The organism is Bradyrhizobium sp. Ken01 (assembly GCF_055807355.1).
Map to the genome: position 1 here is coordinate 1 of NZ_JBVVPC010000048.1, position 55714 is coordinate 55714.

At 65.2% G+C, this 55714-nt stretch carries 56 protein-coding genes (1 of these 56 cut by a window edge); 28 read left to right on the forward strand and 28 right to left on the reverse strand.

Annotation, left to right across the window (positions count from 1 at the left end; all coding sequences use genetic code 11):
• Positions 1-2225 (forward strand): heavy metal translocating P-type ATPase (locus tag AC0L3S_RS31975; RefSeq protein ID WP_473283624.1); only part of this gene is annotated, 2225 nt, incomplete at its 5' end.
• 207 nt (positions 2226-2432) lie between these two features.
• Here the strand turns inward: AC0L3S_RS31975 and AC0L3S_RS31980 are convergent.
• Both AC0L3S_RS31980 and AC0L3S_RS31985 read right to left on the reverse strand, forming a co-directional pair.
• The gene (locus AC0L3S_RS31980; protein WP_473283627.1) at positions 2433-3380 is read right to left on the reverse strand and encodes a hydroxymethylglutaryl-CoA lyase; all 948 of its coding nucleotides are present in this window, start codon (positions 3378-3380) and stop codon (positions 2433-2435) included.
• Positions 3377-4558, reverse strand: a complete 1182-nt coding sequence (locus tag AC0L3S_RS31985) for a CoA transferase (RefSeq protein ID WP_473283630.1) — start codon at positions 4556-4558, stop codon at positions 3377-3379. Before AC0L3S_RS31985 ends, AC0L3S_RS31980 begins: the two co-directional genes overlap by 4 nt.
• Positions 4559-4665: 107 nt before the next feature.
• Between AC0L3S_RS31985 and AC0L3S_RS31990 the strand changes: the two genes are divergently transcribed.
• The 3 genes from AC0L3S_RS31990 (at position 4666) to AC0L3S_RS32000 (ending at position 8207) form a co-directional block, all read left to right on the forward strand.
• Positions 4666-5598, forward strand: a complete 933-nt coding sequence (locus AC0L3S_RS31990; protein WP_473283633.1) for a LysR family transcriptional regulator — start codon at positions 4666-4668, stop codon at positions 5596-5598.
• Between the two features lie 182 nt (positions 5599-5780).
• Positions 5781-7199: an MFS transporter gene (locus AC0L3S_RS31995; RefSeq protein ID WP_473283636.1), complete on the forward strand. Its 1419-nt coding sequence runs from the start codon at positions 5781-5783 to the stop codon at positions 7197-7199.
• A gap of 267 nt (positions 7200-7466) precedes the next feature.
• Positions 7467-8207: a sulfate transporter family protein gene (locus tag AC0L3S_RS32000; protein ID WP_473283639.1), complete on the forward strand. Its 741-nt coding sequence runs from the start codon at positions 7467-7469 to the stop codon at positions 8205-8207.
• Between the two features lie 171 nt (positions 8208-8378).
• Here AC0L3S_RS32000 and AC0L3S_RS32005 read toward each other — a convergent pair whose 3' ends face one another.
• The 3 genes from AC0L3S_RS32005 to nth are packed head-to-tail and all read right to left on the reverse strand — an operon-like array spanning position 8379 to position 11917.
• Positions 8379-10007 (reverse strand): MFS transporter, encoded by a 1629-nt coding sequence (locus AC0L3S_RS32005; protein ID WP_473283642.1) that lies wholly within the window; start codon positions 10005-10007, stop codon positions 8379-8381.
• Positions 9994-11130 carry an HlyD family secretion protein gene (locus tag AC0L3S_RS32010; protein WP_473283644.1) on the reverse strand — a complete coding sequence of 379 codons (1137 nt, stop codon included), beginning with the start codon at positions 11128-11130 and terminating at the stop codon, positions 9994-9996. Before AC0L3S_RS32010 ends, AC0L3S_RS32005 begins: the two co-directional genes overlap by 14 nt.
• 34 nt (positions 11131-11164) lie before the next feature.
• Positions 11165-11917 (reverse strand): endonuclease III, encoded by a 753-nt coding sequence (gene nth, locus AC0L3S_RS32015; protein ID WP_473283647.1) that lies wholly within the window; start codon positions 11915-11917, stop codon positions 11165-11167.
• Between the two features lie 22 nt (positions 11918-11939).
• On the opposite strand from nth, the gene AC0L3S_RS32020 reads away from it, so the two are divergent.
• Together AC0L3S_RS32020 and AC0L3S_RS32025 are read left to right on the forward strand one after the other, a co-directional pair.
• On the forward strand, positions 11940-12473 hold the full coding sequence (locus AC0L3S_RS32020; protein ID WP_473283648.1) for a DUF2244 domain-containing protein: 534 nt from the start codon (positions 11940-11942) through the stop codon (positions 12471-12473).
• 56 nt (positions 12474-12529) lie between these two features.
• Positions 12530-13426: a methylated-DNA--[protein]-cysteine S-methyltransferase gene (locus AC0L3S_RS32025; protein WP_027514780.1), complete on the forward strand. Its 897-nt coding sequence runs from the start codon at positions 12530-12532 to the stop codon at positions 13424-13426.
• A gap of 187 nt (positions 13427-13613) precedes the next feature.
• Here AC0L3S_RS32025 and AC0L3S_RS32030 read toward each other — a convergent pair whose 3' ends face one another.
• The 8 genes from AC0L3S_RS32030 to dnaK all read right to left on the reverse strand — a co-directional run bounded on the left by AC0L3S_RS32030 (position 13614) and on the right by dnaK (position 21136).
• The gene (locus AC0L3S_RS32030; RefSeq protein ID WP_007598504.1) at positions 13614-14237 is read right to left on the reverse strand and encodes a 2,3-bisphosphoglycerate-dependent phosphoglycerate mutase; all 624 of its coding nucleotides are present in this window, start codon (positions 14235-14237) and stop codon (positions 13614-13616) included.
• Positions 14238-14317: 80 nt separating this feature from the next.
• Entirely contained in the window at positions 14318-15133 is an 816-nt protein-coding gene (dapB, locus tag AC0L3S_RS32035) for a 4-hydroxy-tetrahydrodipicolinate reductase (protein ID WP_473264318.1), read from the reverse strand.
• A 262-nt stretch (positions 15134-15395) separates the two neighbouring features.
• Entirely contained in the window at positions 15396-15707 is a 312-nt protein-coding gene (locus AC0L3S_RS32040; protein ID WP_473264317.1) for a DUF1330 domain-containing protein, read from the reverse strand.
• Between the two features lie 80 nt (positions 15708-15787).
• Positions 15788-16495, reverse strand: coding sequence for an orotidine-5'-phosphate decarboxylase (gene pyrF, locus AC0L3S_RS32045; protein ID WP_473264316.1), 708 nt, complete (start codon positions 16493-16495; stop codon positions 15788-15790).
• Between the two features lie 6 nt (positions 16496-16501).
• Entirely contained in the window at positions 16502-17080 is a 579-nt protein-coding gene (locus AC0L3S_RS32050) for an NADPH-dependent FMN reductase (RefSeq protein WP_473264315.1), read from the reverse strand.
• Positions 17081-17137: 57 nt separating this feature from the next.
• Positions 17138-17737 carry a class I SAM-dependent methyltransferase gene (locus AC0L3S_RS32055; RefSeq protein WP_007598495.1) on the reverse strand — a complete coding sequence of 200 codons (600 nt, stop codon included), beginning with the start codon at positions 17735-17737 and terminating at the stop codon, positions 17138-17140.
• Positions 17738-17825: 88 nt separating this feature from the next.
• The gene (gene dnaJ, locus AC0L3S_RS32060; RefSeq protein ID WP_473283651.1) at positions 17826-18959 is read right to left on the reverse strand and encodes a molecular chaperone DnaJ; all 1134 of its coding nucleotides are present in this window, start codon (positions 18957-18959) and stop codon (positions 17826-17828) included.
• Between the two features lie 275 nt (positions 18960-19234).
• On the reverse strand, positions 19235-21136 hold the full coding sequence (dnaK, locus tag AC0L3S_RS32065) for a molecular chaperone DnaK (protein ID WP_007598490.1): 1902 nt from the start codon (positions 21134-21136) through the stop codon (positions 19235-19237).
• A gap of 395 nt (positions 21137-21531) precedes the next feature.
• Here dnaK and AC0L3S_RS32070 point away from each other — a divergent pair, with 395 nt between their 5' ends.
• Entirely contained in the window at positions 21532-22473 is a 942-nt protein-coding gene (locus AC0L3S_RS32070) for a hypothetical protein (protein WP_473283654.1), read from the forward strand.
• A 142-nt stretch (positions 22474-22615) separates the two neighbouring features.
• The gene (pncA, locus tag AC0L3S_RS32075; RefSeq protein ID WP_088941363.1) at positions 22616-23338 is read left to right on the forward strand and encodes a bifunctional nicotinamidase/pyrazinamidase; all 723 of its coding nucleotides are present in this window, start codon (positions 22616-22618) and stop codon (positions 23336-23338) included.
• A 140-nt stretch (positions 23339-23478) separates the two neighbouring features.
• Here the strand turns inward: pncA and grpE are convergent, their stop codons facing one another.
• Both grpE and hrcA read right to left on the reverse strand, forming a co-directional pair.
• Positions 23479-24093: a nucleotide exchange factor GrpE gene (grpE, locus tag AC0L3S_RS32080; RefSeq protein ID WP_007598484.1), complete on the reverse strand. Its 615-nt coding sequence runs from the start codon at positions 24091-24093 to the stop codon at positions 23479-23481.
• Between the two features lie 96 nt (positions 24094-24189).
• Positions 24190-25278: a heat-inducible transcriptional repressor HrcA gene (hrcA, locus tag AC0L3S_RS32085; protein WP_007604027.1), complete on the reverse strand. Its 1089-nt coding sequence runs from the start codon at positions 25276-25278 to the stop codon at positions 24190-24192.
• A gap of 180 nt (positions 25279-25458) precedes the next feature.
• Between hrcA and rph the strand changes: the two genes are divergently transcribed.
• The 3 genes from rph to hemW are packed head-to-tail and all read left to right on the forward strand — an operon-like array spanning position 25459 to position 28020.
• Complete coding sequence (gene rph, locus AC0L3S_RS32090) at positions 25459-26172, forward strand: ribonuclease PH (protein WP_473283657.1); 714 nt, start codon at positions 25459-25461, stop codon at positions 26170-26172.
• An 11-nt stretch (positions 26173-26183) separates the two neighbouring features.
• Positions 26184-26819 carry an RdgB/HAM1 family non-canonical purine NTP pyrophosphatase gene (gene rdgB / locus AC0L3S_RS32095; protein ID WP_473264311.1) on the forward strand — a complete coding sequence of 212 codons (636 nt, stop codon included), beginning with the start codon at positions 26184-26186 and terminating at the stop codon, positions 26817-26819.
• A 16-nt stretch (positions 26820-26835) separates the two neighbouring features.
• Complete coding sequence (hemW, locus tag AC0L3S_RS32100; RefSeq protein WP_473264362.1) at positions 26836-28020, forward strand: radical SAM family heme chaperone HemW; 1185 nt, start codon at positions 26836-26838, stop codon at positions 28018-28020.
• Positions 28021-28071: 51 nt separating this feature from the next.
• On the opposite strand, the gene AC0L3S_RS32105 is transcribed toward hemW, so the two are convergent.
• Complete coding sequence (locus AC0L3S_RS32105) at positions 28072-29325, reverse strand: penicillin-binding protein activator (RefSeq protein ID WP_473264310.1); 1254 nt, start codon at positions 29323-29325, stop codon at positions 28072-28074.
• Between the two features lie 339 nt (positions 29326-29664).
• Here AC0L3S_RS32105 and rsmI point away from each other — a divergent pair, with 339 nt between their 5' ends.
• From rsmI to AC0L3S_RS32140, 7 genes are all read left to right on the forward strand, one after another.
• Positions 29665-30615 carry a 16S rRNA (cytidine(1402)-2'-O)-methyltransferase gene (gene rsmI / locus AC0L3S_RS32110; protein ID WP_473264309.1) on the forward strand — a complete coding sequence of 317 codons (951 nt, stop codon included), beginning with the start codon at positions 29665-29667 and terminating at the stop codon, positions 30613-30615.
• Positions 30602-31003 (forward strand): YraN family protein, encoded by a 402-nt coding sequence (locus tag AC0L3S_RS32115; RefSeq protein ID WP_473264308.1) that lies wholly within the window; start codon positions 30602-30604, stop codon positions 31001-31003. Before rsmI ends, AC0L3S_RS32115 begins: the two co-directional genes overlap by 14 nt.
• A gap of 10 nt (positions 31004-31013) precedes the next feature.
• The gene (gshB, locus tag AC0L3S_RS32120; protein WP_027566221.1) at positions 31014-31958 is read left to right on the forward strand and encodes a glutathione synthase; all 945 of its coding nucleotides are present in this window, start codon (positions 31014-31016) and stop codon (positions 31956-31958) included.
• Between the two features lie 446 nt (positions 31959-32404).
• On the forward strand, positions 32405-33208 hold the full coding sequence (cpaB, locus tag AC0L3S_RS32125) for a Flp pilus assembly protein CpaB (protein WP_473283659.1): 804 nt from the start codon (positions 32405-32407) through the stop codon (positions 33206-33208).
• A gap of 10 nt (positions 33209-33218) precedes the next feature.
• On the forward strand, positions 33219-34736 hold the full coding sequence (locus AC0L3S_RS32130) for a type II and III secretion system protein family protein (protein ID WP_473283704.1): 1518 nt from the start codon (positions 33219-33221) through the stop codon (positions 34734-34736).
• Positions 34737-34804: 68 nt separating this feature from the next.
• Complete coding sequence (locus AC0L3S_RS32135; protein WP_473283662.1) at positions 34805-35539, forward strand: CpaD family pilus assembly protein; 735 nt, start codon at positions 34805-34807, stop codon at positions 35537-35539.
• Complete coding sequence (locus tag AC0L3S_RS32140) at positions 35536-36825, forward strand: CpaE/TadZ family protein (protein WP_106943964.1); 1290 nt, start codon at positions 35536-35538, stop codon at positions 36823-36825. Before AC0L3S_RS32135 ends, AC0L3S_RS32140 begins: the two co-directional genes overlap by 4 nt.
• Before the next feature lie 108 nt (positions 36826-36933).
• Here the strand turns inward: AC0L3S_RS32140 and AC0L3S_RS32145 are convergent, their stop codons facing one another.
• Both AC0L3S_RS32145 and AC0L3S_RS32150 read right to left on the reverse strand, forming a co-directional pair.
• Positions 36934-37719 carry a tetratricopeptide repeat protein gene (locus tag AC0L3S_RS32145; protein ID WP_473264305.1) on the reverse strand — a complete coding sequence of 262 codons (786 nt, stop codon included), beginning with the start codon at positions 37717-37719 and terminating at the stop codon, positions 36934-36936.
• 80 nt (positions 37720-37799) lie between these two features.
• Positions 37800-38045, reverse strand: a complete 246-nt coding sequence (locus tag AC0L3S_RS32150; RefSeq protein WP_007598461.1) for a PilZ domain-containing protein — start codon at positions 38043-38045, stop codon at positions 37800-37802.
• A 229-nt stretch (positions 38046-38274) separates the two neighbouring features.
• On the opposite strand from AC0L3S_RS32150, the gene AC0L3S_RS32155 reads away from it, so the two are divergent.
• From AC0L3S_RS32155 to AC0L3S_RS32175, 5 genes are all read left to right on the forward strand, one after another.
• A complete protein-coding gene (locus AC0L3S_RS32155) occupies positions 38275-39813 on the forward strand; it encodes a YifB family Mg chelatase-like AAA ATPase (protein ID WP_473283665.1) in 1539 nt (512 codons plus the stop codon).
• 98 nt (positions 39814-39911) lie between these two features.
• Complete coding sequence (locus AC0L3S_RS32160) at positions 39912-40379, forward strand: hypothetical protein (RefSeq protein WP_473283667.1); 468 nt, start codon at positions 39912-39914, stop codon at positions 40377-40379.
• Positions 40380-40519: 140 nt separating this feature from the next.
• A complete protein-coding gene (locus AC0L3S_RS32165; RefSeq protein ID WP_473283706.1) occupies positions 40520-42745 on the forward strand; it encodes an ATP-binding protein in 2226 nt (741 codons plus the stop codon).
• Positions 42746-42868: 123 nt separating this feature from the next.
• Positions 42869-43492, forward strand: a complete 624-nt coding sequence (locus tag AC0L3S_RS32170) for a histidine phosphatase family protein (RefSeq protein WP_473283669.1) — start codon at positions 42869-42871, stop codon at positions 43490-43492.
• 56 nt (positions 43493-43548) lie between these two features.
• On the forward strand, positions 43549-44607 hold the full coding sequence (locus AC0L3S_RS32175) for an AI-2E family transporter (RefSeq protein ID WP_473283672.1): 1059 nt from the start codon (positions 43549-43551) through the stop codon (positions 44605-44607).
• A 61-nt stretch (positions 44608-44668) separates the two neighbouring features.
• Here AC0L3S_RS32175 and AC0L3S_RS32180 read toward each other — a convergent pair whose 3' ends face one another.
• From AC0L3S_RS32180 to hisB, 8 genes are all read right to left on the reverse strand, one after another.
• On the reverse strand, positions 44669-44908 hold the full coding sequence (locus AC0L3S_RS32180) for a hypothetical protein (RefSeq protein WP_473283675.1): 240 nt from the start codon (positions 44906-44908) through the stop codon (positions 44669-44671).
• Between the two features lie 105 nt (positions 44909-45013).
• Entirely contained in the window at positions 45014-45970 is a 957-nt protein-coding gene (gene coaA / locus AC0L3S_RS32185) for a type I pantothenate kinase (RefSeq protein ID WP_007598451.1), read from the reverse strand.
• Between the two features lie 20 nt (positions 45971-45990).
• Positions 45991-46317, reverse strand: coding sequence for a phosphoribosyl-ATP diphosphatase (locus tag AC0L3S_RS32190; protein WP_007598445.1), 327 nt, complete (start codon positions 46315-46317; stop codon positions 45991-45993).
• A gap of 82 nt (positions 46318-46399) precedes the next feature.
• On the reverse strand, positions 46400-47176 hold the full coding sequence (hisF, locus tag AC0L3S_RS32195) for an imidazole glycerol phosphate synthase subunit HisF (RefSeq protein WP_473283678.1): 777 nt from the start codon (positions 47174-47176) through the stop codon (positions 46400-46402).
• Between the two features lie 10 nt (positions 47177-47186).
• Positions 47187-47927, reverse strand: a complete 741-nt coding sequence (gene hisA / locus AC0L3S_RS32200; protein ID WP_473283681.1) for a 1-(5-phosphoribosyl)-5-[(5-phosphoribosylamino)methylideneamino]imidazole-4-carboxamide isomerase — start codon at positions 47925-47927, stop codon at positions 47187-47189.
• On the reverse strand, positions 47915-48565 hold the full coding sequence (gene hisH / locus AC0L3S_RS32205) for an imidazole glycerol phosphate synthase subunit HisH (RefSeq protein WP_473283683.1): 651 nt from the start codon (positions 48563-48565) through the stop codon (positions 47915-47917). The genes hisA and hisH overlap by 13 nt, the downstream gene beginning before the upstream one ends.
• Entirely contained in the window at positions 48562-49092 is a 531-nt protein-coding gene (locus tag AC0L3S_RS32210; protein WP_473283686.1) for a DUF2628 domain-containing protein, read from the reverse strand. Before AC0L3S_RS32210 ends, hisH begins: the two co-directional genes overlap by 4 nt.
• A gap of 64 nt (positions 49093-49156) precedes the next feature.
• Positions 49157-49750, reverse strand: coding sequence for an imidazoleglycerol-phosphate dehydratase HisB (gene hisB, locus AC0L3S_RS32215; protein WP_456766931.1), 594 nt, complete (start codon positions 49748-49750; stop codon positions 49157-49159).
• Between the two features lie 191 nt (positions 49751-49941).
• Between hisB and hslV the strand changes: the two genes are divergently transcribed.
• From hslV to AC0L3S_RS32240, 5 genes are all read left to right on the forward strand, one after another.
• Positions 49942-50502 carry an ATP-dependent protease subunit HslV gene (hslV, locus tag AC0L3S_RS32220; RefSeq protein WP_473264296.1) on the forward strand — a complete coding sequence of 187 codons (561 nt, stop codon included), beginning with the start codon at positions 49942-49944 and terminating at the stop codon, positions 50500-50502.
• Between the two features lie 216 nt (positions 50503-50718).
• On the forward strand, positions 50719-51204 hold the full coding sequence (locus tag AC0L3S_RS32225; protein WP_473283689.1) for a GNAT family N-acetyltransferase: 486 nt from the start codon (positions 50719-50721) through the stop codon (positions 51202-51204).
• Positions 51201-51818, forward strand: a complete 618-nt coding sequence (locus AC0L3S_RS32230) for a DUF2585 domain-containing protein (protein ID WP_275168973.1) — start codon at positions 51201-51203, stop codon at positions 51816-51818. Before AC0L3S_RS32225 ends, AC0L3S_RS32230 begins: the two co-directional genes overlap by 4 nt.
• A 52-nt stretch (positions 51819-51870) precedes the next feature.
• The gene (gene hslU / locus AC0L3S_RS32235; RefSeq protein ID WP_473283691.1) at positions 51871-53175 is read left to right on the forward strand and encodes an ATP-dependent protease ATPase subunit HslU; all 1305 of its coding nucleotides are present in this window, start codon (positions 51871-51873) and stop codon (positions 53173-53175) included.
• Between the two features lie 29 nt (positions 53176-53204).
• Entirely contained in the window at positions 53205-54329 is a 1125-nt protein-coding gene (locus AC0L3S_RS32240; RefSeq protein ID WP_473283693.1) for a hypothetical protein, read from the forward strand.
• 51 nt (positions 54330-54380) lie between these two features.
• On the opposite strand, the gene AC0L3S_RS32245 is transcribed toward AC0L3S_RS32240, so the two are convergent.
• Both AC0L3S_RS32245 and mltA read right to left on the reverse strand, forming a co-directional pair.
• Positions 54381-54971, reverse strand: a complete 591-nt coding sequence (locus tag AC0L3S_RS32245) for a Smr/MutS family protein (protein ID WP_473264291.1) — start codon at positions 54969-54971, stop codon at positions 54381-54383.
• Positions 54968-55714, reverse strand: partial view of a murein transglycosylase A gene (mltA, locus tag AC0L3S_RS32250; protein ID WP_473264290.1) — the end only. The gene runs 780 nt beyond the window's last position; only the last 747 of its 1527 coding nucleotides appear in the window; its start codon lies beyond the right edge, outside the window — the gene reads right to left on this strand; the stop codon is at positions 54968-54970. The genes AC0L3S_RS32245 and mltA overlap by 4 nt, the downstream gene beginning before the upstream one ends.

The following is a 55714-nucleotide window of genomic DNA, read 5'->3' on the forward strand; positions in this document are numbered from 1 at the left end:
ACCATCACGGCGATACCTTCCATTTCTGCTCGGCCGGCTGCCGCGCCAAATTCGCCGCCGATCCAGCAAAATATCTCGCCAAGGACAGGACACCCGAGCTCGAGATGCCGGCCGGCACGATCTACACCTGCCCGATGCATCCGCAGATCCGCCAGGCCGGGCCCGGCACCTGCCCGCTCTGCGGCATGGCTCTGGAGCCGGAAGTGGCGAGCCTGGAGACCGGCCCCAATCCCGAGCTGGCCGACATGACGCGGCGGTTCTGGATCGGCGGCGCGCTGGCTTTGCCGGCCGTCGTGCTGGAGATGGGCGGCCATCTCGCGGGCCCGCACAACTGGATCGATGCGACGCTGTCGAACTGGATCCAGCTCGTCTTCGCCACGCCCGTGGTGCTGTGGGCCGGCTGGCCGTTCTTCGTCCGCGGCTGGCAGTCGCTGCTGACGCGCAACCTCAACATGTTCACGCTGATCGCGATGGGCACGGGCGTTGCCTATGTCTACAGCCTGATCGGCACCATCGCGCCGCAGATTTTCCCTGCCACCTTCCGCGTCCACGAAGGCGCAGTCGCGGTCTATTTCGAGGCAGCGGCCGTCATCACCGTGCTGGTGCTGCTCGGGCAGGTGCTGGAGCTGCGCGCCCGCGATGCGACATCGGGTGCGATCAAGGCGCTGCTGCAGCTCGCCCCCAAGACCGCGCGCCGCGTCGATACCGACGGCGGCGAGCACGAGGTCGAGATCGACGCGCTTCATGCCGGTGACCGCTTGCGCGTGCGCCCTGGCGAAAAAGTGCCGGTCGACGGCATTATCCTCGAGGGCCGTTCCTCGCTCGACGAGTCGCTCGTCACAGGCGAATCCATGCCGGTGACCAAGGAGACGGGCGCGAAGGTGATCGCGGGCACGCTCAACCAGTCCGGCAGCTTCATCATGCGCGCCGACAAGGTCGGGCGAGAGACGCTGCTGTCGCAGATCGTGCAGATGGTCGCGGACGCGCAACGCTCGCGCGCGCCGATCCAGCGTCTCGCCGACCAGGTCGCGGGCTGGTTCGTGCCGACGGTGATTGCGGTCGCGGTCGCTGCTTTCGCTGCCTGGGCCTGGTTCGGGCCGGAGCCGCGGCTGGCCTTCGGCCTCGTCGCCGCCGTCAGCGTACTGATCATCGCCTGCCCCTGTGCGCTGGGACTCGCGACTCCGATGTCGATCATGGTCGGCGTCGGCCGCGGCGCGCAGGCAGGCGTGCTGATCAAGAATGCCGAGGCGCTGGAGCGGATGGAGAAGATCGACACGCTGGTGGTCGACAAGACCGGGACCCTGACCGAGGGCAAGCCGAAGGTGGTCGCGATCGTGCCGGCGGCCGGCTTTGCGGAAGATGACATCCTCCGCATGGCCGCCAGCGTCGAGCGCGCCAGCGAGCATCCTCTGGCCGACGCGATCATGCGCGCGGCGAAGGAGAAGCAGCTCGCGCTGGGCCAGATCGAGCAATTCGATTCGCCGACCGGCAAGGGCGCCACCGGCAAGGTCGACGGCAAAACCATCGTGCTCGGGAATGCCAAATATTTGACGTCGATCGGCATCGACACTCAAGCGCTCGATAGCGAGGCCGAACGGCTGCGCGGCGATGGCGCGACCGTGATCAACATGGCGGTCGACGGCCGGCTTGCCGGCCTGTTCGCGATCGCCGATCCGGTCAAGGCTTCCACGCCGGAGGCGCTGAAGGCACTGGCGGCCGAAGGCATCAAGGTCATCATGCTGACCGGCGACAACCGCACCACGGCAGAGGCCGTCGCGCGCAGGCTCGGCATCGCCGACGTCGAGGCCGAGGTGCTGCCGGATCAGAAGAGCGCGGTGGTGACAAAGCTGCAGAAGGCCGGCCGCAGCGTCGCGATGGCCGGCGACGGCGTCAACGACGCGCCGGCGCTGGCCGCTGCCGAAGTCGGCATTGCCATGGGCACCGGCACGGACGTGGCGATGGAGAGCGCCGGCGTCACGCTGCTGAAGGGCGATCTCACCGGCATCGTGCGGGCGCGAAAACTGTCGCAGGCGACGATGAGCAACATCCGGCAAAATCTGTTCTTCGCCTTCATCTACAACGCCGCAGGCATTCCGATCGCGGCCGGCATCCTCTATCCGACCTTCGGCGTGCTGCTCTCGCCGATCATCGCCGCTGCCGCGATGGCGCTGTCCTCGGTCAGCGTCGTTGGAAACGCGCTGCGGCTACGGGCAACGCGGCTGTGAGCCTATTGGCGACGACAAAGGTGCGCTTCCTCGCCCCGTTCTTACGGGGCCGGGACGAGCTTCGCTCGCCCTCGGAGAGTTGGGGGGAAGGGCTGTTTCCGCGAATTCACTACAAGAGGACTCGCGGAGAGTCCCCCTCGCCCGGAATCCAAGCTACGCTTGAATTCCGACCTCTGCCCGCAAGCGGGGCGAGGTGAAGAAATAGCCTCACGCCGCCTTCGCCGCGCTCCCACCCGGCAGCCCCGCACGCGCGACGCCGCCGTAGAGCGCTTCGTTGGGCATCTCCTCGCGCAGGATCCTGCGCACCGCGATCAACTTCTCCAGATCGATGCCGGTCGCAAAGCCCTTGCTCTCGCACAGGAACACGAGATCCTCGAACACGACATTGCCGGTCGCACCGGGAGCGAAGGGGCAGCCGCCGAGGCCGCCGAGCGAGCCGTCGAGGATACGCGCGCCTTCGTCGAGCGCCGCGGCCGCGTTCGCAATGCCCATGCCGCGGGTGTCGTGGAGATGGATGCAGATCGGCTTTGACCCTGCAAGCTTCACCGCGGCGCGCGTCAGCTCCGCCACCTGCTTCGGCCCGGCATAGCCGACGGTGTCGGCGATGCCAACGAAATCGACGCCAGCCTCCAGGCATTTGTCGACCAGCCGCAGCACTTCCGCAGGGTCAACCGGCCCGGTAATCGAGCAGCCCAACGCCATCGAGATCGCCGCGTTCACAAGCGGCTTGTGGCTGGTGGCATCGCGCAGCTCGCACAGGCGTTTCAAATTCGCGATCGCGGACTCGCGCGAGCGGTGCGCATTGGCCTGGCTGTGCTCTTCCGTTGCCGACACCACGGAGGCGATTTCGCCGACGCCGGATTCCAGCGCCTCGTTCACGCCGCGTTCGTTGAGCGCAAGTGCGATGCCATGGGCGCCGGGCAATGAAGCGACGGTCGCAACAATGTCGCGAACATCGACGAATTGCGGAAAGGTCTTTGCCGGCAGAAACGAGCCGACCTCGAAATGCCGCACGCCAGCGGCATATTCCTCGCGCACCCAGCGCTGCTTGGCGTCGGTCGACGGAATTTTCTTCACGAGCTGGAGCCCGTCGCGCAGGCCGACTTCGCGCAGGCTGACGCGGTCTGCGGGGTAAATCTCCTGAATCCGGCTCATGCACGCCTCCCTGTTGTTTTTGACGTGGCGTCTTCGTTTTCGGTGTCGATCTCGGCGCGAACGGCCGCCGTGTCGGCGCCGAGCGGCGCGACCTTCAGGCCCTCGCCGATATGGTTGCCGTTCCATTCGATCGGCAGCGCCGGCACCCGGAACGGCTTGCCGTCGGCGGTGACATTGTTGACGAGCCCGCCCGGCCGTAGCACATGCGGATCGGTGAAGAGATCCTCGGGACGGTTGATCGGCGAGAAGCAGATGTTGAGCGCGTCGAGCCTCTGCGACAGTTTTGCCACGTCCCATTGCCTGATGATGTCGGCGACGCGCGGAATGATCCGCCCACGCGCCAGGATGCGATCGGTCGTGGTGCGCAAGGTGGGATCATCGAGGAATTCAGTCAGGCCGAACTCGCGGCAGAAGCTTTGCCAATGGCCTTCTGTGACGACGCCGATGAAGATGCGCTCGCCGCCGGCGGTCTCGAATATGTCGTAGATCGGCCAGGCATGCTCGCGCTCCGGCATCGAGCGCGGCTCGTTGCCGGTCATCTCGTATTCGACCATGTGCTGGGCGACCAGGAAGAGGCAGTTCTCGAACAGGCCGATGCGAATGTCGGCGCCGTCGCGTTGTCCCCCGCGCTTCTGGTAGAGCGCCGCGAGGATCGCGATCACGCCGAACATGCCGCCCATGATGTCATTGGCGGACGAGCCGACACGCTGGGGCTTTTCGCTGGTGCCGGTCATGGCGGCTAGCCCCGCCATCATCTGCACGACCTCGTCAAGTGCGGGGCGGTGCTCGTAGGGACCGGAGAGGAAACCCTTGTGGCCGGCGATGATCAGATCCGGATGGCGGCGACGCAATTCGTCCGCGCCAAGCCCCTGCTTCTCGAGCTGGCCGTCGCGAAAATTCTCGAGGAACACGTCGGCCGTCGCCAGCAGCCGATGCATGGTGTCGCGATCCTCAGGCTTCTCGAAATCCAGCACCACGCTGCGCTTGCCGCGGTTGAACAACGGAAAGAAGGCCGTGCCCATGCCCCCCAGGCTCCGGGTCTTGTCTCCCGCGGGCGGTTCGACCTTGATCACGTCGGCTCCGAGCTGCGCCAGGATCATGCCGCAGGTCGGGCCCATGACCATGTGGGTCATCTCGACCACGCGCACGCCTGCAAGCGGCGATCCGGCTTCGGCCATGCGTCTCTCCCTATCAATCGACCTTCGAAGACTAGGCCTTCACAAGCCTTCTGAAAAATATAATCTGTCGAAGATTGTCTTCGTACTTATAGAACGCTTGATCGCCCATGGATTCGCGCCAGCTCCGCTATTTCATCGCCATCTACGAGCAGCGGAACCTGTCGCGGGCGGCTGATCAGATCAATGTCGCGCAGTCGGCGCTGAGCCATCATATCTCCAACCTGGAGGCGGAATTCGCAACGCCCCTGTTCGAGCGCAAGCCGCGCGGCATGGAACCGACGGCAGCCGGCGAACGGCTCTACGAACACGCTCGCATCATCCTGCGCGCGATGGTGGAGGCCGAGACCGAGGTGCGCGAAGGCGCCCGGGTCATTGCCGGCGACATCTCCATCGGCATGGCCAATTCCGGCGTCAAGGCGATCGGCGTCGAGCTGATGCGCACGGTGCTTGCCAAATATCCCAAGCTCAAGCTGTCGCTCACCGAGAGCCTGTCGGGCGCGACGCTGATGCACCTGATGATCTCCAGCGTCGATCTGGCACTGGTCTACAATCCGCCGTCAGAGAAAGAACTGATTACGGAACCAGTGCTCGAAGAGGAGATGTTCCTCGTCGGCATTCCGAAGCTGGTCGGCAAGGGCAAGACCCCGATCCGCTTCGAGGAGCTGAACCGGCTGCCGCTGATCCTGCTGCGCTATGGCCTCGGCCTGTCCTCGCGTGCGCTGCTCGACGATCCGGTCCTGCTCAAGCGGCTGGAAGGTAGCGCCATCCTGCACGCCAATTCGATCACCGGCATGACCGGCGCGCTGGTGGAAGGGCTCGGCTGCACCATCGCGACAAAACTGTTCGCGCGCGAGGAGCTGGCGGCCGGCCGCCTGGTCGCACGCAAGGTGATCAATCCGAAGCTGACCCGCACACTCTACCTCTGCCGTCTGCGCAACCGCCCGATGACTTACGCCATGGAAGAGATGCGCCGACTGATGCTGGCATTGATCGCCGAGCAGGTGCGTAGCGGCGGCTGGCAGGCGAAGCTGGCGGGATAGCGCCGACCGGCTGTCCTGCCTCTCGTCGCCCGAGTTCGAAAATCTCGAACGCTCCCATCGATATGTTCTTCTGGATTTCCGCTATCGGCCGGCCAACATGACGCGGTCCGGCAGAGTTCACGACAAATGACAGAGATGAGCCGCCGGGAACAGCGCAATCCGCGCGCCACCGGGAGGATATCATGAGCGTCGTCGGCATCGACACGGGCATCGAACTCGGCACCGCATCCGCAGCACCGGACGAGATCTCGCGGCGGCTCGAGATGATGCCGGGGACTTCCTACGTCTGGCGCCTCGTCATCCTGCTGTCGCTCGGCGGCTGTTTCGAGATCTACGATCTGTTCCTCACCGGCTATATCGCACCGGGCCTGAACCGCAGCGGTCTCCTGACCACGACGACGCAGGCCTTCTTCGGCTTCTCCGGCATCGGCGCCTTCGTCGCCGCGACCTTTGCCGGCCTGTTCGTCGGCACCTTCTTCCTCGGCTTCCTCGCCGACCGTTTTGGGCGCCGCGCGATCTTCACCTACGCGTTGCTCGGCTACACCGCGGCCTCCGTGATCATGGCCTGCCAGACCTCCTCGGAGGGCCTGTTGTTGTGGCGCTTCCTCGCCGGCATCGGCATCGGTGTCGAAGTCATCACCATCGATGCCTATATCACCGAGCTGGTGCCGAGCCGGATGCGCGGCCGCGCCTTCGCCGTGAACCAGTCGATCATGTTCATCGCGGTGCCGGTCGTCGCCGCGCTGGCCTGGTGGCTGGTGCCGCTTTCGCCGTTCGGCGTCGACGGCTGGCGCTGGGTGGTGCTCATCGGGGCGGCCGCCAGCATGATCGTCTGGGTGCTCAGGCTGTTCCTGCCCGAAAGCCCGCTCTGGCTGGCGCGCCATGGCCGCGGTGAGGAGGCCTATCGCATCCTGGCAACGCTGGAAGCCGCCGGCGGAAACACGGCAGCGCCGCTCCCTACGCCGTCGTCTGCGCGGCCGGCAGCACGCTCGGTCGCGGAAATCGGCTTCGCCGATCTGTTCCGCCCGCCTTTCCTCTCGCTCGTCGTCCTCTTCATGGCGTTCAACCTCTGCCAGGCCTTCGGCTTCTACGGCTTCGCCAACTGGGTGCCGACGCTGCTGGTCGAGAAGGGCATCAACGTCACCAAGAGCCTGCAATATGCCTTCATCGTCGCCTTCGCCTATCCGATCGCGCCGCTGTTGGCCTCGAGCTTCGCCGACAGGTTCGAACGCCGGTGGATCATCGCGGGAGCGTGCATCGCCATCATCGTCTTCGGCATGGCGTTCGCGCAGCTGACCGAGCCTGTGCTGCTGATCATCTGCGGCGTGCTGCTGACGGCCTGCAACACGACGATGTCCTATGCCTATCATGCCTATCAGACCGAGGTGTTTCCGACCCAGATCCGGGCGCGCGCCTCCGGCCTCGTCTATTCGATGAGCCGGCTGAGCGCGACGTTCTCGGGCTTCGTCGTCGCCTACATGCTGAAGGAAGCCGGCGTCACCGGCGTGTTCACCTTGATCACCGCGGCGATGCTGATCGTGGTGATCGCCATGGCGCTGTTCGGCCCGAACGTGCGCGGCAAGCCGCTGGATCTGGTGTAGCTGAGCTTGTCGTTGCCGGTGCCGCCCATCGTGGTGCCGACGCCATTGAGGAACCTGATAGCCGGTGGCGGGATCGGCATCGCCGTCTCGAACCATACAGCTCGAATGCCGGTTTGGGGCCTCCATCCTTGGAGAGGCTTGCTCCCCAAGCTCCTTTGGATGGGGGACGAGAGTTTCTATGACGCGGTCAGAGTGAGGCTGCCTCCCTTGCCGAACGGGCAACCTGTGTCTACTTCTCGCGGGTGATTTTCCCGAGAGGTACCTCCCATGTTGGATGCCGCCGTCAAGGCGCTGTCGCAAATGATCTCGCCGCCGATGCGCTCGATCCTGTGGCGGTCGATCGGCGTCGCACTGGTGCTGATCATCGTGCTGGCGATCGGCTTGCAGCGGCTACTGAGCTGGTTTGCGACCTATGGCGAGGCCTGGCTGGAGGGCCTGCTCGGTCCGGGCTGGCACTCATCGCTCGAGGTGTTGTCCTGGATCATTTCGATCGCCGCGGGCCTCGGCGTCGTGTTCGGGGCCGTGTTCCTGATGCCCGCGATCACCTCGCTGGTGGCGAGCCTGTTCGTCGACGACGTCGCCGACATCGTCGAGCGCGAGCACTATCCGGCCGAGCGGCCGGGCGTCGCGCTGCCGTTCAGCCAGGCGATCTACGAGGGCGTCAAGACCGCGCTGCTGACGATCCTGGTCTATCTGGTCGCGCTGCCGCTGGTGCTTTTCGCCGGCGCCGGTTTCCTGGTCTTCTTCCTCGCCACGGCCTGGCTGCTCGGCCGCGAATATTTCGAGCTGGCGGCGATGCGGTTTCGCTCGCCGGAGGACGCCAAGGCGATGCGGCGCGACAATGCCGCGACCATCTTCACCGCGGGCCTGTTCATCGCAGCCTTCGTCTCGATCCCGATCCTCAATCTGGCGACGCCGATCTTCGCCATGGCCTTCATGGTCCACATGCACAAGCGGCTCTCAGGCCCGCGACCGGAGCTGATCGAGCCGGCGCGGCAGATGCGGTGACGGACGCTCCCTCTCCCGCTTGCGGGAGAGGGTCGGGGAGAGGGTGTCTCCGCAATGGGACAATCCCCCAGAGGAGAGAACCCTCACCCGGCACTTCGTGCCGACCTCTCCCGCAAGCGGGAGAGGTGACCAACCCCGTCGCACGATCGGACGAGCCAACCATCATCGCATTCAGGCGACCTTCATCCCGCATCTGCGCAACAGCATCCTGGCGAAGCCGAACGGCGCCGGCGTGAACGGGCCGGGCGGGGCACGGGTGACCAGGGCGACGACGCCGAGCGCGGCCATCGCGACCCAGAAGCACAGCCAGAAGCCGTCGATATAGGCGAGCACATTGGCCTCGCGCTGAACCAGGCCCGCGAGCGTGCCGACCGCGCGGGCCTGGGCCGAGCCGGCACCATGGGCCGCAAAATGGTCGGCGAGCTGTTTCAGCATGCGGACCACATCGACGTCGCCGACGCCGAGATTCTGGCCGAGATAGAAGGAATGGATCTGCTCGCGGACGCGCAGCCACGTCCCCATCAATGCCACGCCGATCTCGGCACCACCGAGCCGCATGATCTGGATATAGGCGGCAAACGAGGTGGCGCGGCTCGGATCGGAATTGGACAGCAGCGTGATGATCAGCGGCAGCAAGGTCAGTGATTGCCCAATCGCCTGGAGCAGCACGATGCCGGCGAAATCCTCGCGCGCCCAATCATGGCTGAGCTGCGTGCCCCAGAGATTGGCGGCGGCGAAGCAGGCAAATCCCACGACCACCACCGTGCGCGTATCGAAATGCCGCAGCAGCCAGATCGAGAGCGGCACCAGCACGAACATCGGCAACGCGCCGTAGGTAAGCAGCAGGAGGCCACTCTGCTCCGGCCTGAGCAGGCCGATGGTGGCGAGGAAGTTCGGCACCAGCGACGCATTGGACAGGCTGGTCAGCGTGTAGAGCAGGATCAGGACCAGCCCCAGGCCGATATTGCGCGAGAACAGCACGTTCACATGCGCCCAGGGCTGCCGGACCAGGGACTCGTTGACGAGGAAGCCCGCGACCAGCACCGCGCCGGCAATGATCAACGCCATCACCGTCCCCGACCCCAGCCAGTCCAGCCGGTTGCCCTGGTCGAGCCCGGCATAGATCATCGAGACGCCGGCGCCGAGCAGCAACATGCCGCCCCAATCGGCCTCGCGCAGCAAAGCGCGATTCACCGGCTCGTTCGGCGTGCCCCAATAGACCATCAGGCCCATCAGGGGCGCGATCACGACGCTCTGCCAGTACAGCCATTGCCAGCCAAGATGATCGACATAGAAGCCGACCAGCGAGCTCGAGGTGTCCAGCGCGAAGCCGACGCGGATCGAATAGATTGAGATCGCCGGAAGCCACCAGCGGATCGGCAGATTGCGGAACACGATCATCAGCGTCGCCGGCACGAAGGTGCCGAGCAGGAGGCCATGCACGACGCTGAGCGCGAGCAATGTCGGATAGTCGTGCACGAACGGGATGATCAGCGAGACCGCGGCATAGACGAGACTCGGGATACCGAGCACGCGGCGCAGGCCGAATACGGTGGCAAGCCAGGCCACCGCGGGTGCGATGAAGATCTGCGAGCCGATGCCCGCAGTGGAAAGCCAGGCGCCCTCGTCGAACGAGAGCGAGAACGCGCCGCGCAGGTCCGGCAGGCCTATTGTGGTCAGGCGGCTGTCGAAATTGGCGAGGAACGAGCCGAGCAGTACCGCTGCTACCGCAAACAGCGGCTGCGGCGCGACGCCGCCGCGCGAGAGCGGCCCGCGACTGGAATCGTCATTTTCCGCCATTGCCGGCCTTGGTGTCGATGCTGGTAACGACCGACATGCCCGGCACCAGCCGCGCCAGCAGCGGCTGGTTGTCGTCGAACTGGATGCGCACGGGAATGCGCTGCACGACTTTGGTGAAGTTGCCGGTTGCGTTGTCCGGCGGCAGCAGCGCGACCTGCGCGCCGGTCGCGGGCGCAATGCGCTCGACCCGGCCGCGCAGCTTCTCACGCGGGAAACTGTCGACCGTGATCTCGACCGGCTGGCCCGGTGCAACGTGCGTAAGCTGGGTCTCCTTGTAATTCGCGATCACATAGACCTTCGGCAACGGCACGACGTTGATGAGATTGGTGCCGATGTTGACGTAGTCGCCGGACTGCACCTGCCGCTCGCCGACGACGCCGTCGAACGGCGCGGATATCTTGGTGTAGCCGAGCTTGAGCTTCGCACTCGCCAGCGTCGCCTTGGTCGCTTCGAGATCGGCGGCGCGCTGCTTCCTGGTGCCTTGCAGCACCTCGAGCTGGTGCTGCTGGGCCGCGATCACGGCGCGGCTCGCGCGCACATCGGCCTGCGCTTTGGCATAGCCTGCGACCGCCTGTTCGAAGCGCTGCCGCGTACCGGATTCGGTCTGCGACAGCGATTGCTGACGCTCCTGCTCCTGCCGCGCCTCGACCTCCACAGCTTCGGCCGAGAGCCGCGCCGCTTGCGCCTGCGCGATCGTCGCATATTGCAGCTCGATCTGATTGGCCAGATTGTCGAGCACGGCCTGCGCGGCGGCGACCGCGGCGTCGGACTGCGCGACTTGCGCGTCATAGTCGGCAGGATCGATCTGGATCAGGAGATCGCCGGCCTTGACGCGCTGGAAATCGGTGACTCCGACGGTCAGCACTTCGCCGGAGACCCGACTGGCAAGCCGCGTCAGCTCGGCGCGCACATAGGCGTCGTTGGTGGTCTGGACCGCCGAATTGCCGACCCATTCGTCGAAGCGCTGCGTTGCCAGCGCGACGAAGCCGAGCGCGACGATCACCGCGAACAGCGGAATCGCGAGCCGGCTCCACAGTGAACTCGCCGGTCGCTGCGTTGGCTTCGGTGGCGGCGCCGGTGTAGCAGCAGGCGGCGACGGCGAGATTTGTTCCTGCTGACTCACGCTAGACTCCAAAAACCATTTCCCGAACGCTATTTCAGACCGTCTTTTCCGGCCACTGGCAGAGATCGTTGATCAGGCAAACCTCGCAGCGCGGCTTGCGCGCGATGCAAGTATAGCGGCCATGCAGGATCAGCCAATGATGGGCATGCAGCATGAACTCGGCCGGGATCACCTTTTCGAGACCGAGCTCGACCTCCAGCGGCGTCTTGCCGGGCGCAAGTCCGGTCCGGTTGCCGACGCGGAAGACATGCGTGTCGACCGCCATGGTGTGCTCGCCGAAGGCCATGTTGAGCACGACATTGGCGGTCTTGCGCCCGGCGCCGGGCAGCGACTCGATCCCGGCGCGCGTGCGCGGCACCTCGCCGCCGAACTCGCTGAGCAGCTTCGCCGACAGCGCGATCACGTTCTTCGCCTTGGTGCGGTAGAGGCCGATGGTCTTGATGTACTCGCGCAGGCGTTCCTCGCCGAGGTCGAGCATCTTCTGCGGCGTGTCGGCGATCGCAAACAGCGCGCGCGTCGCCTTGTTGACGCCGGCGTCGGTCGCCTGTGCCGACAGCACCACGGCAACCAGCAGCGTGAAGGGATTGACGTGCTCGAGCTCGCCTTTCGGCTCGGGGTTGGCCTTGCGGAAACGGCTGAAGGCCTCATGGACCTCGGGCGGCGTCCAGGGCTTCATGGCTTTGAGCGACTTCTTCGCGACCGCCTTCGGTTTGGCCGCGACCGGCTTTGCCTTTTTCTTCGGCACGGACGTTTTACGCGGGACCGGCTTGCGGGTGATTTTCGCCATGATCGGGATATACTGAGGGAGGATGAGCACAGGCAACGAAATTGAGCGCGAACGATCCGGAAGCGAGGCTGAGCCTCAGATCTTTTCCGCGCGCCTGACGCCGCACCGCTCGCTGAACCGCACCGGCTTCCTCGCGGTGATGCTGTTCCTGAGCGCCGTCAGCTTCGTCACTGGCCTCGTCTTCCTGATGATGGGCGCGTGGCCGGTGTTCGGCTTCTTCGGCCTGGATGTGCTGGTGATCTGGTGGGCCTTCAAGGACAATTTCCGCGCGGCGCGGGCCAGCGAGGAGATCGTGGTCACGCCATCTGAATTGCGCGTGCGGCGCATCAGCCAGCACGGCCAAACCGTCGAGTGGACCTTCAATCCGCTCTGGGTCCGGCTCGACATGGAAATCGACGAGGATTTTGGCATCGAGCACCTCTATCTGATCTCGCGAGGTCACCAGATCCAGATCGCCCGCTTCCTGGGACCGGACGAAAAGGCAAGTTTTTACAAAGGTTTGGTTGAGGCCTTGAATGCCGCCAGGCGCGGCCCGACCTACAATCCGGTCACCTGATTTGCGGGTCGGAAATCGGGTGGTTTCGGACCCCGCCCTCTCCTACATTTGCAGTCATGATGACACTCGCGATACATGACCAGCGCCTGGCCGGGCCAGGCTCCCAGAACGCCGCGTTGCGCGACTATGATTCCGTGCGCCGGGCGATCGCCTTCATCTCGGAAAACTGGCGCGCACAGCCGACCATCGAGGCGATGGCAGATGCGGCCGGCGTTACCCCGGACGAGTTGCACCATTTGTTCCGCCGCTGGGCCTCGATCACACCGAAGGCCTTCATGCAGGCGCTCACGCTCGACCACGCCAAGGGTCTGCTGCGGGACTCCGCAAGCATCCTGGACGCCGCGCTCGACTCCGGCCTGTCGGGTCCGGGCCGGCTGCACGATCTCTTCGTCACCCATGAGGCGATGTCGCCGGGCGAATGGAAGAACGGCGGCGCGGGGCTGATCTTGCGCTACGGCTTCCATCACTCGCCGTTCGGCACCGCGATCGTGATCGCGACCGATCGCGGACTGTCGGGCCTAGCTTTCGCCGATCCCGGTGAGGAACAGGTGGCACTTGCCGACATGACACGGCGGTGGCGGAACGCAACTTACGTCGAAGATCACGAAGGCACCGCACCGCTGGCGCAGCGCATCTTCGACACAAAATTGTGGCGGCCGGATCAGCCGCTGCGCGTGGTGATGATCGGCACCGATTTCGAGGTGCGAGTGTGGGAGACGCTGCTGAAGATCCCGATGGGCCGCGCGGTGTCCTATTCGGACATCGCCTGCAACATCAACAGCCCGAAAGCCTCACGCGCCGTCGGCGCCGCCGTCGGCAAGAACCCGGTGTCCTTCGTCGTGCCCTGCCACCGCGCGCTCGGCAAGAGCGGCACGCTCACCGGCTACCACTGGGGCATCACCCGCAAGCAGGCGATGCTGGGCTGGGAGGCCGGGCAGCTGGGAATGCAGTAATAGTTGCTGCGCGTAATCTGCCCCACATGGTCGTCCTGGCGAAAGCCAGGACCCATTATCCCAGGAAGATGTTTTGGCGCCGACCTCCAACCACCAGTCATCGAAAATCAACGACGGTGGTTATGGGTCCTGGCTTTCGCCAGAATGACACCGAGTGTTTGGCCGGCTCCGTCGCGCGCGAACGTCTTTAGCCCGCCAGATCCAGCTTCGAGGCCACGGTCGAATCCGCATTGAGCCGGTAGATAATCGGCACACCGGTGGCGAGCTCGCGCTTCAAAATGCCTTCGGGCGAGAGCTTCTCCAGCACCATGATCAGCGCGCGCAACGAATTGCCGTGAGCGGCAACCAATGTGCGCTTGCCGTTGAGCACGCCGGGCAGGATCTCCTGCACGTAATAGGGTAGCGCGCGCGCCAGCGTGTCCTTCAGGCTTTCACCGCCGGGCGGCGGCACGTCGTAGGAGCGGCGCCAGATCAGCACCTGATCCTCGCCCCATTTCTTGCGGGCGTCGTCCTTGTTGAGGCCGGAGAGATCGCCATAGTCGCGCTCGTTCAGCGCGAGGTTCTTCGTCGTCGGCAGGCCCTTCTGGTCGAGCTCGCCGAGAATGAGATCGAGCGTGTGCTGTGCGCGCGTCAACACCGAGGTGTAGGCGACGTCGAACACGAGACCCTGCGCCTTCAGCTTGCGGCCGGCTTCCGAGGCTTCCTTCACGCCGAGTTCGGTGAGGTCAGGATCCTTCCAACCCGTGAACAGGTTCTTCAGATTCCATTCGCTCTGGCCGTGCCGCACCAGCACGAGAAGACGTTCGCTCATTGACTGCTTTCCGTTTCGTTCGTTGTCTAAGCATGATCGTGTCGGAAAATCGCTTCACGCTTTCCCGGATCATGCCTCGTTCAGATATCAGACAGGCCGAGCACGTCGGCCATGGAGTAGTGCCCCGGCTTCTTGCCATGCGCCCAGAGCGCGGCCTTCAGCGCGCCGTGGGCGAACAGCATGCGATCCTCCGCTTGATGCGACAGCGTCAGCCGCTCGAACGGGCCGAGGAAGCTCACGCTGTGATCGCCGGCCGCGGTGCCGCCGCGCAACGACGCAAAGCCGATGTCGCCGGGCTTGCGCGCGCCGGTGATGCCGTCGCGGCCGCGATCTGCATGCTCGTCGAGCGCGATGCCGCGGCCGCTAGCTGCCGCCTGGCCCAGCATCAGTGCCGTGCCCGAGGGCGCGTCGACCTTCATGCGGTGATGGGTTTCGACGATCTCGATGTCGAAGCTCTCGTCGAGCGCCTTGGCAACGCGCTTGACGACGGCGGCGAGCAGATTGACTCCCAGGCTCATATTGCCGGACTGCACCACCACGGCGCGGTTGGTGACGCTCTTGATCACGGCGTTGTCGGAGCCCGACAGGCCGGTCGTTCCGATGACGTGCACGAGGCCGCGCTCGGCGGCGATCGCGACATTGGCGAGCGTCGCCGCGGGCACGGTGAAATCCAGAATGCCGTCGGCGTCCTTCGACAACGCCCAGAGATCGCCGGAGAGCTTGATGCCGTTGGCCGGCAAGCCCGCGAGCACGCCGGCATCCTTGCCGAGCAGCTCCGAGCCCGGCGCCTCCAGCGCGCCCGCCAGCACCGCGCCTTTGCTCTCGGCAATCGCCCGCGTCAGCGCCCGGCCCATCCGGCCGCCGGCTCCAGCAACAATCAAGCGCATGTCGGACATGGTGCGATCCTCTCACGGGCGTTGTAGCGGGGGGATGCAGTTCCGGCAACCAAGGGGGATTGGGAGCAGGCAGGCTTCCACCCTCCCCCGGAGCGCCGGTCGCTTGCGGCCATCCTTCGAGACGCCCGCCTACGGCGGGCCCTCAGGATGAGGTCGGAATCCCTGGCAACAAATTCGACGAGCGCCGATACTGCTTAGCCTCATCCTGAGGAGACCGCGGAGCGGTCGTCCCGAAGGACGAGGCATGCGCGCAGACCCAGCCTCAGCCGTCTGACGGCTGCGGGCCGTCATAGCCCTCGATGATGATGAGGTCGGCGACGGAGTGCGGCTGGCGCACCTTGATGTTGGCCTGGTATTCCGGCGAGTTGTAGCAGGCGATCGCGGTCTCGTAGTCCGGGAATTCGATCACGACGTTGCGGGTGCGGCTGCTGCCTTCGACGGTGGTGAACTTGCCGGCGCGGATGACGAAGCGGCCACTCCATTTCTTGAAGATCGGACCATTGGCGACGGCATAAGGCTTGTAGCCCTCGTCGCTGCTCACGTCGACGCGCCCGATCCAGTAGCCCTTTGCCATTGTTCTTCTCCCTGTGTTGTTGGGTTTCTATTTGAGCATGATCTGATCGGAAAACCGCTGCACACTTTTCCGGATCATGCTCAGAGTGCCCCGGCGATCTCGCTCTGGATCGCCTCCGCGATCGCCTTGGGGTCCGTGGCTTCCACCACCGGCCGCCCGACGACGAGATAGTCCGCGCCGGCGGCAATCGCGCGGCCCGGCGTCATGATGCGTTTCTGGTCGCCGCTTGCAGCGCCTGCCGGCCGGATGCCGGGGGTGACGAGGCTCATCTGGTGGCCGACGATCTTGCGCAAGGCTCCGACTTCCTCGGGCGACGACACCAGCCCGTCGATGCCGAGCACCTGCGCCTGCTGCGCGCGCGCTTCGACGAGCTCGGAGACGCCGAGCCGGAAGCCCGCCGCGTGCAGATCGTCCCCGTTGTAGGACGTCAGAACAGTGACCGCGAGGATCTTCAGGTTCGAGCTGCCGCGACCTTCGACGGCACCCTTCATGGTCTGCGGATAGGCGTGCACGGTGAGGAAGGTCGCGCCGAGCCTTGTGATGCTGTCGACGCCCTGCGCCACGGTGTTGCCGATGTCGTGCAGCTTGAGATCGAGAAAGACCTTCTTGCCCTTGTCCGCGAGCTTGCCGACCAGCGGCAAGCCGCCGGCATAAGCCAGCCGATAGCCGATCTTGTAGAAGGTGACGCTGTCGCCGAGCCGGTTGACCATCGCTTCCGCGGCATCAACACCGGGCAGATCGAGCGCGACGATCAGTCGGTCTTTCGGGGCGATCTCGGCTGGCGTCATGTCACCTCACATCATGCGTTGAGAAACGTCGATCAACTGCCGCACCAGTTCCTTCAACGCGGCGGAATCGCCCTCGTGCTTCAGCCTGTCCATATCGTCATAGGCCTGGTCGGCAAAGGCGAGCGTGAGCTGGTTGGCAATCACATTGGCGTGGCAGGAGGTCAGGATCAGCCGCAGCGCCTGCAGCGCGCGAGCCGCGCCGAGCCGGCTCTGCGAGGCGCCGGCGAGCGCGAAGACGCGGTTGCGGAACACCTCGCCGCGCGGCTCGTGCAGCTCATGCACGCGGCTGACCCAGTCGATCGCGTTCTTCAGCAGCGGCGGCACCGAGGCATTGTATTCGGGCGAGACGATCAGCACACCGTGATGCGCGCCAATCATACGCTTGAGATTGATTGCGTGCTTGGGCACACCGGATTTGGCCTGCAGGTCGCCGTCATAGATCGGCAGCGGAAAATCGGCGAGCGAGATGCGGGTGACGTCGATGCCGGCCTGGTCGAATGCATAGGCGGCGACCGCTGCCAGCTTCGCATTGTGCGAGCCGGTGCGCAGGGAGCCGGGAATGATCAGGATTTTCGGTGCGGACATCCGCTTCCATGCGTTCGGCGAAACGAGCCCGCCACGCAAACAGGAATGCCGGCGGAATTAGTCCTTGCGATACACCCAGACGCGGGCCGGCGGAAGGTTCATCCAGATCCGTTCCGAGGCCTCTGTGGACACGCCGGGCAGCGATTTCGGAATTGGCGGCACCACCGCATAGGTGAACTGGACGAAGGGCGCACCGGGCGCCAGGGCCGTGAAGGCGTCGCGGATGAGCCGCAGCCGCGTCAGCATCGGTTTTGTGACCAGCGGCAGGCCCGAGACGACCGCGGAGGCCGGCGCGCTCAGCACGTTCCACAGCGTATCGCGCAGGCGATAGGCATCGCCCTGCACCACCTTGGCCTGCGGATAGCGGTCGCGCAGCAGGGCGCAGAAGCCCGGATTGTATTCGACGAGCACGAGACGCTTCTGGTCGACGCCGCGCTCGACCAGGGCCGAGGTGATGGCGCCGGTGCCGGGCCCGAGCTCGACCACCGGTGCGTCCGAATTGACATCGACGTAATGGGCCATGGTCCGGGCCAGCAGCTTGCCCGACGGCATCACCGCGCCCATGTGGAGGGGCTTTTCGATCCATGACCGGAGAAAACGCACCTCGTCATCGAGACGGGGCTTCTTCAACGCACGCGCGGACGATGGCAATGGCATGTCGGGACCGGCCGGGACCGCGGGACCGCGGCGTGTCAGAAAATGGTCATAAAGACGTATAGGCCGAAGGCGGCACGGTCAAGACGCGTCAACTCGCGCGATTACCGAAGAAATCCTTGACCTTGGTGAAGAAACCCTCGGATTCCGGCTGGGTGTTCCCGGAGGAGAGTTTTTCGAACTCGGCCAGCAATTCCTGCTGCTTCTTGGTGAGGTTCTGCGGGGTCTCGACCACGACCTGAACGTACATGTCGCCCATCTGGCGCGAGCGCAGCACCGGCATGCCTTTTGATGCAATGCGGAATCGGCGGCTGGACTGGGTGCCCGCGGGGACCTTCACCTTGGTCTTGCCCTTGTCGATGGTCGGCACCTCGAATTCGCCACCAAGCGCCGCCGTTACCATCGAGATCGGCACACGACAATGCAGATCGGCGCCGTCGCGCTGGAAGAACTGGTGCTGGGCCAGCGACAGGAAGATGTAGAGGTCGCCGGGCGGTCCGCCGCGGACCCCGGCCTCGCCTTCGCCGGCGAGCCTGATCCTGGTGCCGTCCTCGACTCCAGGGGGAATGTTGACCGACAGATTCCGCTCGCGGGTGACGCGTCCCTGACCCGAGCAGGACGGGCAGGCGTCCTCGATCATCTGGCCGCGCCCCTGGCAGCCCGGACAGGTGCGCTCCAGCGTGAAGAAGCCCTGCGACTGTCGCACGCGTCCGGCGCCGCCGCAGGTCGAGCAGGTCTTCGGCTTGGTGCCGGCCTTGGCCCCGATGCCCGAACAGGCTTCGCAAGTGACCGAGACCGGGATCTCGATCTGCGCGGTCTTGCCGCCAAAAGCTTCCTCGAGCGTGATTTCCATGTTGTAGCGCAGGTCGGCGCCGCGCTCGCGGCCGCCACGGCCGCCGCGCTGTCCGGCCATGCCGAACAGATCTTCGAAAATGTCGGAAAAGGAGGAGGCGAAGCCCGCACCGAAACCGGCACCACCGCCGCCGCCCTGCTCGAAGGCGGCATGGCCGTAACGGTCATAGGCGGCGCGCTTGTCCTTGTCTTTCAGGACCTCGTAGGCCTCGTTGATTTCCTTGAATTTGACTTCGCTGGTGTCGTCCCCGGGATTGCGGTCGGGGTGAAACTTCATCGCCAGCTTGCGGAACGACGATTTCAGGACGGAATCGTCGGCATCGCGTTCGACTTCGAGGGTTTCGTAATAGCAGCGCTTGGTGGACGTGGACATGATGAGCTCGGTCTATCCGATCGCGATTCAAGTCGGAGCGAAGCAACGTCGCCATGCGACGATATAGGCAGCCTTCCGCCTCGCGGCAGAGGATTGCACGGCAGCATTCAGAATAACGGCTGGGAATTGATCGATGGTAACGGCACCGATTTTATCAGTGCCGATTTTCACAGTGGCTTGGCTCGTCGAGCCCGACACGATGGCCTCCCCCGCGAGGGAGGAGGCCGTTGGCGCGTGTGGGGTCCAAGCCGTCCGCATCATCACCCTCGCGGGGTTCAGGCGGACTTCTTGTTGGTCTTGTCGTCGTCGACTTCGGTAAATTCCGCGTCGACGACGTCGTCCTTGGCCGCATCCTTCTTGGCGTCGGCCTCGGCCTGCTGCTTGTACATGGCCTCGCCGAGCTTCATCGAAGCCTGGGCCAACGTTTGGGTCTTGGCCTTGATCGCCTCGGCATCGTCGCCCTTCAGCGCTTCCTTGAGGTCGCTGACGGCATCCTCGATGGCGCGGCGCTCGGTCTCTGCGACCTTCGAACCGTGCTCGGCCAGCGCCTTCTCGGTCGAATGCACCAGTCCATCCGCGTCGTTCTTGGCGGTCACGGCCTCGCGGCGCTTCTTGTCCGCCTCGGCATTGGCCTCTGCGTCCTTGACCATCTTCTCGATGTCGGCTTCCGACAGACCGCCGGAGGCCTGGATGCGGATCTGCTGCTCCTTGGACGTGGCCTTGTCCTTGGCCGAGACGTTGACGATGCCGTTGGCGTCGATGTCGAAGGTCACCTCGATCTGCGGCATGCCGCGCGGGGCCGGCGGAATGCCCATCAGGTCGAACTGGCCGAGCATCTTGTTGTCGGCCGCCATTTCACGCTCGCCCTGGAAGACGCGGATGGTGACCGCGTTCTGGCTGTCCTCGGCGGTCGAGAACACCTGGCTCTTCTTGGTCGGGATCGTGGTGTTGCGGTCGATGATGCGGGTGAACACGCCGCCCAGCGTCTCGATGCCCAGCGACAGCGGGGTCACGTCGAGCAGCAGCACGTCCTTGACGTCGCCCTGAAGCACGCCGGCCTGGATGGCGGCGCCGATCGCCACGACTTCGTCCGGGTTGACGCCCTTGTGCGGCTCCTTGCCGAACAGCTGCTTCACGACTTCCTGGACCTTCGGCATGCGCGACATGCCGCCGACCAGCACCACTTCGCCGATCTCTGCGGCGGTGAGGCCGGCATCCTTCAGCGCCTTGCGGCAGGGCTCGACGGTCTTCTGGACGAGGTCATCGACCAGCGCCTCGAACTTGGCGCGGGTGAGCTTCATCGTCAGATGCTTCGGGCCGGTCTGGTCCGCGGTGATGAAGGGCAGGTTGATCTCGGTCTGCGTCGTCGACGACAGCTCGATCTTGGCCTTTTCGGCGGCTTCCTTCAGGCGCTGCAACGCGAGCTTGTCGTTGCGCAGGTTGATGCCCTGCTCCTTCTGGAATTCGTCGGCCAGATAGCCAACCAAGCGCATGTCGAAGTCTTCGCCGCCGAGGAAGGTGTCGCCGTTGGTCGACTTCACCTCGAACACGCCGTCGCCGATTTCGAGAATCGAGATATCGAACGTACCGCCACCGAGGTCGTACACGGCGATCGTGCCGGCCTTGGTCTTGTCGAGGCCGTAGGCGAGCGCGGCCGCGGTCGGCTCGTTGATGATGCGCAGCACTTCAAGGCCCGCGATCTTGCCGGCGTCCTTGGTTGCCTGGCGCTGGGCGTCGTTGAAGTAGGCGGGCACGGTGATGACGGCCTGGTCGACCTTCTGGCCGAGATGGGCTTCCGCGGTCTCCTTCATCTTCTGCAAGATGAACGCCGAGACCTGCGAGGGCGAGTAGGTCTGGCCGTCGGCCTCGACCCAGGCGTCGCCGTTGGAAGCCTTCACGATCTTGTACGGAACGAGCTTCTTGTCCTTCTCGACCATCGGGTCGTCGTAGCGGCGGCCGATCAGGCGCTTCACTGCGAAGAACGTGCGCTCGGGATTGGTGACGGCCTGGCGCTTGGCCGGCTGGCCGACGAGGCGCTCACCGTCGTCCGTCACGGCGACGATCGAAGGCGTCGTGCGCATGCCTTCGGAATTCTCGATGACTTTGGCGTTCTTGCCATCCATTACGGCGACGCACGAATTCGTGGTGCCGAGGTCGATCCCGATGACCTTTCCCATGGTCCTATATCCTTGTTTTTGCGGCAGGCTGGCTGGGCCCAGAAGGCACCCGAACCGAAACCCCCTAAGATCAAACATTCGCGATATTGCGATGGTTGGGGGTCATATAGGAGGGGGGGAGGTGCCTGCAAGGACCGAACGCAAGTTTCGGCCGTGAAAACATTGGGTTTTGGAAGAACATATCCGGGCTGAACCGCCCTTGCGGGTGAGGAAATATTAACAGGTCCCGCGATCGGCCGGCATGCGCTACCGCATTCCGCCCCGCTCTGTTGCGGCCAGACCAAAACCGCTAAAAGGCGGGCAGCCAGCCGGGCTCGTCCTCGGGCTGCCTCGCGCGACAAAGCGGCCGGCCGGCCACCATCGAACGGCCTCAATGTGAACCAATCAGAGTGCCCATGAAGCTGATCCGCCCCCTCGCCGCGCTCGCCCTCCTCGTCGCCTCTGCGCTCCCGGCTCTGGCTGCCGACGCCGTTTTCCCACCTGGCTTGCGCCTCGGCATGGTGCCATTGGTCGGCCTCAGCACGGCCAAGACCTTTCCCGGCTTCGAGAGCGAGGACGGCGGCGTCAAGGTGCTGATCACAGAGCTGCCGCCGGCGGCCTATGGCGAGGTCGTGAGCGCCTTCAACTCCAATCCGGCCGGATCCAACGGCGTCAAGCAGGACAAGATCGAGACGCCCGCGGGCCTTGCCTATTTCACCACCGAGAGCGGCAAGGCCGGCGAGACGCCGGTGCGGCGCTATTCGATGATCGTGCCGGGCGCCGGCTTCTCCGGCTATGTCGCGGTGCAGATTCCGGAGAATGCGACCAAGATCTACACCGACGAGGCGGTGCGGCAGATGTTCGCGAGCGTCGTCACCCGCAAGCAGGTCTCGGCCGAAGAGCAGATCGCGCTGATGCCGTTCAAGATCACCGATCTCGCCGACTTCAAGGACGTTCGCACGCTGGCGCCGGGCTCGAGCATCATCCTGGCCGACGGCGACGAGAGCTCCGGCTATGAATCGAAGCCGTTCATCATCCTCGGCGTGATTGGCGCCACCCCGCAAGCCGCCGACGACCGCGCCCGCTTCGCCCAGGAGGCGGCGCTCCAGATCCCCGGCGTGCGGGAGTCGCGCGTCACCATGTCCGAGCCGATCCGCATCAGCGGCCAGCAGGGTTTCGAGACCCGGATCGACGGCGTCAGCGGCAAGGACAAGACGCCGGTGACCGTGGTGCAGTGGATCCGCTTCAGCAGCGGCGGCGCCTCGCTGCGCATCATCGCCAGCGCCCCGCGCGAGCAATGGCCGGCCGCCTTCACCCGCTTCCGCGCGGTCCGCGACGGCATCCAGCCGAAGGGCTAGCCCGACACTCGTCGTCCCGGCGAATATATCCGGTCAGCAGCCCAACCACTCACCAAAGCCGGCTGCATTTTCGGGCTTCTGTTCGTATACGAACGGAACTAGGCTCCCCTTCCGTTGAGTTCATCCTGGAGGGAGGCGAATGATGCTGGATCGGCGACAAGTCTTGGCGGCGCTCGGGACGAGCGCGCTCGTGGCGCTCGCGCCAACCGCGATTCTGGCAGCGGCATCGATCAAGCCGGACGATGCATCCGCGCTGCTCGTGATCGACGTGCAGAACTGCTTCCTGCCCGGCGGCAGCCTTGCCGTGAAGGAAGGCGAGCAGGTGGTGCCCGTCATCAACAAGATCTCGAAAGCGTTTTCGAACGTGGTGATGACGCAGGACTGGCACACGCAAGGCCATGTTTCCTTTGCGTCAGTCCACGCCGGCAAGAAGCCGTTCGAAACCGTCGATCTTCCCTACGGCAAGCAGGTGCTGTGGCCCGACCATTGCGTGCAGGGCACTGACGGCGCCGCGCTGTCGAAAGACCTTGCGATCCCGCACGCCGAGCTCATCATCCGCAAGGGTTTTCACAAGGATGTCGACAGCTATTCGGCCTTCCTCGAAGCCGACGGCAAGACCTCGACCGGCCTTGCCGGCTATCTGAAGGCGCGCAAGATCAAGCGCGTCTTCGTAGTCGGGCTGGCGACGGATTTTTGCGTCGCCTGGACCGCGCTCGACGCGCGCAAGGCGGGCTTCGAGGTCTATGTGGTGGAAGACGCCTGCCGCGGCATCGACAATCAGGGTTCGCTCGCAAAAGCCTGGGCCGATATGGCCAAGGCCGGCGTGAAGCGGATTCAGTCCGCGGATATCGCGGCGAGCGCGTAGGCAACGCCGAGAGCAGCCAATCCCTCATCCTGAGGAGCGCGCTTCTTCGCGCGCGTCTCGAAGGATGAAGGCCTCGCTGCGACGGCCGGGCCTGCATGGTTCGAGACGGCGCTGACGCGCCTCCTCACCATGAGGATCGGTTAGTTGGCCGCGCCGTTCGGCTCGTTGCTGTTGGCGGGCGCGGCCTTGGCGCCGCCCTTGGCGACACCGACCAAGGCGGGACGCAGCACGCGCTCGCCGATGGTGTAGCCGGCCTGCATGACCTGCACGACGGTGCCCGCGGGCACCGACGCATCGGGCACCTCGAACATCGCCTGCTGGAAGTTCGGATCGAACTTCTGGCCCAAGGGGTCGAATTTCTTCACGCCATGTTTTTCCAGCGCGCTGAGCAGCGAGCGCTCCGTCAGCTCGACGCCCTCGATCAGCGAGGCGAGGCCTGCATCGGCCGCCGCACGGGCTTCGGCCGGAACGGCATCGAGCGCGCGCTGGAGGTTGTCGGCGATGTCGAGCACGTCGCGGGCAAAGCCCGTGACGCCGTAGAGCTTGGAGTCCGCGACCTCCTTGGCGGTGCGCTTGCGCAGATTCTCCATCTCGGCCAGCGTCCGCAGCATGCGGTCGCGCGCCTCGGCGACTTCCTTCTGCAGGAGCTCGACCGAGCCGGGCTCTGGATCGTCGGGCATGATGTAGGGTTTTGACACCACGGGCTCGCCGGCCGCAGCACTCGTGTCTTCGGGTTGCCGGTCTCGATCGGTCATCGGCTCTCTTTTCGCATTCGTCTCAGGGGGTTTCTGGCCCGCATATCGTGCTTCGGGCGCCGAAAATCAAGCGCCCGTGATCGGGGGAGACGCCGGTCAGCCCCCCAGGAGCCGGCTGACGATGCGGGCAGCGTAGTCCACGGTCGGGATCACGCGGGCATAATTCAGCCGCGTCGGCCCGATCACGCCCAAAACGCCGACGATATGGCCGGCAGCGTCCCGATAGGGCGAGATGATGGTGGACGAGCCCGACAGCGAGAACAGCTTGTTCTCACTGCCTATGAAGATCCGCACGCCTTCCGCGGTCTCGGCCCGCCCGAGCAGGTCGATCACGCCGCGCTTGGTCTCGAGATCGTCGAACAGCAGGCGAACGCGCTCGAGATCCTCCAGCGCATGCAAATCCTCGAGCAGATTGGCGTGGCCGCGGACGATGAGCTGGCGGTCCTCGTTCTCGCCGCCGGACCAGCTGGCGATGCCGGCCGAGATCACCTTGTGCGTCAGCTGATCGAGCTCGGTGCGCGCCTCTCCGAGCGCGGTTTCGAGCTCCAGCCGCGCCTCCGCCAGGGTCCGGCCCCGGATACGGGCATTGAGGAAGTTGCCGGCTTCGGTCAACGCCGAGGATGGAACCCCCGGCGGCAGCGTCAGCACGCGGTTTTCGACCTGCCCGTCCTCGCCGACCAGGATCACCAATGCCTTTTCCGGTTCCAGGCGGACGAATTCGATATGTTTCAGCCGCGCATTGGATTTCGGCGTCAGCACGACGGCGGCGGCGCGGGTCAGGCCGGAGAGCCGCGTCAATGCCTCCTCGAGCGCGGCCTCCACCGATTGCGCGTGGCCCACGGAGGTCAACTGGCTCTGGATCGCCTGCCGTTCACCGTCGTTGAGGTCGCCGACCTGCATCAGGGCATCGACGAAGAACCGCAGGCCGAGTTCCGTCGGCAGCCGGCCGGCGGAGGTGTGCGGGGCGTAGATCAGGCCGAGCTGTTCCAGATCGGCCATGACGTTGCGGACCGAGGCGGGCGACAGCGGCATGGCGATCAGGCGCGAAATGTTGCGCGAGCCCACCGGCTCCCCAGTCGCGAGGTAGCTTTCGACGATTTGACGAAAGATGTCGCGGGAACGCTCGTTGAGCTGGGCGAGGCCCGCGCGCGGCGCGATCAGATGGATCGGATCGTGATGGGCCACAGACCTTAACTCCTCTCAGATACAGGTAATTTGTCTATCCCCGGGGCTTCTGACAAGCGTGGCGTTCGCGGATTGAAAATCGGGGGTGAATAAGGCTCGATCTTCCCCCTTGCCGCCCACCCTCACCCCCCCTACAAGCACCGCCAACAGCCCTTTTCCGAGAGTTTTGGAGGATTTCCCATGCGGCCAAGCCGCCGTGCGTCCGACGAATTGCGCCCCGTGACGCTGGAGCGTGGCGTGGTCAAATATGCGGAAGGCTCGTGCCTGGTGAAGTTCGGCGACACCCATGTGCTGGTCACCGCCACGCTGGAAGACCGCCTGCCGCCATGGCTGAAGGGCCAGGGCCGCGGCTGGGTCACCGCCGAATACGGCATGCTGCCGCGCGCGACCTCGGAACGCACCCGCCGCGAGGCCTCCGCCGGAAAACAGAGCGGCCGCACCGTCGAAATTCAGCGCCTGATCGGCCGCTCGCTTCGCACCATCATCAATCTCGAAGCGCTCGGCGAGCGCCAGATCACGGTCGATTGCGACGTGCTCCAGGCCGACGGCGGCACTCGCACGGCCTCGATCACCGGTGCCTGGGTCGCGCTCGCCGATTGCGTCAGCTGGATGAAGGCGCGCAACATGGTCAAAGCCAATGTGTTGCGCGACAACGTCGCCGCGATCTCCTGCGGCATCTACAAGGGCGCGCCCGTGCTCGACCTCGACTATGCCGAGGACTCCGAAGCCGATACCGACGCCAATTTCGTCATGACGGGCGATGGCCGCATCATCGAGGTCCAGGGCACCGCGGAACGCGAGCCGTTCACCGAAGCCGAGTTCCTGGCGTTGATGGCGCTGGCGCGCAAGGGCGTGGCGCGTCTGGTGGACTTGCAGAAACTGGCGGTAGCGTAGTCAATAGGCCGATGCATCGCCGAATCACCGGAAAGCTGGTCATCGCGACCCATAATCCCGGCAAGCTCGCCGAGATGAAGGAGCTGCTCGCGCCTTACGGCATCGATGCCGTGTCGGCCGGCGAGCTCGGCCTTGCCGAGCCGGAAGAAACCGGAAACGATTTCCGCAGCAATGCCGCGATCAAGGCGGTTGCGGCAGCGCAGGCGACCAAGCTGCCGTCCTTCGCCGATGATTCCGGCATCGTGGTCGACGCGCTCGACGGGGCGCCCGGCATCTACTCGGCGCGCTGGGCCGGGCCGAACAAGGATTTTGCCGCGGCGATGGCGCAGATCGAGCGTCTGCTGCAGGAGCGCGGCGCGACCACGCCCGCCAAGCGCAAGGCGCATTTCGTTTCCGCGCTCTGCGTTGCATGGCCCGACCATCATCTCGAAGAGGTCGAGGCGCGCGTCGACGGCACGCTGGTGTGGCCGCCGCGCGGCACCGCCGGCTTCGGCTACGACCCGATGTTTTTGCCCGACGGCCACAGCCGCACCTTCGGCGAGATGGAGAGCATCGAGAAGCACGGCCTGCCGCCGCTCGGTCTCGGCCTGTCGCATCGTGCCCGCGCCTTCGTGAAACTGGCGGAGATCTGCCTTGAGCCGCGCTAGAGCGTTTTCGAGCGAAGTGGATACCGGTTCGCGCCAGGAAAACGCGTCAAAACAAGAATCCGAAGCCTTCGGCGTCTACGTGCACTGGCCGTTCTGCCTGTCGAAGTGCCCCTATTGCGACTTCAACAGCCATGTCCGCCACGCCGCGATCGACGAGGCGCGTTTTGCGTCAGCATTCGCGCGTGAGATCGAAACGACCGCGCAACGTTCGCCCGGCCGCGAAGTCACCTCGATCTTTCTCGGCGGCGGCACGCCATCCCTGATGCAGCCTGCGACCGTCGGCGCTGTGCTCGATGCCATCGGCAAGCACTGGACCGTGGCGAAAGACGTTGAAGTCACGCTGGAGGCAAACCCAACCAGCGTCGAAGCCACGCGCTTCGCCGGCTATCGCGCCGCCGGCGTCAACCGCGTCTCGCTCGGCGTGCAGGCGCTCGACGATGCCTCGCTGAAGGCGCTGGGCCGCATGCACAGCGCGCGCGAGGCCCTCGACGCGGTCGCCATCGCGCGCCGCTCGTTCGATCGTTATTCGTTCGACCTGATCTACGCCCGTCCCGACCAGACGCCGGCGATGTGGGCCGATGAATTGCGTCTCGCGATCGACGAGGCAGCCGAGCATCTGTCGCTCTATCAGTTGACGATCGAAGAAGGCACGCCGTTCTTCGGCCTGCATCAGGCCGGCAAGCTGAAGACGCCGGATGAAGCGATCGCACGCGCGCTCTACGACGTCACGCAGGAAACCTGCGACAAGCTCGGCCTGCCCGCCTACGAGATTTCAAATCACGCGCGGCGGGGCGCCGAGTGCCGGCACAATCTGGTCTACTGGCGCGGCGAGGAATATGCCGGCATCGGCCCCGGTGCCCATGGCCGGCTCGACATCGACGGCATTAGGCACGCGACCGCTACCGAGAAGCGTCCCGAAGCCTGGGTGATGCGGGTCGAGACCAACGGGCACGGCGTCGTCACTGACGATCTCCTCAACAGCGAAGAGCGCGCCGACGAATTTCTGCTGATGGGGTTGCGCCTTGCCGAGGGCATCGACCCCGAGCGCTACCGCGCGCTGTCAGGCCGCTCGCTCGATCCCAAGCGCATCACGCTGCTGCGCGAAGAAGGCGCGATCACCGTGGATGCAACCGGACGCCTGCGCGTGACCAGCAGCGGTTTTCCGGTGCTGGACGCGGTGGTCGCCGATCTCGCGGCGTAAGGTCTCTCCATCGTCGTTCTGGCGAAAGCCAGGACGACGTCGAGGAAACAGCTACGCTCCAAAGCTCTTCGGCGAACCCGCGACCGCAACGCCGCCGCCGGTCGTGACCTTCATCACCGCGAGGCCCCGCTCGTTGGTGCCGTCGGCGCGGAAGCGGAACAGGCCGTCGATGCCGGCGAATCCGGAAGGATTGGTGAGCACGTCGGACGAGAAGCGCGTGGTGCCTTGCGTGCGCGCCAGCGCGGCGACCAGGGCAACCGCGTCATAAGCGAGCGTTGCGGTGCGCACTGGCTCGGCGCCGTATTTGGTGCGATAGCGGCCGGAGAAGGCGCGGAAACCGGCCGGGTCCGGCGCGGCGTAGAGGCCGCCTTGCAAGCTTGAACTGGCATAGACGCGCGGACTGTCCCACAGGCCGGTGCCGAGCAGCTGGATATTGCGCAGGTTAGCACCCGCGGCGCTCAACGCATCGGCGACAGAGACGACGGCGTCGCCATCATCGGCGATGAACAGCGCATCGGCGCTGCCGAGCTGCTGCGCCACGGTCCGGGCCGGCGTGGCGCGATCGGCGCCGTATTTCTCGAATGCGACGATGCGCCCGCCGCGGCGCGGCACTGCCGCCTTCACCGCGGCCTCGACCACATTGCCATAGGCATTGTCCGGCACCAGAACGGCGACGGAGCGCTTTCCGATGCTGGCGGAATATTCGACGATGCGGTTGACGTCGGACTCCGGCAGGAAGCTCAGGAGATAGACACCGCGGCCGGCGATGCTGGAATCGGTCGAGAACGCTATCACCGAAATGCCGCGCGTACGCGCGATCTGCGCCACCGCAGGCACCGATTGCGCGAACAGCGGCCCCAGGATGATCTCGGCGCCCTCGTCGACCGCCTGCTGCGCGCTCGCCTGCGCGCCCTGCGGGCTGCCATTGTCGTCCTTGATCAGGAGCTGGATGTTGGGATTCTGGAACTCGGCCAACGCCATCTCGGCGGCATTGCGCATCGACTGCGCAGCGAGGCCGGCATTGCCGGATGCCGACAGCGGCAGGATCACGGCAACCTTCACCCCGCCGGTGCCGGCGGTCGTCGCCTGCTGCGGCGGGCCAGCCGGCTGGGCGGGAGGCGGAGAGGAACTGCTGAACGGATTGGAGAACTGGCTCAGGCTCTGCTGCACGCCGGCGCAGGCCGACAGCAGCGGCGCGCCGAGCAACAGGCCGAGCGCGCTTCGCCGGGTCGCCCCTGACATCAGGGGCCCCTGAACGGGAGACTCCTCCGAAGAGGAATATCTGGGATCACGTGGGCCCGTCATGACAGTTTCTCTTCTGACCGACCGTCGCCAGCCGGTCACGACATCTTTCCACGACACCGGCCATGGATTCAGGCATATTGTCGGCAAATAGTTAACTCAAACAAAAGGATAATGCCCGCTTAACGCGGCTTCCTCTCAAGTTCTGGCTAGCTGTCCGCCGTCCGTCACCCAGCATCAAGGCGGCGTTTCCGCCGCGAATATGGCGCTGACGCTTCATTCCCTCGGGAATGTGATGTCGAGTGGATCACATTCCAGTCCTTCCTCGCCCCTTGCCCAGGCACGATCTTTTTCCGGGGACCGGTTCCCAGCCCCGGGGATCATGCCTAAGTTCGTCTGATTATGCGCGCAAAGCCGTCCCCGATAAATACACCTGAGACGACGGAGCCCGCCTCGCGCGGTTTCTCCATCGACGCCCATCGGCTTGTCGCGCCGAAGGCCGCACCGGGCCTGCACCTGGTCGCGACCCCCATCGGCAATCTCGGTGACATCACCCTGCGGGCGCTGCAAACCCTCGCCGGGGTCGATGTCATCGCCTGCGAGGACACCCGCATTACGCGACGTCTGACCGAGCGCTACGACATCTCCGCGCAGCTCAAGCAGTATCACGAGCATAACGCGGAAGCGGCCCGCCCGAAGATCCTGGAGCGGCTTTCGCAGGGCGGCTCGATCGCGCTGGTGTCGGACGCCGGCACGCCGCTGATCTCGGACCCCGGCTACAAGCTGGTGCGCGAGGTCTGCGCCGCCGGCCACGCGGTCTACGCGCTGCCCGGACCGTCCTCGGTGCTGGCGGCGCTGTCGGTCGCAGCGCTGCCGACCGACCGCTTCTTCTTCGAAGGCTTCCTGCCGGCGAAATCGGCCGCGCGGCGGTCGCGCCTGGCCGAGCTTGCGCGCATCGATGCGACGCTGGTGATGTTCGATTCCGGCAACCGCGTGCAGGACACGCTCGCCGAGCTCGCCGAGATCATGGGGACCCGCGAAGCCGCGATCTGCCGCGAGCTGACGAAACTGCACGAGCAGATTTCGCGCGCGACGCTGTGTGAGCTCGCGCGCGGCGCCGACACGCTGGAGACGCGCGGAGAATTCGTGCTGGTGATCGCTCCGCCTGCGGCGGATGCCGAGATGCTGACATCGGACGCGCTCGACGACGTCCTGCGCGAGCAGCTCGCCGCGAACAGCGTCAAGGATGCGGTTGCGCATGCGGTCGCGCTCTCGGGCCGGCCGCGCCGCGAGGTCTATGCCCGCGCGCTCGAGCTTGCTAAAGATCTGCGGGGCGGCGATGGCGAAGACTAACGCCCCGGCGGAACCGAAAATCGCCTCGCCCGAGCGCGTCGCCGCGTTTCGCACCGGCATCTCCGCGGAAAGCCGCGCCGCGGCCTATCTCATGGCCAAGGGTTACCGCATCCTCGCCAAACGCTACCGGACGCCGCATGGCGAGATCGACATCGTGGCGCGCCGCCGCAATTTGATTGCCTTCGTCGAGGTCAAGGCGCGCGCGACGCTGGACGACGCCGCCTTCGCGGTGACGCCGCGCCAGCAGCAGCGCATCATCGACGCCGCGCAAGGCTGGCTCGTCGCGCATCCCGAGCATGCGGAATTTGAAATGCGATTCGATGCCATGCTGATTGCGCCGCGGTCACTTCCACGCCATGTGTTGGCGGCATTCGACGCCTCGACCTGAAAGGCAGACCATGAAACTGAACGTCGCCGTCCAGATGGACCCCATCGCCCGCATCAACATCAAGGGTGATTCCACCTTTGCGCTGCTCCTGGAGGCTCAGAAGCGCGGCCACGGCCTGTCCTATTACACGCCCGACAAGCTCTCGATGGTCGGCGAGGAGATCGTCGCTCCCGTTCAGCTGCTCACCGTGCGCGACGAGCCCGGCAATCATTTCACCCTGGGCGAACCCAGGCGCGAGGCGCTCAACGGCTTCGACGTGGTGCTGCTGCGCCAGGATCCGCCGTTCGACCTCGCCTACATCACCTCGACGCACCTTCTCGAACGCATCCATCCGAAGACGCTCGTCGTCAACGATCCCGCCTCGGTGCGCAACGCGCCGGAGAAGCTGTTCGTGATGAACTTTCCGCAGCTGATGCCGCCGACGCTGATCTCGCGCGACCTCGACGAGATTAACGCGTTTCGCGACAGGCACGGCGCCGTCGTCATGAAGCCGCTGCACGGCCACGGCGGCGCGGCGGTGTTCCGCGTGATGCCGCAGGACATGAATTTCGGCTCGCTGTTCGACATGTTCTCGGTGACATTCAAGGAAGCCTGGGTGATCCAGCAGTTCATCCCCGAGGTGAAGCACGGCGACAAGCGCATCATCCTGATCAACGGCGAGTTCGCCGGCGCCGTGAACCGCGTCCCGGCCGCCGACGACCTTCGCTCCAACATGGTGCGCGGCGGCGCAGCACAGGAGACCGAGCTCACGCCGCGCGAGCGCGAGATCTGCGCCACCGTCGGCCCGGCGTTGCGCGAGCGCGGGCTGTTGTTCGTCGGCATCGACGTCATCAACGGCAACCTCACCGAGATCAACGTGACCTCGCCGACCGGCATCCGCGCCATCGCGCGGCTCGGCGGACCGGACGTTGCCGCAAAGCTCTGGGACGTGATCGAGCAGAAGCGGGCGAAGTAGGGGAGCGCACTACCTCTCCAACGTCGTCCTGGCGAAGGCCGGGACCCATAGCCACAGGGCGTGGTTTGGCGAAGACTCGTCGTTGGTACTTCTGTCTTCTACAATCGAGAGATCACGCGGTATGAGTCCCGGCCTTCGCCGGGACGACAGCGATGGTGTGGCGCATTGCTTCCGGCTCTTAGCCATGACACCGCACCCGCACATCACTAACCACGCATTCACCATGACGCGGCGCGCATCGTTCGAACGCACGGGCCGCGACTGCGTGAAACTACGGGGCCAGTGGCCGACCGGATAACGCCACGTTCACCATCTGCCGAAAGACCACAGCGCGGCCGTCGATCACGTTCGGCCTCGCAACACCGCTTATACTTTTACTGCCTACTCATCGACGTTGGGGAACCCGCCAGGTGCGGTTCGAGTGCCCTGCGTAAGAGTAGAAGCGTATGAACACCGCACGCATTGTCGTTCTCGTCATCGCGCTGGGCGCCGGCGGCGTCGCTGCGTATCTGGCGAGCGGCTATGACAACAAGCCCGCGCCCGTTCTCCCCGTCGCCGAGAAGCTGCCGACGGTCGAGGTGCTGGTCGCCAAGAACGACATCCAGCTCGGTCAAGCCGTGAAGCCCGAGGACCTGCAATGGCAGGTCTGGCCGGCGGCGACCGCGAGCAGCGCCTTCATCCGCCGCGACAACAGGCCCGAGGCGCAGATCCAGATCGCAGGCTCGATCGCACGCGTGCCATTGATGCAGGGCGAGCCGATCCGCGAGCAGAAGCTGGTCAAGGCCGACGGCTCCGGCTTCATGGCCGCGATCCTGCCGTCGGGCATGCGCGCCGTCTCCACCGAGATTTCAGCAGAGACCGGCGCCGGCGGCTTCATCCTGCCGAATGACCGCGTCGACATCGTGCTGACCCGCCGCCTGAAGAATCCTGACGGGGCCGCCGGTAACGACCTCATCCTGTCCGAAGCGATCCTGACCAATATCCGCGTGCTCGCGATCGACCAAGCGCCAAAGGAAAAGGACGGCCAGAATGCCGTCGTCGGCAGGACCGTCACGCTCGAGCTCAAACCCGACCAGGTCGGCACGCTATCGGCGGCGCGCCAGGGCGGCACGCTGACACTCGCGCTGCGCAGCATCGTCGATGCCAACTCGGTCGACAGCGCGCCCGAGGACCTGGCGAGCAAGCGGTCGGGCGGGGTCAACGTGATCCGCTACGGCGTACAGGCGCGGCAACTGACGTCACAGAAGTGATGGGGATATGATGAACTACGGGGATGATCGGACGGGCATGCGCATTCGGGGGAATCGCGCGCGCTCGTTCTGGACGGGGACGATGCTGATCCTGGGGCTCCTCGCAGCCCCCGATATCGTCAGCGCCGCAGATGCGCCGGTCGGCGACCAGGCGCCGATGCAGGCAGCGGATATCGATGTGTCGCCGGTCGGAACGATCGTGCCTGCGAAGACGCGCTTCCTGTCGCTCGGCGTCGGCAAGTCCGCCGTCATCGACCTGCCGCGCGACGTCAAGGACGTGCTGGTCGCCGATCCCAAGATCGCCAATGCCGTGATCCGCTCGGCCCAACGCGCCTATATCATCGGCGGACAGGTCGGCCAGACCAACGTCGTGTTCTTCGCCGCCGACGGCCAGCAGGTGGCTGCCTACGACATCGCGGTGAAGCGCGATCTCAACGGCATGCGCACGGCGCTGCGTCAGTCGCTGCCGGGCGTGCAGATCGAAGGCGTGGGCGACAGCGTGATGCTGACCGGCTCGGTGTCGAGCCCGGTCGAGGCGCAGCAGGCCGGCGACGTCGCCGCCAAACTGGTCGGCGGCTCCGAGAAGGTGGTCAACAACATCGTCGTGCGCGGCCGCGACCAGGTGATGCTCAAGGTCGTCGTCGGCGAAGTGCGCCGCGATATCGTCAAGCAGTTGGGCGTCGATCTCAGCGCCAGCCTGAACGCCGGCACCGCAGTGGTGAACTTCAACAATTCCAACCCGTTCTCGGTCAGCGGTGGACCGATCGTCAGCAACAACGGATTAGGTGTCGCCGGCCTCACCAAGGGCTTCGCGACCGTCAGCGCCACGATGCGCGCGATGGAAAGTGCCGGTGTCATGCGCACGCTCGCCGAGCCGAGCCTGACCGCGATCTCCGGCGAATCCGCCACCTTCATCGCCGGCGGCGAATTCCCGATTCCGTCGGGCTATGCCTGCGATCCTGTCACCCACGTTTGTACCACCCAGATCACCTACAAGAAGTTCGGCATCTCCCTGAACTTCACCCCGGTCGTACTGAGCGAGGGCCGGATCAGCCTGCGGGTGATGACCGAGGTGTCCGAGTTGTCGAACCAGAGCGCCATCACGGTGACCCAGGCGCTGTCGTCGAGCTCGACCAACTCGATCACGATTCCCTCGATCCAGACCCGTCGCGCCGAAACGACACTGGAAATTCCCTCGGGCGGTTCGATGGCGATGGCCGGCCTGATCCAGCAGCAGACCAAACAGGCGATCAACGGCCTGCCCGGCGTCGACCAGGTGCCGATCATCGGCGCGCTGTTCCGCAGCCAGGACTTCGTCAACAACGAAACCGAGCTGATGGTGATCGTGACCCCCTATGTGGTGCGCGCGGTGGCTCAGAAGGAACTGTCCCGGCCCGACGACGGCTTTGCGCCGGCCTCTGACGCCCAGACGGCGCTGCTCGGCCGCATGAACCGCCTCTACGGCATCGCGCGCCGCGTCGATCCGATCGCGGGCACGCCCGGCGATTTCGGCTTCATCATCGACTGATGGCGAACGGACGGCTTGGGGAACGGGACAAGAGACGGGCGAGAGATGGGGCACGAGGGGACGAAGCGATGACGAAGACCATGGCCGATCGACGTCGCAAGTTGAGCGTCGCGCTGGCGCTGACGGGGCTCTCCTTCATGCTGGGCGCCTGCAACACCACCGGCGAGATCGTCACCCAGACGGTGCCGACCGACTATCGCCAGCGTCACCCGATCGCGGTCGAGGAAGCCAAGAAGTCGATCGTGATCTTCGTCGGCAAGGCTCGCGGCGGCCTCTCGGCCGCGCAGCACGCGGACGTCGCCGGCATTGCCCGGGACTGGGTGCGCGAAGGCACCGGCTCGGTCGTGGTCGACGTCCCCGCCAACGCCGCGAATTCGCGCGCGGCCGCAGCGACCTATCACGAGATCCGTTCCGTGCTCGCATCCGTCGGCGTGCCCTCGCGTGCCATCGTCCAGCACCCCTATCGGCCCGAGGATCCCGGACTGCTGCCCACCATCCGCCTGAGCTATTCCCGGATCGCCGCGGTCGCCGGCCCCTGCGGGCTGTGGCCGGAAGATATCGGCCCCTCCATCCTCGACCCCGGCTACAACGAGAACCAGCCCTATTTCAATCTGGGCTGCGCCAGCCAGCGCAACCTCGCGGCCATGATCGACAATCCGGCCGACCTCGAGCAGCCGCGGTCCGAGACGCCGGCCTATAACGCACGGCGCGACATGGCCTTCGAGCGCTATCGCAAGGGCACGCCGATCGGGACCACCAATCCAGACGCCGACAAGGCCAAACTCAGCGACACAGGCAGATGACACGCGTCCACGACGAAGAAGCGGACGATCCGCAGCACCCCGAGGAACACATTGCGCCGGTTCCTCGCATCTCCGTGCAGGCCTTTTGCGAGACCGAGCAGACGCTCGCCGCGGTGACCGCGGCCGGGCAGGATCGCCGTCTCGCCAAGGCGCATCTCACCGCCAAGGACGGCGGCCTCGCTGCGGCCATCGAAGTCTATGAAACGATGCCGACGCCGAACGTCATCGTGATCGAATCCGACGGCACGCGCGACATCCTCGAGGGCCTCGACGACCTCGCCGGCGTCTGCGATCCCGGCACCCGTGTGGTCGTGATCGGCAATCCCAACGACACCGCGCCCTATCGCGAGCTGGTCCGCCGCGGCGTCAACGACTATGTGGTGGGACCGGTCGAAACGCTCGACGTCGTCCGCTCGATCTGCAGCCTGTTCTCGGCGTCCGAAACCATCATCACCGGCCGCGTCATCGCGGTGGTCGGCGCCAAGGGCGGTGTCGGTGCCTCCACCGTCGCGCACAACGTGGCCTGGACCATCGCCCGCGACCTCGCGCTCGATTCCGTCGTGATCGATCTCGACCTCGCCTTCGGTACCGCGGGTCTCGACTACAACCAGGACCCGGTGCAGGGCATCGCCAATGCGGTGCTGTCACAGGATCGGCCGGACACGGCTCTGATGGAGCGTCTGCTCTCCAAATGCACCGAGCGTCTCAGCCTGCTTGCTGCGCCTGCCACGCTTGACCGCGTCTACGATTTCGGCGCGGAGGCCTTCGACGCGGTATTCGACACGCTGCGCATGACGACGCCCTGCATCGTGCTCGACGTTCCCCATCAATGGTCGGGTTGGACGCGACGCGCGCTGGTCAACGCGGACGACATCGTGATCGTGGCGGAGCCCGATCTTGCCAACCTGCGCAACACCAAGAACATGCTGAACGTGTTGAAGGCGGCGCGGCCGAACGACCGGCCACCGCTCTACTGCATCAACCAGGTCGGCATGCCCAAGCGTGCGGAGATCGAGGTCAAGGCCTTCGCCAAGACCATGGAGAGCCAGCCGATCGCGGTGATCCCGTTCGATTCGAAGCTGTTCTCGACCGCGGCCAACAACGGCCAGATGATCGCGGAGGTCTCCAAGAGCCACCGCACCACCGAGCTGTTCCAGAACATGGCGAACCGCCTTGCCGGGCGCGGCGAGGTGAAGAAGCCGAAGCGCTCGCTGCTCGGCCCGCTGCTGAAGAAGCTGAAGGGCAGGTCGGGGCGCGGATCAGCCCCGCATCGCAAGGCGTCGTAGGGACGAGAGCTGAACTCTCTCCGTTCCCTCCCCCCTTGTGGGGGAGGGAACGCACCTCCCTCGGTGCGCTCGGCGAGGCTCAATCTGTCGAGCTCAGGAACGAGCCGGTTACTTCTCCGCCCGCTGCTGCTTCTTCACCAGCAATTGCCGCAGCGCCGTGACCTTTGCCGCCGCTTGATCCGGCGGCAGGTCGGCCTTCACGATGGTCTCGGCCTCCGCCTGCTTTCCTTCCAGTCCCAGCACGAGCGCGAGATTGGCGCGCACGCGCGAATCGGCGGGATTGCGCGCGTGCGCACGGCGCATCGTTTCCTCCGCCCGCGGCAGATTGTTCTGCAGCATGTAGGACAGTCCGAGATTGGACAGCACCGACGGCTCGTCCGGCACGATCTTCAGCGCGGCGGCGTAGTATTGCTGCGCTTCCTCGTTGCGGCCGAGCTGATCGAGCGCGGCGCCCTGCGCCGACAGAATATGCCAGTCGGGATCCTCGGGCGAATGCGCGCGACCGAGGACGTCGAACGCCTGCTGGAAACTGCCGCTGTCGGCGAGCGCGCGGCCATAGCCGGCGAGCAGCGCCTTGTTGTTGGAATGGGTGAGCACGGCCTGCTCCAGCACCGCGAGCGCCTGCGCGCGCTGGCCGGTCTGACGCAACGCCTTGCCGTATTCGAGCGCGATGTTGGGATCGCCAGGTTTGGCACGATAGCGCTCGCGCAGCGCGTCCATGTCCGGCCTCACGTCGGGCTTGGTGTCGGCCCTGCCAGCCGTGTCCGACTTTCCGCCGAGCGCGCCGGTGATGTCTTCGATGCCGGTGGTCTGACAGCCGCCGAGGGCCAGGATCAGAAGCGCGGAAAACAGATATCTCGCCGGAGGAGAGGCGACGGACGAACGCTTGGACATACTCTGATCACTCGGCGACTGATCAGAGATGCTTACCGATTAACGCTAAAGTCCCGTTAAGGCGGGGCGCTTCCGATGGCTCAGTCGGTGAATTCAGCGCCGAACTCGCAGCCGATGCGCCAGCGCAGGCGGCACTGGCGGGAATAGTCGGGTGCGAAGATGATGGTGAATTGCGGCGGCACTTCCAGAAATTCCGCCACTACTTTCACGCCGCCATCCGAAATATCGGTGATCGTGCAGTCCCGCGGCAGCGAACCCGCGCCAAAATGAATCTTGGCAAGCCGCGTGCACATCCGTCGTTCGCTTCTCCGGCGATTTGCAAGCATTTGAATTGTTCACCCGTTAGACCACGGCCCATCCCGCACCCCTAGGAGTAGCGGACATTCGTTGGAATGTGCTGAGCAGAGCAGCTTGCATTCGAGGCGTAGTGTCTTCGTCGTGTTTACGATCGGTTAGGGCCTTCCAGGCCCCCCTCAACACGTTCCCGTATTGTTCTTGCAAGGACTGGCCCGCTCTGCTACCCCTAATTGTGCAAAAGGGCAGGCTGGTTCGGGCATGGTTCAGCGGGTTTCTACCGTCGCCTTTGAGGGGATCGAGGCCCGCGCGGTCGACGTGCAGGTGCAGGTCGCGCCGGGTCTGCCGGCCTTCGCGATCGTAGGTCTCCCGGACAAGGCGGTGTCGGAGGCGCGCGAGCGGGTCCGCTCGGCACTTATCGCCTCGGGGCTGGCGCTGCCGGCGCGGCGGATCACCGTCAATCTCGCGCCCGCCGATCTGCCCAAGGAAGGCAGCCATTATGACCTGCCGATCGCGCTCGGGCTGATGGGGGCGATCGGCGCGATTCCACCGGATGCACTGACCGGCTTCACCGTTCTGGGTGAGCTTGGCCTCGACGGATCGATCGCGCCGGTGGCCGGTGTCCTTCCTGCCGCAATCGGCGCCAATGTGCGCGAGGAGGGGCTGATCTGTCCGGCGGCTTGCGGCTCGGAAGCGGCATGGGCGAGCCCGGACATCCAGATCATCGCCGCAAGTTCACTGATCCAGATCGCCAACCATTTCAAGGGAACGCAGGTGCTGTCGCGGCCGGTGCCGAAGGTGCATGAAGCAGCAAGCTCGCCCCTCGACCTGCGCGACATCAAGGGCCAGGAGAGCGCCAAGCGGGCGCTGGAGATCGCGGCCGCCGGCGGTCATCACCTGCTCATGATCGGCGCGCCCGGCGCCGGCAAATCGATGCTGGCGGCACGCCTGCCCTCGATCCTGCCACCGTTGTCACCGGGCGAGTTGCTCGAGGTTTCGATGATCGCCTCTGTTGCCGGCGAGATCGAGGGCGGCGCGCTGACGGCGCGGCGGCCGTTTCGCTCGCCGCATCATTCCGCCAGCATCGCCGCGCTTACCGGCGGCGGCATGCGCGCACGGCCCGGCGAGATCTCGCTCGCGCATCAAGGCGTGCTGTTCCTCGACGAGCTCCCCGAATTCGATCCGCGCGTGCTGGATTCGCTGCGCCAACCGCTGGAGAACGGCGAGGTCTCGGTGTCGCGCGCCAATCACCGCGTCACCTATCCCGCACGCTTCATGCTGGTCGCGGCGATGAATCCCTGTCGCTGCGGCAATGCGTTCGAGCCCGGCTATGCCTGCAAGCGCGGCCGCATCGATCGCTGCACGGGCGACTACCAGGCCCGCATCTCGGGGCCGCTGATGGACCGCATCGATTTGCGCATCGAGGTTCCCGCGGTGACCGCGGCCGATTTGATCCTGCCGCCGCCGGCGGAGGGCTCGGCCGAAGTCGCCGCGCGCGTGGCCGCCGCGCGCGACATCCAGCTCGCGCGCTACGCGGACGCCGGCCTGCCGAAGGTTCGCACCAACGCCGAAGCCCCGGCCTCGGTGCTGGAGGAGATCGCCAAGCCGGATGCGCAAGGCCAGAAGCTGCTGCGCGACGCCGCCGAGACCATGCGGCTGTCGGCGCGTGGCTATCACCGCGTGCTGCGGGTGGCGCGCACGCTGGCCGATCTCGACGGCGCCGACAAGATCGGCCGGCTGCATCTGGCCGAAGCACTGTCCTATCGCGCACTCGCGGAGGATGTGCGGCAGCTGGCGTGATCATTCCGCGCATCAACCCGGCGGTAACGAGTTTCCTTTACGCTCTGCAAACCATAAGGCCCATCAGTTCCCGTACAGGGCCCGGCGAGTAGCGTGTCATGTTGCGTTTCAAGATCCTGGCCTCGGTTATTCCCGTTTTGGCGGCCGCGGTGTTTGCCCGCAGCGAGATCGGATCGGTCTCGCATCCCTGCATCGCCCTCGGCGACACCTCGGTCGAGCTGACGTCGCTGTTCTGGACCGCCGGCGTGCATGTCGCCTTCACGGACGATCCCGCGCGCGCCACGGTGCGGGTTCAGATCACCGAGGATGCGGACGCTGCCGACTTCGCGGTCGTCGACGACGGCCTCGGGTCGGAATCGGAGTCCTGCCAGGCCAACCCCTCGACGCGCCTGATCTCGATTGCCGCGCAGCCCGTCGACGGCGGCCAGGTGGTCTATCTCTCCACCGAAGGGCCGGCGGATTACCGCGTCTATGTGCGCTCGAAAACCTTCTCGCAGCGCGAGGCCGCGGCGCTAATCGTCGGCGCCCGCGGCGGCCACCGTCATCTCCAGGCCGCCTCGCTTTGAGCCGCCTCGCTTTGCGCCGTTAACGCCTCGTGAACCCTGTTTGGAGGCGATCGCAGGGCCTCAAACTGTTCGCAAGGTCGGCGGCACATCGTCGTTTACAGCGAGCGCAGGTTTTTACGAAAAGAGTCGGGTCGGTGGCGATGGATCGGACGTTCCGGATCAAGGTGCGCATGCGCCGCTTCAGGCGACAGTACCCCAGAATCGCCTTCGCGATCCGCTCCATCATGATCTTCTCGGCGACCTTCGGCGGCGCCTATGGGTTTGTCTCCGGCAGCCGGTCCGAGACGTCCGGCTACGATCCCAATGCGTTTGCGATCGGCGTCAGCTTCCTGTTCGCGCTCGCCTGCCTCGGCCTCGCCACGCTCAGCATGCGCCTGCGCTTCGTCAACAAGCGGATGCGTGCGCTGGCTGCCCACAACGAAACGCTGATCGACCGCAATTGGGAGCTGAAGGAAGCCGAAGAACGCGCTCGCAGCCTGTTCGAACAGCAGGGCGATCTGATCGTGCTGCGTGACACGAGCGGCCGCATCACGTTCGCCAACGACGCCTATTGCGCGCTTGCCGGACAGGCGCGCCGCGCGCTGGTCGGCACGTGCTTTGATTTCGACGTGCTGGAGCAGGGCGACAGCGCCGGCGAGAGCAACGGAACGCGGATTCACGACCAGAAGATCGCAACCCCGCTCGGCGGGCGCTGGATCGCCTGGCGCGAAGGCTATGTCCGGCTCGACGCCGGCCAGCCCGCCGAATTGCAGAGCGTCGGACGCGACGTCACCGACCGCACCGAGACGGAACGTGCGCTGTCCGACGCCCGCGATCAGGCCGACGCCGCCAACCGGGCCAAATCGCGCTTCCTGGCCATGGCCTCACACGAGATCCGCACGCCGCTCAACGGCATCATCGGCATGGGCGGGCTGCTGCTCGACACCTCCCTGACGCCGGAGCAGTCGACCTACGCCAGGGCCGTGAAGACCTCGGGCGAAGCGCTGATGGCGCTGATCGAGGAGTTGCTCGACTATTCCAAGATCGAAGCCGGCAAGCTCGATCTCGAGCAGCGTCCCTTCGCGCTCTCAGGCCTAATCGAGGACATCACCGAGCTACTCGCGCCCCGCGCGCAGGCGAAGCAGCTCGAGATCGCCGCCTATGTCGACGAACGGCTGCCGCTCGAAGTGGTCGGCGATGCCGCGCGGCTGCGCCAGGTGCTGCTCAACCTCGCCGGCAACGCCATCAAGTTCACCGCGAGCGGCGGCGTCGCGCTGATCGTCGAGCCCGGCATCTGGCCGAACGAGATCAGCTTTCTGGTGCGCGACACCGGCATCGGCATCGCGCCGGAAGCGCAACAGCGCATTTTCCGCGAATTCGAGCAGGCCGACGAACGCGTCGCCCGCACCTATGGCGGCACCGGCCTCGGTCTCGCCATCAGCGAGCGCATCGTCAAGCGCATGGGCGGCCGCATCACGCTCACGAGCGAGCCGGACAAGGGTTCGACCTTCGAAGTCGCGATTCCGCTCGCGTCAAAGCACGTCGATCCGGAACAGACGGCATTCCCCAGTCCCGATCTCGCGGGCAAGTCGATCCTGCTGATTGCCGACGGCATCGAGGCGTCACTGATCGCGCGGCGACTCGAGCGCTGGGGCGGCCAGACCTGCATGGTGACGGACGCCGCGGTGGCGGAAGCGCTGCTGCCGGAACGCTCATGGCATTCGGTGCTGATCGATCGCGCGCTCGGCACCGCCATCGCCGACCGCCTCGGCGAAGCCGCACGCAGCCATGCGACGCAACGCCTCGTGCTGCTGACGTCCGGCTCGCGCCACGAGAAACTCTCGCCGGCCTTCACCGGCTTCCTGGTGAAGCCGCTGCGCGCGGCCTCGCTCGCCGCACGCCTCGCGCTGCCCCCGGAGGTCGCCTCGCCCGATCTCGCGCCGGAGCCATCAGCCCCATCCACCGGCCCGGTACCGGCGAAAGGCCTGTCGGTTCTCGTCGCCGAGGACAACGAGATCAATGCGCTATTGATGCGCTCGCTGCTGACGAAACTCGGCCACCGCGTCGTCATCGCGATCAATGGCGAGGCCGCGTTGGAATCCTGGCTCGGCGCGGCATCGGCCAGCACGCCCTATGATCTCGTGCTGATGGACATCCAGATGCCGCAGCTCGATGGCATCGAAACGACGAAACGAATCCGAGCGCATGAGGCCACCAAAGGTGGCCACCACACGCCGATCCTGGCGCTCACCGCCAATACGCTGGTGGAGGATCGCTATGCCTGCTTTGAAGCGGGCATGAACGGGTTTCTGATCAAGCCGCTCGATCGCGAGAAGCTGGAAGAGGCGCTGGCCGGACTGGCGGCGGCGCGGCAGCTGGCGGTTTGATCCAAGACCGCTCGACGTTTCCGCGCATGGGAACTTCATATCCATCGGCATTCGAGAATTGAAATCGACCCCGCTGCACGTCACCATCCTCCAAGGGGCGTTTTCAAGAAGAGGATGTCGGGCATGAAACTGCTTTGCTGCCTCGCCTTTGTCCTACTCTCTGGATCCACCCCCGCCGCGGCCGATAGCTCGGAACTGATCGCCTCGCTCAAGCAAGGCGGCTACGTGCTGGTGTTTCGGCACACCGCCACCGACGACAGCCAAAAGGATGTCTACCCTTTCAAGTTCGACGACATGAGCGCCCAGCGGCAGCTCAGCGAAAAGGGCCGCGACATGGCGCGCCAGATCGGGACGGCCATCAAGGAACTCGCAATTCCGATCGGCGACGTCTACACCAGCAAGCTGAACCGCGCGATCGAGGCGGGCAGGCTGATCTCCGGCCGCGAGGTCAAGCCGGTCGATGCGTTGACGGACAGCAGCAACGCGAGTGCGTCGGGCATGGCAAATCCGACCGGTGCAAACGCAAAGGCGGGCCAGGCCGTGCGGCAGCTCGTCGACGCGCCGCCCAAAGCCGGCACCAACACCTTCCTGGTCACCCACAAGACCAACATCGCCGATGCCTTCGGCAAGGAAGCCGGGGACGTGCAGGAAGGCGAAGCTTTCGTCTACAAGGCCGGCGGCTCGGGTCCCGCAACCTTTGCAGGACGCATCAAGTTCGCCGACTGGACCGCGAAAGCAGACAAGTGACGGCCCGGACTTCAAGTCCGGATCATACTTCTTGCAACAAAAGGGCTGGCGAACACGTGAGAACATCGGAAGACCGCTCATTCCTCATCTTGCTTGCCGCGATCTCCCTTGCGTTCGGGTGGGTGCTCTGGCCGTTCTCCGGCGCGTTGTTGTGGGCCACGCTTCTGGCGATCATCTTCGCACCGCTCTATCGACGCGCCCTGGAAACGCTTCCGGGAAGGCGCAACCTTGCTGCATCGTTCACTGTCGTCGTCGTGATCGTCATGGTCCTCATCCCCGTGGCGGTCGTCATCGCCTCGCTCATCGACCAGGGTGGGGAGCTCTATCAGCGCGCTCAGAGCGGGGAGATCAGTTTCGCTCATCCCCTGCAGCAGCTGAAATCCGCGCTGCCCGCCTGGGCTGCGTCCCTGTCGGATCGTTTGGCCGGCATCGATTTTTCGGCCCTGAAGGAACGTCTGTCGAGTCTGGTCGTTCCTGCCGGCCAACAGCTGGCGGGACACGCCATCAACATCGGTCAGTTGACGCTGGAATTCGTCGCAAGCTTGCTCGTGATGTTGTACCTGCTGTTCTTCCTGCTCCGCGACGGTGACGAGCTCAATGCACGGATCCGCGACGCGCTGCCGCTGCGGCCAAGCCACACCAGCGAGATTCTGAATGCGTTCACCCTCGCGGTTCGCGGGACGATCAAGGGGATCGTTCTCGTTGCGCTGATTCAGGGAGCGCTTGGCGGGCTGATTTTCTGGGTGCTCGGCTTGACTGCCCCACTGCTGGCGGGCGCCCTGATGGCGCTGCTCTCGCTGCTGCCCGTGCTCGGCTCCGCCCTGGTTTGGGTTCCGGTCGCACTGTACCTGCTGGTGGCAGGCTCAGTCACGAAAGGGATCATCCTGCTCGCTTTCGGGACCTTCGTGATCGGTCTTGCGGACAATTTTCTCCGCCCGATCCTGGTCGGCCAGTCGATCCAAATGCCGAGCTATGTCGTGCTGCTCGCCACCGTAGGCGGCCTTGCGGCGTTCGGAGCGAACGGGTTCGTCATCGGCCCACTCGTCGCCGCGATGTTTCTCACGGCGTGGCACATCTTCATCGGCTCGAAAGCGCGACAGGAGGTCCGGAAATGATCGTCATGTCGAGTTACTATCCGGCGGTCAGCCGAGCGCTGAATCCGGTCACCCCCGAATGCTATGCGGCGTGAGCAGGAAACCGCGGCGCAGAGAGCTTATCCGGCCGCACCGGCGTGCCCTCGAATTTGGTGTCTGCCTGGGCCGCGCGCTTGCAATGCGGGCACACGAAAAGATGCGCGATGATCGGGGTCGGCTCGTCGGCCGGCAGCTCGGAACGGAACCACTTCATCTCGATATGGCAGTCCGGGCATATCGGTGCTTCGAGATGCTCGGCAGCGCTTCTGAGACGATCAACCATGGGGTCCGTGTGCGTTTCCGAAAGCCATAACCAAATACCCCTCGCCGGTCTGCAACAAAAGATACTCAGCCCGAAATTTAACAAGGGCTGCGTTCGTCAAGGCTGTTATAGCCGCCTGAGCGCCACGCTCGCCACCGTGTGATCGGCGCCCTTCTTCAGGATCAGGGTCGCGCGGGGGCGGGTCGGCAGGATGTTGTCCTCGAGATTGGCGAGGTTGGTGCGTTCCCAGATCGCGATCGCGGTGGCGGTGGCTTCCTCGTCCGACAACAGCGCATAGCGGTTGAAGTAGGATTTTGGATTGGTGAACGCAGTGTCGCGCAGCGACAGGAAGCGCCGGATATACCACTGCCGCAGCGCGGCCTCGTCGGCGTCGATATAGACCGAGAAATCGAAGAAGTCGGAGACCACGGGCACCGCCTTGCCGTCACGCGGCAGCTTGCCTGTCTGCAGCACGTTGACGCCCTCGACAATCAGGATGTCGGGCTGGTCGATCTCGGCCCATTGGTTCGGCACGATGTCGTAGGTCAAATGCGAATAGACCGGCGCGCGCACATGGCGGCGGCCGGCCTTGATGTCGGAGAGGAAGCTGAGCAGCAGCGGCAGGTCGTAGCTCTCCGGAAAACCCTTCTTCTGCATGATGCCCTGCCGCTCCAGCACGGCGTTGGGATACAGAAATCCGTCGGTGGTGATCAGCTCGACCTTGGGACGCGGCGACCAGCGCGCCAGCAGCGCCTGAAGCACGCGGGCCGTGGTGGATTTTCCAACCGCGACCGAACCGGCGACGCCGATGATGTAGGGCATCTTGCGGTCGCGGATGTTCAGGAACTGGCGCTCCGCGTAATACAGCCGCTGCATCGCATCGACATAGATCGACAGCAGGCGCGACAGCGGCAGGTAGATGTCCTCGACTTCCTGCAAGTCGAGGCGATCATGCAGCGAGCGCAGCCGGTCGAACTCGCCCGGCTCAAGCGTCATCGGCGTGTCGTCGCGGAGTCGCGACCACTCCTCGCGCGTATAGACGCGGTACGGATTATACTGCTGCTCGGGTGCGCGGATATCCATGACGCGATTCTCCACCTCGGCTAGCTGCCGCCCTTGCGCGACGCCTTTTCTTCCAACCCTGACATATTGGTCCGCTTGTCCAATGCGGCCTCGACCTCTTCCAGCTTTACGCCGCGGGCCTTGAGCAGCACAAGGAAATGATAGAGCAGGTCGGCGCCTTCTGCGATCAGATGCGCGCGATCGTTTTCGACTGCTGCGATTACGGTTTCGACTGCCTCCTCACCGAACTTCTTGGCGCAATGTTCGGCGCCCTTGTCGAGGAGCTTGCGGGTATAGGACGCCTCGCCACCCGCTGCCGCGCGGGCGTCGATGGTCTCGGCCAGATCGTGGATCGTGAAACGCGGCATACAAAGCACTCGGATTGGCCGGTAATCTGGCGGGATAAGCCGGTCCCCGCCGATCATGTAGCATTTTTATGGACGGGAGTCGTCAGGCATCGAGGCGCATGGGCAGCCCGCGCCGGGACATGTGCTCCTTGGCTTCGCGGACGGTGAATTCCCCGAAGTGAAAGATCGAGGCAGCCAGCACGGCAGTGGCGTGGCCGTCGCGAATACCGTCGACGAGGTGGTCGAGATTACCGACGCCGCCCGAGGCGATCACGGGAACGGGAATGCTGTCGGCGATGGCCCGGGTCAGCGGGATGTCAAAACCCTGTCGTGTGCCGTCGCGGTCCATCGAGGTGAGCAGGATTTCACCGGCGCCGAGCGAGACCACCTCCTGGGCATATTCGATGGCGTCGATGCCGGTCGAGTTGCGACCGCCATGGGTGAAGATCTCCCAGCGCTCCCCGCCACCGGCGCGCTTGACCCGCTTGGCGTCGATCGCGACCACCACGCACTGCCCGCCAAATTTCTCGGCGGCTTCCTTGACGAACTCACGCCGTGACACCGCGGCGCTGTTGATCGAGACCTTGTCGGCACCGGCGCGCAGGAGGGTCTTGATATCGCTGACCTCACGCACACCGCCGCCGACGGTCACAGGCATGAAGCAGGCTTCCGCGGTACGCCGGACCACGTCCAGCATGATGCCACGGTTCTCATGGGTCGCGGTGATGTCGAGGAAAGTGAGCTCGTCGGCGCCGGCGGCGTCATAGGCGATCGCCGCTTCGACGGGATCGCCGGCATCGCGCAAGTCGACGAAGTTGACGCCTTTGACGACGCGGCCATCCTTGACGTCGAGGCAGGGGATCACGCGTACCTTGAACATCGGATGTCTCCTAGGCCGCGGCGCGGATCAGGGTGAGGGCGGCTGCGGGATCGAGCCGGCCATCGTAAAGCGCGCGACCGGCGATCGCGCCGGCGAGCTTTTTCGCGCGCGGCGCCAGCATCGCCTTGACGTCTTCGATCGAGGCGAGGCCGCCGGAGGCGATCACGGGAATCGAGATCGCATCCGCCAGCGCGATGGTCGCATCGAGATTCAGGCCCTTGAGCAGGCCGTCGCGCGCGATGTCGGTGAAGATGATGGCGGCGACGCCGGCATCCTCGAAACGCCGTGCGATCTCCAGCACCGTCACCTGCGAGGTCTCGGCCCAACCTTCGACCGCGACCTTGCCGTCACGCGCGTCGAGCCCGACCGCGACGCGGCCGGGGAATTTTTTTGCAGCAGCCTTCACCAGTTCAGGATCGCGCACCGCGGCGGTGCCGATGATGACACGGGTGATGCCTTTGTCGAGCCAGGCTTCGACAGTCGCGAGATCGCGAATGCCGCCACCGAGCTGCACCGGAATCGTGATCGTCTTCAGCATCGCCTCGACGGCCTGCGCGTTCACCGGCTTGCCGGCAAACGCGCCATCGAGATCGACGACGTGGAGATACTCGAAGCCCTGCGCGACGAAGCTCTCCGCCTGCGCGGCGGGATTGAGGTTGAACACGGTCGCGCGCGCCATGTCGCCCTGTTCGAGGCGCACGCATTGGCCGTTCTTGAGGTCGATCGCGGGAAAGAGGATCACGGTTTCCATCGCAAGAAGTTCGAGATCAGGGCCAAACCAAAGCGCTGGCTCTTCTCGGGGTGAAACTGCGTCCCGATGGCGGTGTCCTTGCCGACGATCGCGGTGATGGGCCCGCCGTAATCGGCGCGCGCGAGCACGTCCGCCTCGTCGGCGGCGTTGAGGTGGTAGGAGTGCACGAAATAGGCGTGCTGGCCCTTGGGGCCGAGCGGCAGCCTATCCAGCACCGGATGCTCGCGCAGCACATCGAGCGTATTCCAGCCCATGTGCGGGATCTTGAGGCTCTCGTCGCGCGGCGTGATCTTCTCGACGTCGCCGCCGATCCAGTTCAGGCCTTGCGTGATGACATGCTCCTTGCCGCGGGTGGCGAACAGCTGCATGCCGACGCAGATGCCGAACATCGGCCGCGCCTTGACGCGCACCGCTTCGGTGATCGCCTCGACCATGCCGTTGACCGCATCGAGCCCACGCCGGCAATCGGCGAAGGCGCCGACGCCCGGCAGCACCAGACGGTCGGCGCTGTAGGCCTGGTCCGGATCGCTGGTGACGAACACTTTTTGCGGGTTATCCATGCTGCGCGCGGCGCGCTCGAACGCCTTGGCGGCCGAATGCAGATTGCCGGAACCGTAATCGATGATGGCGACGCTCATCTTGACCCTCCCGGTTCTGGAAACAAACCAATGATGCCGCCCGCCGGCATCGGCGGCGGGTTGGAGAATTGCTGACCCGGCACGTTGCGGGTCGGCGGCGGGCCGCCGCGATCGACGGCCCATTGATCGTTGACGATGCCGCGCTGCTTCTGGCTCCAGCGCTCGAAGAAGCGGCGCTCGGCGGTGTCCTCATCGTCGGAAATGACCACGTCGAGCTGGCGCCATTTACCGCGCGACAGCGTCCAGCGGCGCAGGCTGGAGGCTTCGAATCCCATCAGCAGCGCGACGATGACGTCGGCGAAAAAGATCGACGAACGGCCGACGCCGAGGCTGGACAGCCCGACGTTGAACGCGGCAACGAAGATCACCCAGCCGATCAGCGCCAGCCATAGCCGATTCCACAGCAGCCAGAGCGGGCCGAAGATCATCGCCCAGAAATGGAAGCCGTCGCGCACGAAGACGAATCTGTCGGTCGCGCGCAGATCGGCTCCGACAGGGGAGGGAGCATGAACTGTGTAGACGGACATGGCGATGCCCCGTTCCCAAGAATTCAGTGATACCGCAAGCGGCGCGGGCCGCGGGCCGAAGATGTCAGCCGCCGAGCGAGCCCTTGGTGGACGGGATTTCGCCCACCGCCTTCGGGTCGATCGCGACCGCCGTCCGCAGCGCCCGCGCCAGACCCTTGAAGCAGGACTCGGCGATATGGTGACTGTTATCGCCATATAGGGTCTCGACGTGAAGAGTCACGCCGGCGTTCATGGCGAAGGCCTGGAACCATTCGCGCACCAGCTCGGTGTCGAACTCGCCGATCTTGTCGCGGGGGAAGTCGACCTTGAACACCAGGACGGGGCGGCCCGAGATGTCGATGACCACGCGCGACAGCGTCTCGTCCATGGGCATGTGCACGCCGGCATAGCGGGTGATGCCCGCCATGTTGCCGAGCGCCTGCTTGACGGCCTGGCCGAGCGCGATGCCGGTGTCTTCGGTAGTATGGTGATGATCGATGTGCAGATCGCCGACCGCCTTGACCGTGAGGTCGATGCGGGAATGGCGGGCGAGGAGATCGAGCATATGGTCGAAAAAGCCGATACCGGTCGCGATATTGGACACACCGGTGCCATCGAGGTTCACGGTGACCTCGATGTCGGTTTCCTTGGTCTTGCGCTTGATCGTCGCGGTGCGCATCAAAACTGGCTTTCATCCTCGTTCGGGGCCGAAAACGCCGGTCTTTTAACAGCCAAATGACGCCTTCGCTACTGCGGGAACGGCTGGCCGGGCCTCTACTTCTGCCTATGGTGAGCGAAATTGGTCCCGGAGCGGCCCGTTGTGCCCCCGCTCCCGACCGCCTAAATCAGCCCGGACAACGAGGATCATTCATGCAGGCTTCCCAGAACAGCTCGCCGGTCTGGCACGGCACCACGATTTTGACGGTCCGAAAGGGCGGCACGGTGGTGGTCGGCGGCGACGGCCAAGTCTCGATCGGCCAGACCGTGATCAAGTCCAACGCCAGGAAGGTCCGGAAACTCGGCAAGGGCGACGTCATCGGCGGCTTTGCCGGCGCCACCGCCGATGCCTTCACGCTGTTCGAGCGTCTGGAAGCCAAGCTCGAGCAATATCCGGGGCAATTGACCCGGGCCGCGGTCGAGCTCGCCAAGGACTGGCGCACCGATCGTTATTTGCGACGGCTGGAGGCCATGATGATCGTGGCCGACAAGGACGTTTCCCTGGTGCTGACAGGCACCGGCGACGTGTTGGAGCCCGAAGCCGGCGTGATGGCGATCGGCTCCGGCGGGAATTACGCACTGGCGGCCGCCCGCGCCCTGCTCGACACCGACAAGGACGCCGAGACCATCGTCCGCCGCTCCCTCGACATCGCCGCCGACATCTGCGTCTACACCAACCGCAATGTGACCGTCGAAGCGCTGGCGGCCGGCTAGGGCTGTGGGGTTGGACTCGGGCCAACGTTCCGACAAGGTGCGTTCCCTCCCCCCTTGTGGGGGAGGGCTAGGGAGGGGGGTAGCCCAGGAAAAAGTGCCGGATGATACAACGAGCGCGGGCGCGCGACGGAAAGAGTCCCCGTGTGGCACCCCTCTCCCTGCCCCTCCCCCACAAGGGGGGAAGGAACGGAGAGAGCGTTACTATCGGCCGAACTCATGACGTCCGCCTACACCTTCCGCTCGATGACCGCGGCTGACCTGCCGCTGATCCGGCGATGGCTGGGCGAAGCACATGTGCGGGACTGGTGGGGCGATCCGGACGAGCAGTTCGCGCTCGTGAGCGGCGATCTCGACGAGCCCGCAATGGACCAGTTCATCGTGTTGGCCGGCGGCAAGCCGTTCGGCTATCTTCAATGCTACCGCCTGACCGCCTGGAATACGGGTCTTGGGCCGCAACCGGAGGGCACCCGTGGCATCGATCAATTCATCGGCGAAAGCGACATGATCGGGCGCGGGCACGGCTCGGCATTCATCCGCCAATTCGCCGACGCGCAGCTGCATCAGGGCCTGCCCCGCATCGTCACTGACCCCGATCCGCTCAATGCCCGTGCCGTGCGTGCCTATGAGAAAGCCGGCTTTGTCCGCGACCGCATGGTCGAGACGCCTGACGGGCCGGCACTCCTGATGGTGCGCGAACCATGACGCTGGCAACCACGCATGAGAGCAGGGCCGCGTTTCCACCGCTCGCCTGGGTCGGCATCGCGCTGCTGCTGCTGGCGATGCAGGCCTCGATCCTGCTTGCGATGGGCCGGGTGCCGATCTGCACTTGCGGCTATGTCAAGCTGTGGCATGGCGTGGTGAACAGCTCGGAAAATTCGCAGCACATCGCCGACTGGTACACCTTCTCGCACATCCTGCACGGCTTCCTGTTCTACGGACTGACCTGGCTGCTGTTCGCACGCCTGCCATTCGTGTCTCTGTCCTGGCCGGCGCGCCTGATCGTCGCGATGCTGATCGAAGGCGCCTGGGAGATCGTCGAGAACTCGCCGTTCATCATCGAACGCTACCGCGCCGGCACGATCTCGCTGGATTATTTCGGCGACAGCATCGTCAATTCGGTTTCTGACAATTTGTCCATGATGCTGGGCTTCCTCGCCGCGCGCCTGCTGCCTGTATCGGTGACCGTCCTGCTCGGGCTCGCCTTCGAAATCATGCTGGCGCTCCATATTCGCGACAATCTGACGCTCAATATCCTGATGCTGATCCATCCGATCGAGGCCGTGAAACAATGGCAATCGGGCCCGCCGATCATCTGACGGCAAAAAAAGCGGCTTGTCCCGCCCCGCATCTGATCCTAGCTAAGGTCCCATGACAGACTTTTCTCCCCGCGAAATCGTTTCCGAACTCGACCGTTTCATCGTCGGCCAGGCCGATGCCAAGCGCGCCGTCTCGATCGCGTTGCGCAACCGCTGGCGGCGGCAACAGCTCGAAGGTTCCTTGCGCGAAGAGGTGCTGCCGAAGAACATTTTGATGATCGGCCCCACCGGCGTCGGCAAGACCGAGATCGCGCGGCGGCTCGCCAAGCTCGCCAACGCGCCGTTCCTGAAGGTCGAGGCGACGAAATTCACCGAGGTCGGCTATGTCGGCCGCGACGTCGAGCAGATCGTGCGCGATCTCGTCGAGGTCGCGATTTCTCAGGTCCGCGAGCGCAAGCGGAAGGACGTGCAGGCACGCGCGCAGCTCGCCGCCGAGGAGCGCGTGCTCGACGCCCTGGTCGGTGCCAATTCCAGCGCCGCGACGCGGGACTCCTTCCGCAAGAAGCTGCGCGCGGGCGAGCTCAACGACAAGGAAATCGAGGTCGAGACGCAAGGCGGCGGCAGCGGCTTTCCGATGTTCGAGATCCCGGGCATGCCAGGCGCGCAGATGGGCGCGGTTTCGATCGGCGACATCTTCGGCAAGCTCGGTGGACGCAGCAAGACGCGGCGGCTGACGGTGGAGAGCTCGCACGAGATCCTCGTCAACGAGGAATCCGACAAGCTGCTCGACAGCGATCAGTTGACGATGGAGGCGATCAGTGCGGTCGAGAACAACGGCATCGTGTTCCTGGACGAGATCGACAAGATCTGCGCCCGCGAGGGCCGCGCCGGCGGCGACGTCTCGCGCGAGGGCGTGCAGCGCGACCTGCTTCCGCTGATCGAGGGCACCACCGTCTCGACCAAGCACGGCGCGGTGAAGACCGACCACATCCTGTTCATTGCCTCCGGCGCCTTCCACGTCGCCAAACCGTCCGATTTGTTGCCGGAACTGCAGGGCCGCCTGCCGATCCGCGTCGAGCTGCAGGCGCTGACCCGCGACGACATGCGCCGCATCCTGACCGAGCCGGAGGCTTCGCTGATCAAGCAATATGTCGCGTTGATGCAGACCGAGGGCGTCACGCTCGACATCACCGACAACGCCATCGACGCGCTTGCCGACGTTGCGGTGGCCGTGAATTCCACCGTCGAGAACATCGGCGCGCGGCGGCTGCAGACGGTGATGGAGCGGGTGCTCGACGAGATCTCCTTCACCGCCCCCGACCGCAGCGGCGAGACCGTCAGGGTCGACGCCGATTTCGTGCAGAAGCACGTCGGCGACCTCGCCAAGAACGCGGATCTGAGCCGGTTCATTTTGTAAATCCGGGCGGCCCGCGCTATGGATGCGGCGTGACCGCACGCATCCTGCAAAACCCCTGGCGTCTCCTGCTCGCGATCAACGCGGCAATCATGGTCGGCGTCTTCGTTCACAAGATCCAGCTGCCGCCTTACGTCCCCTACATCCACCTCCTCGTCGACTATCATTTCGGCTTCATCAAGCGCGCGTTGATCGGGGCGATCGTCGCGCTGTTCACCGACAAGGTGCCGCTATGGCTAGTGTTCGCGCTCGGCGGCGCGGCATGGCTGGTGACGCTCGGTCTTTATGTAAGACTATTCGAGAAGACGTTCGGCTTCACCGTGAAGACATTGCCGCTGTTCGTCTTCATCGCGGGCTCGCCGTTCTTCCTCAAGAACTTCATGCACACGCTCGGCCATTTCGACATCTATGGCTGCGCGCTGGCGATCGTCCTGCTGTTGGTGCCCGCCGGCTCGCTGCTGTTCGTGGCGCTGGCTGCGCTGTTCTCGATCGTTCTCGTCCTGATCCACCACATCCATCTCCTGATGTATGTGCCGACCATCATCACCATCGTCGTGATCAGGCATTATCTGACGCACGGCTGCGATCGCACCAATGTCGCGTTCGGCATCATCGCCCTGCTTGCCGTTTCCACGCTGTTCTTCACGGCGCAGTTTTTGGGAACGATGCCGATCCCGGAGGCGGATTTCGTCGCCTATCTGAAGAGCCGGATGGTCGATCCGTCGCGGACCGACCTGCTGCAGTTCGCCTACATCTGGTATCAGCCGCTGGCGCAGGAGATTTCCGACACCTGGGGCCGCCTGCCGCACAACATCCTGGGCGTCCCCGTGTTCGTGCTGTTGATCTGGCTGCACACTCCGCTGTGGCGCTATTTTGCGAATTTGATCGGCGCGCTCGCCAACGACACACATCGCCGTCTCGTGGTCGCGGCGCTCGCCGGCGTCAGCCTCGCCTGTCTCGTGATGTTCGCGATGATCTTCGACTATTCGCGCTGGATCTCGAACTGGGCGGTCTGCATGTTCCTGATCCTGCACGCGGTGAAGATGCTGCCCACCGCTCACGAGACGCCGTTGATTCCGGCGGAAGACCGCAGCGCGAATATTTTCGGTTTGGTCCTCACGCTGATCCCGCGCGTAGGGATCGTGCGACCGTTTTAGACGATGCGCTCCCTCTCCCGCTCGCGGGAGAGGTTGGAGCGAGCCCCGCGGCTAATATCTAGCCCGCCTGATCCGCACGTAAAGCGCGCCCTCGCCGCCATGGCCGATGCCGGCCTCTTCGAACCCCACGACGAAGGCGCGGAATTCCGGCAGGCTCAGCCATTCCGGCACCTGACGGCGCAGCACGCCGCTCTCGCCGCCGCTTCGGCCCTTGCCGGTGATCACGAGCACGAACGTCAGGCCGTCATGATGGGCGCGGTGCAGGAAGCCGGTCAGCGCGCGATGGGCACGCATCTGGGTCATGCCGTGCAGATCGAGCCGCGCCTCGATCTCGCTGCGCCCGCGCGACAGCTTTGTGCGCTCGCGTTTGCCGAGCGGCGCAAGCGGCGGCACGGCGGGTTTCGCTGCACGCGGTGCCGGGACGGCGGCAATCGGACGTGGCGATGACGCAGGCCGCGTGGCGGGCGCTGCGGGGGAAGGCTCGGCGCGCGGCGCAGCTTGCGCCTTCGCCGCACGAGGCTTCCTCAGCGGCTTGACCTGCTTTGCGACCGTATCCCACAGCGCGCGCTCTTCCTCGCTCAGCGCGCGACGGCGCGGCGAGGGACGAGGCTCCAGCACGGGCGGACGGGACGATCGCTTCATTGCTGGTGGGAACGACTCTTCGGGTGCCTGCGCGGTTCGCGGACAGGTTCTATCACGGGACGCGGCGCCGGCAGCGGCACCGGGCCGGCGATAGCGACCGTGTCAGTCTTGTTCGGCGCGACAGCTCCGGCAGGAGCAGCGGTCTTCGCAGGCTCGGTTTGCGGAAACAGCTTTGCAATTCTCTCCGACGGCCGCGGATCCGGCACAGGGAGCCGCGCGCCGCGCGTGGTGGGATCGAGGCCCTTCGGCACCAGCATCACGAAATGCATGGCATGGCGCAGCCGCCCGGAGACGCGGCCGGCCTCCTGACCCGCGCCGAAATAGAGATCGGCGCGCGCGGGCCCGATGATGGCCGAGCCGGTATCCTGCGCGATCATCAAGCGATGGAATGGCGTCTTCGACCGATCGGAATCGATCGGCAGCTCGCCTTCGATGAAAAACGGAGTGCCGTAGACGTGCAGCGATTTGTCCACCGCGATCGAGCGGCCGGCCGTCAGCGGAATGCCCTGCGCACCGACCGCCTCTTCCTTGTCGGACAGATTGACCTCGCGGAAGAAGATGTAGGAGCGGTTCTGGCGCCGCAGCTCCTTGGCGCCGTCAGGTGTCTGCGCCATCCACTCCCTGATCCTCTGCATCGACATCTCTTCCTTCGGAATGATGCCGCGCTCGATCAGGATGCGACCGACGGCGGTGTAGGGATAGCCGTTATAGGCGTCGTAGTTGAGCCGGACCGTGCCGCCGTC

Bases quoted from the DNA above. Each gene is read 5' to 3' on its own strand.
- AC0L3S_RS32000 (WP_473283639.1), top strand. From the start codon at position 7,467: ATGTTGGATGCCGCCGTCAAGGCGCTGTCGCAAATGATCTCGCCGCCG.
- AC0L3S_RS32025 (WP_027514780.1), top strand. From the start codon at position 12,530: ATGATGACACTCGCGATACATGACCAGCGCCTGGCCGGGCCAGGCTCC.
- AC0L3S_RS31995 (WP_473283636.1), top strand. From the start codon at position 5,781: ATGAGCGTCGTCGGCATCGACACGGGCATCGAACTCGGCACCGCATCC.
- pncA (WP_088941363.1), top strand. From the start codon at position 22,616: ATGCTGGATCGGCGACAAGTCTTGGCGGCGCTCGGGACGAGCGCGCTC.
- dnaK (WP_007598490.1), bottom strand. From the start codon at position 21,136: ATGGGAAAGGTCATCGGGATCGACCTCGGCACCACGAATTCGTGCGTC.
- AC0L3S_RS32055 (WP_007598495.1), bottom strand. From the start codon at position 17,737: ATGCCATTGCCATCGTCCGCGCGTGCGTTGAAGAAGCCCCGTCTCGAT.
- rsmI (WP_473264309.1), top strand. From the start codon at position 29,665: ATGCGCGCAAAGCCGTCCCCGATAAATACACCTGAGACGACGGAGCCC.
- nth (WP_473283647.1), bottom strand. From the start codon at position 11,917: ATGGCGAAAATCACCCGCAAGCCGGTCCCGCGTAAAACGTCCGTGCCG.
- rph (WP_473283657.1), top strand. From the start codon at position 25,459: ATGCGGCCAAGCCGCCGTGCGTCCGACGAATTGCGCCCCGTGACGCTG.
- AC0L3S_RS32190 (WP_007598445.1), bottom strand. From the start codon at position 46,317: ATGCCGCGTTTCACGATCCACGATCTGGCCGAGACCATCGACGCCCGC.
- AC0L3S_RS32140 (WP_106943964.1), top strand. From the start codon at position 35,536: ATGACACGCGTCCACGACGAAGAAGCGGACGATCCGCAGCACCCCGAG.
- hisH (WP_473283683.1), bottom strand. From the start codon at position 48,565: ATGAGCGTCGCCATCATCGATTACGGTTCCGGCAATCTGCATTCGGCC.
- AC0L3S_RS32050 (WP_473264315.1), bottom strand. From the start codon at position 17,080: ATGTCCGCACCGAAAATCCTGATCATTCCCGGCTCCCTGCGCACCGGC.
- AC0L3S_RS32160 (WP_473283667.1), top strand. From the start codon at position 39,912: ATGTTGCGTTTCAAGATCCTGGCCTCGGTTATTCCCGTTTTGGCGGCC.
- dapB (WP_473264318.1), bottom strand. From the start codon at position 15,133: ATGTCCGACATGCGCTTGATTGTTGCTGGAGCCGGCGGCCGGATGGGC.
- gshB (WP_027566221.1), top strand. From the start codon at position 31,014: ATGAAACTGAACGTCGCCGTCCAGATGGACCCCATCGCCCGCATCAAC.
- AC0L3S_RS32070 (WP_473283654.1), top strand. From the start codon at position 21,532: ATGAAGCTGATCCGCCCCCTCGCCGCGCTCGCCCTCCTCGTCGCCTCT.
- pyrF (WP_473264316.1), bottom strand. From the start codon at position 16,495: ATGACGCCAGCCGAGATCGCCCCGAAAGACCGACTGATCGTCGCGCTC.
- cpaB (WP_473283659.1), top strand. From the start codon at position 32,405: ATGAACACCGCACGCATTGTCGTTCTCGTCATCGCGCTGGGCGCCGGC.
- AC0L3S_RS32225 (WP_473283689.1), top strand. From the start codon at position 50,719: ATGACGTCCGCCTACACCTTCCGCTCGATGACCGCGGCTGACCTGCCG.
- hslU (WP_473283691.1), top strand. From the start codon at position 51,871: ATGACAGACTTTTCTCCCCGCGAAATCGTTTCCGAACTCGACCGTTTC.
- hisB (WP_456766931.1), bottom strand. From the start codon at position 49,750: ATGCGCACCGCGACGATCAAGCGCAAGACCAAGGAAACCGACATCGAG.
- AC0L3S_RS32105 (WP_473264310.1), bottom strand. From the start codon at position 29,325: ATGACGGGCCCACGTGATCCCAGATATTCCTCTTCGGAGGAGTCTCCC.
- AC0L3S_RS32115 (WP_473264308.1), top strand. From the start codon at position 30,602: ATGGCGAAGACTAACGCCCCGGCGGAACCGAAAATCGCCTCGCCCGAG.
- AC0L3S_RS32210 (WP_473283686.1), bottom strand. From the start codon at position 49,092: ATGTCCGTCTACACAGTTCATGCTCCCTCCCCTGTCGGAGCCGATCTG.
- AC0L3S_RS32145 (WP_473264305.1), bottom strand. From the start codon at position 37,719: ATGTCCAAGCGTTCGTCCGTCGCCTCTCCTCCGGCGAGATATCTGTTT.
- AC0L3S_RS32180 (WP_473283675.1), bottom strand. From the start codon at position 44,908: ATGGTTGATCGTCTCAGAAGCGCTGCCGAGCATCTCGAAGCACCGATA.
- coaA (WP_007598451.1), bottom strand. From the start codon at position 45,970: ATGGATATCCGCGCACCCGAGCAGCAGTATAATCCGTACCGCGTCTAT.
- AC0L3S_RS32150 (WP_007598461.1), bottom strand. From the start codon at position 38,045: ATGCTTGCAAATCGCCGGAGAAGCGAACGACGGATGTGCACGCGGCTT.
- AC0L3S_RS32155 (WP_473283665.1), top strand. From the start codon at position 38,275: ATGGTTCAGCGGGTTTCTACCGTCGCCTTTGAGGGGATCGAGGCCCGC.
- AC0L3S_RS32170 (WP_473283669.1), top strand. From the start codon at position 42,869: ATGAAACTGCTTTGCTGCCTCGCCTTTGTCCTACTCTCTGGATCCACC.
- AC0L3S_RS32230 (WP_275168973.1), top strand. From the start codon at position 51,201: ATGACGCTGGCAACCACGCATGAGAGCAGGGCCGCGTTTCCACCGCTC.
- AC0L3S_RS32020 (WP_473283648.1), top strand. From the start codon at position 11,940: ATGAGCACAGGCAACGAAATTGAGCGCGAACGATCCGGAAGCGAGGCT.
- AC0L3S_RS31980 (WP_473283627.1), bottom strand. From the start codon at position 3,380: ATGAGCCGGATTCAGGAGATTTACCCCGCAGACCGCGTCAGCCTGCGC.
- hisF (WP_473283678.1), bottom strand. From the start codon at position 47,176: ATGTTCAAGGTACGCGTGATCCCCTGCCTCGACGTCAAGGATGGCCGC.
- AC0L3S_RS31985 (WP_473283630.1), bottom strand. From the start codon at position 4,558: ATGGCCGAAGCCGGATCGCCGCTTGCAGGCGTGCGCGTGGTCGAGATG.
- grpE (WP_007598484.1), bottom strand. From the start codon at position 24,093: ATGACCGATCGAGACCGGCAACCCGAAGACACGAGTGCTGCGGCCGGC.
- AC0L3S_RS32130 (WP_473283704.1), top strand. From the start codon at position 33,219: ATGAACTACGGGGATGATCGGACGGGCATGCGCATTCGGGGGAATCGC.
- AC0L3S_RS32165 (WP_473283706.1), top strand. From the start codon at position 40,520: ATGGATCGGACGTTCCGGATCAAGGTGCGCATGCGCCGCTTCAGGCGA.
- AC0L3S_RS32135 (WP_473283662.1), top strand. From the start codon at position 34,805: ATGACGAAGACCATGGCCGATCGACGTCGCAAGTTGAGCGTCGCGCTG.
- hslV (WP_473264296.1), top strand. From the start codon at position 49,942: ATGCAGGCTTCCCAGAACAGCTCGCCGGTCTGGCACGGCACCACGATT.
- AC0L3S_RS31990 (WP_473283633.1), top strand. From the start codon at position 4,666: ATGGATTCGCGCCAGCTCCGCTATTTCATCGCCATCTACGAGCAGCGG.
- hisA (WP_473283681.1), bottom strand. From the start codon at position 47,927: ATGGAAACCGTGATCCTCTTTCCCGCGATCGACCTCAAGAACGGCCAA.
- AC0L3S_RS32040 (WP_473264317.1), bottom strand. From the start codon at position 15,707: ATGGCAAAGGGCTACTGGATCGGGCGCGTCGACGTGAGCAGCGACGAG.
- rdgB (WP_473264311.1), top strand. From the start codon at position 26,184: ATGCATCGCCGAATCACCGGAAAGCTGGTCATCGCGACCCATAATCCC.
- AC0L3S_RS32245 (WP_473264291.1), bottom strand. From the start codon at position 54,971: ATGAAGCGATCGTCCCGTCCGCCCGTGCTGGAGCCTCGTCCCTCGCCG.
- AC0L3S_RS32030 (WP_007598504.1), bottom strand. From the start codon at position 14,237: ATGAGCGAACGTCTTCTCGTGCTGGTGCGGCACGGCCAGAGCGAATGG.
- AC0L3S_RS32005 (WP_473283642.1), bottom strand. From the start codon at position 10,007: ATGGCGGAAAATGACGATTCCAGTCGCGGGCCGCTCTCGCGCGGCGGC.
- dnaJ (WP_473283651.1), bottom strand. From the start codon at position 18,959: ATGTCCACGTCCACCAAGCGCTGCTATTACGAAACCCTCGAAGTCGAA.